The 55,742-nt window shown below is 67.3% G+C and carries 53 protein-coding genes, 1 tRNA gene, 2 pseudogenes and 1 riboswitch (1 of these 57 running past the window's edge); of the genes and pseudogenes, 26 read left to right on the forward strand and 30 right to left on the reverse strand.

Features of this window, described 5'->3' with window-relative positions; genetic code table 11:
* Positions 1–1,223 precede the first annotated feature (1,223 nt).
* The gene (locus tag ACFPJ1_RS33335) at positions 1,224–2,531 is read left to right on the forward strand and encodes an NAD(P)/FAD-dependent oxidoreductase (RefSeq protein WP_380110119.1); all 1,308 of its coding nucleotides are present in this window, start codon (positions 1,224–1,226) and stop codon (positions 2,529–2,531) included.
* Between the two features lie 12 nt (positions 2,532–2,543).
* Here ACFPJ1_RS33335 and ACFPJ1_RS33340 read toward each other — a convergent pair.
* From ACFPJ1_RS33340 to ACFPJ1_RS33350, 3 genes and pseudogenes are all read right to left on the reverse strand, one after another.
* Positions 2,544–4,897, reverse strand: a pseudogene (locus ACFPJ1_RS33340) (GH92 family glycosyl hydrolase).
* 64 nt (positions 4,898–4,961) lie between these two features.
* Positions 4,962–5,627 (reverse strand): response regulator, encoded by a 666-nt coding sequence (locus tag ACFPJ1_RS33345; protein ID WP_380110121.1) that lies wholly within the window; start codon positions 5,625–5,627, stop codon positions 4,962–4,964.
* Positions 5,624–6,763: a sensor histidine kinase gene (locus ACFPJ1_RS33350; RefSeq protein ID WP_380110123.1), complete on the reverse strand. Its 1,140-nt coding sequence runs from the start codon at positions 6,761–6,763 to the stop codon at positions 5,624–5,626. Before ACFPJ1_RS33350 ends, ACFPJ1_RS33345 begins: the two co-directional genes overlap by 4 nt.
* Positions 6,764–6,866: 103 nt before the next feature.
* Between ACFPJ1_RS33350 and ACFPJ1_RS33355 the strand changes: the two genes are divergently transcribed.
* From ACFPJ1_RS33355 to ACFPJ1_RS33365, 3 genes are all read left to right on the forward strand, one after another.
* Positions 6,867–7,373, forward strand: a complete 507-nt coding sequence (locus tag ACFPJ1_RS33355; protein WP_380110126.1) for a glycine cleavage system transcriptional repressor — start codon at positions 6,867–6,869, stop codon at positions 7,371–7,373.
* A complete protein-coding gene (locus ACFPJ1_RS33360; protein ID WP_380110128.1) occupies positions 7,370–7,936 on the forward strand; it encodes a peptide deformylase in 567 nt (188 codons plus the stop codon). The genes ACFPJ1_RS33355 and ACFPJ1_RS33360 overlap by 4 nt, the downstream gene beginning before the upstream one ends.
* 136 nt (positions 7,937–8,072) lie before the next feature.
* Positions 8,073–8,153, forward strand: a tRNA-Leu gene (locus ACFPJ1_RS33365).
* A 183-nt stretch (positions 8,154–8,336) separates the two neighbouring features.
* Here the strand turns inward: ACFPJ1_RS33365 and ACFPJ1_RS33370 are convergent.
* A pseudogene (locus tag ACFPJ1_RS33370) lies at positions 8,337–8,522 on the reverse strand (tyrosine-type recombinase/integrase); the annotation flags it as partial.
* A gap of 163 nt (positions 8,523–8,685) precedes the next feature.
* Between ACFPJ1_RS33370 and ACFPJ1_RS33375 the strand changes: the two are divergent.
* Positions 8,686–9,258, forward strand: a complete 573-nt coding sequence (locus tag ACFPJ1_RS33375; protein WP_380110130.1) for a UTRA domain-containing protein — start codon at positions 8,686–8,688, stop codon at positions 9,256–9,258.
* Positions 9,259–9,786: 528 nt separating this feature from the next.
* Here ACFPJ1_RS33375 and ACFPJ1_RS33380 read toward each other — a convergent pair.
* Together ACFPJ1_RS33380 and ACFPJ1_RS33385 are read right to left on the reverse strand one after the other, a co-directional pair.
* A complete protein-coding gene (locus ACFPJ1_RS33380; RefSeq protein ID WP_380110133.1) occupies positions 9,787–10,158 on the reverse strand; it encodes a hypothetical protein in 372 nt (123 codons plus the stop codon).
* Positions 10,159–10,253: 95 nt separating this feature from the next.
* The gene (locus tag ACFPJ1_RS33385) at positions 10,254–10,736 is read right to left on the reverse strand and encodes a hypothetical protein (protein WP_380110135.1); all 483 of its coding nucleotides are present in this window, start codon (positions 10,734–10,736) and stop codon (positions 10,254–10,256) included.
* 699 nt (positions 10,737–11,435) lie between these two features.
* Between ACFPJ1_RS33385 and ACFPJ1_RS33390 the strand changes: the two genes are divergently transcribed.
* Both ACFPJ1_RS33390 and ACFPJ1_RS33395 read left to right on the forward strand, forming a co-directional pair.
* Positions 11,436–12,569, forward strand: a complete 1,134-nt coding sequence (locus tag ACFPJ1_RS33390) for an FAD-dependent oxidoreductase (protein ID WP_380110137.1) — start codon at positions 11,436–11,438, stop codon at positions 12,567–12,569.
* Positions 12,570–12,691: 122 nt separating this feature from the next.
* Positions 12,692–13,126 carry a VOC family protein gene (locus tag ACFPJ1_RS33395; RefSeq protein WP_380110139.1) on the forward strand — a complete coding sequence of 145 codons (435 nt, stop codon included), beginning with the start codon at positions 12,692–12,694 and terminating at the stop codon, positions 13,124–13,126.
* A gap of 110 nt (positions 13,127–13,236) precedes the next feature.
* Here ACFPJ1_RS33395 and ACFPJ1_RS33400 read toward each other — a convergent pair whose 3' ends face one another.
* A complete protein-coding gene (locus tag ACFPJ1_RS33400) occupies positions 13,237–13,719 on the reverse strand; it encodes a hypothetical protein (RefSeq protein ID WP_380110141.1) in 483 nt (160 codons plus the stop codon).
* A gap of 392 nt (positions 13,720–14,111) precedes the next feature.
* Between ACFPJ1_RS33400 and ACFPJ1_RS33405 the strand changes: the two genes are divergently transcribed.
* A complete protein-coding gene (locus ACFPJ1_RS33405; RefSeq protein WP_380110143.1) occupies positions 14,112–14,303 on the forward strand; it encodes a hypothetical protein in 192 nt (63 codons plus the stop codon).
* Positions 14,304–14,538: 235 nt separating this feature from the next.
* Entirely contained in the window at positions 14,539–14,982 is a 444-nt protein-coding gene (locus tag ACFPJ1_RS33410; protein WP_380110146.1) for a HEAT repeat domain-containing protein, read from the forward strand.
* Positions 14,983–15,058: 76 nt separating this feature from the next.
* On the opposite strand, the gene ACFPJ1_RS33415 is transcribed toward ACFPJ1_RS33410, so the two are convergent.
* The 3 genes from ACFPJ1_RS33415 to ACFPJ1_RS33425 all read right to left on the reverse strand — a co-directional run bounded on the left by ACFPJ1_RS33415 (position 15,059) and on the right by ACFPJ1_RS33425 (position 18,476).
* On the reverse strand, positions 15,059–15,415 hold the full coding sequence (locus ACFPJ1_RS33415; RefSeq protein WP_380110147.1) for a VOC family protein: 357 nt from the start codon (positions 15,413–15,415) through the stop codon (positions 15,059–15,061).
* A 209-nt stretch (positions 15,416–15,624) separates the two neighbouring features.
* Positions 15,625–18,024 (reverse strand): DUF4132 domain-containing protein, encoded by a 2,400-nt coding sequence (locus tag ACFPJ1_RS33420; RefSeq protein WP_380110149.1) that lies wholly within the window; start codon positions 18,022–18,024, stop codon positions 15,625–15,627.
* A gap of 56 nt (positions 18,025–18,080) precedes the next feature.
* Positions 18,081–18,476: a hypothetical protein gene (locus tag ACFPJ1_RS33425; protein ID WP_380110151.1), complete on the reverse strand. Its 396-nt coding sequence runs from the start codon at positions 18,474–18,476 to the stop codon at positions 18,081–18,083.
* A gap of 87 nt (positions 18,477–18,563) precedes the next feature.
* On the opposite strand from ACFPJ1_RS33425, the gene ACFPJ1_RS33430 reads away from it, so the two are divergent.
* Both ACFPJ1_RS33430 and ACFPJ1_RS33435 read left to right on the forward strand, forming a co-directional pair.
* Complete coding sequence (locus ACFPJ1_RS33430; RefSeq protein WP_380110153.1) at positions 18,564–19,136, forward strand: GNAT family N-acetyltransferase; 573 nt, start codon at positions 18,564–18,566, stop codon at positions 19,134–19,136.
* A 437-nt stretch (positions 19,137–19,573) separates the two neighbouring features.
* The gene (locus ACFPJ1_RS33435; RefSeq protein ID WP_380110156.1) at positions 19,574–19,918 is read left to right on the forward strand and encodes a VOC family protein; all 345 of its coding nucleotides are present in this window, start codon (positions 19,574–19,576) and stop codon (positions 19,916–19,918) included.
* Positions 19,919–20,325: 407 nt separating this feature from the next.
* Here ACFPJ1_RS33435 and ACFPJ1_RS33440 read toward each other — a convergent pair whose 3' ends face one another.
* The 5 genes from ACFPJ1_RS33440 to ACFPJ1_RS33460 all read right to left on the reverse strand — a co-directional run bounded on the left by ACFPJ1_RS33440 (position 20,326) and on the right by ACFPJ1_RS33460 (position 23,782).
* A complete protein-coding gene (locus tag ACFPJ1_RS33440; protein ID WP_380110159.1) occupies positions 20,326–20,730 on the reverse strand; it encodes a DUF1003 domain-containing protein in 405 nt (134 codons plus the stop codon).
* Positions 20,731–20,744: 14 nt separating this feature from the next.
* Positions 20,745–21,362, reverse strand: coding sequence for an HdeD family acid-resistance protein (locus ACFPJ1_RS33445; RefSeq protein ID WP_380110161.1), 618 nt, complete (start codon positions 21,360–21,362; stop codon positions 20,745–20,747).
* A 159-nt stretch (positions 21,363–21,521) separates the two neighbouring features.
* Entirely contained in the window at positions 21,522–22,682 is a 1,161-nt protein-coding gene (locus ACFPJ1_RS33450; protein ID WP_380110163.1) for a winged helix DNA-binding domain-containing protein, read from the reverse strand.
* 61 nt (positions 22,683–22,743) lie between these two features.
* Positions 22,744–23,202: a hypothetical protein gene (locus ACFPJ1_RS33455; protein WP_380110165.1), complete on the reverse strand. Its 459-nt coding sequence runs from the start codon at positions 23,200–23,202 to the stop codon at positions 22,744–22,746.
* A gap of 64 nt (positions 23,203–23,266) precedes the next feature.
* Positions 23,267–23,782 (reverse strand): DinB family protein, encoded by a 516-nt coding sequence (locus ACFPJ1_RS33460; RefSeq protein ID WP_380110167.1) that lies wholly within the window; start codon positions 23,780–23,782, stop codon positions 23,267–23,269.
* Positions 23,783–23,889: 107 nt separating this feature from the next.
* Here ACFPJ1_RS33460 and ACFPJ1_RS33465 point away from each other — a divergent pair, with 107 nt between their 5' ends.
* The 5 genes from ACFPJ1_RS33465 (at position 23,890) to ACFPJ1_RS33485 (ending at position 27,502) form a co-directional block, all read left to right on the forward strand.
* Positions 23,890–24,375, forward strand: a complete 486-nt coding sequence (locus tag ACFPJ1_RS33465) for a hypothetical protein (RefSeq protein ID WP_465261094.1) — start codon at positions 23,890–23,892, stop codon at positions 24,373–24,375.
* A gap of 73 nt (positions 24,376–24,448) precedes the next feature.
* Positions 24,449–25,198 (forward strand): DUF4118 domain-containing protein, encoded by a 750-nt coding sequence (locus tag ACFPJ1_RS33470; protein ID WP_380110172.1) that lies wholly within the window; start codon positions 24,449–24,451, stop codon positions 25,196–25,198.
* 152 nt (positions 25,199–25,350) lie between these two features.
* The gene (locus tag ACFPJ1_RS33475; RefSeq protein WP_380110174.1) at positions 25,351–25,950 is read left to right on the forward strand and encodes a hypothetical protein; all 600 of its coding nucleotides are present in this window, start codon (positions 25,351–25,353) and stop codon (positions 25,948–25,950) included.
* Positions 25,951–26,083: 133 nt separating this feature from the next.
* Positions 26,084–26,923: a Bax inhibitor-1/YccA family protein gene (locus tag ACFPJ1_RS33480; protein WP_380110176.1), complete on the forward strand. Its 840-nt coding sequence runs from the start codon at positions 26,084–26,086 to the stop codon at positions 26,921–26,923.
* Between the two features lie 141 nt (positions 26,924–27,064).
* Entirely contained in the window at positions 27,065–27,502 is a 438-nt protein-coding gene (locus ACFPJ1_RS33485) for a VOC family protein (RefSeq protein WP_380110178.1), read from the forward strand.
* Positions 27,503–27,602: 100 nt separating this feature from the next.
* Here the strand turns inward: ACFPJ1_RS33485 and ACFPJ1_RS33490 are convergent, their stop codons facing one another.
* Complete coding sequence (locus ACFPJ1_RS33490) at positions 27,603–27,833, reverse strand: DUF4287 domain-containing protein (protein ID WP_132193009.1); 231 nt, start codon at positions 27,831–27,833, stop codon at positions 27,603–27,605.
* A 103-nt stretch (positions 27,834–27,936) separates the two neighbouring features.
* Positions 27,937–28,965: an SGNH/GDSL hydrolase family protein gene (locus tag ACFPJ1_RS33495; protein ID WP_380110181.1), complete on the reverse strand. Its 1,029-nt coding sequence runs from the start codon at positions 28,963–28,965 to the stop codon at positions 27,937–27,939.
* Positions 28,966–29,098: 133 nt separating this feature from the next.
* Between ACFPJ1_RS33495 and ACFPJ1_RS33500 the strand changes: the two genes are divergently transcribed.
* Together ACFPJ1_RS33500 and ACFPJ1_RS33505 are read left to right on the forward strand one after the other, a co-directional pair.
* Entirely contained in the window at positions 29,099–30,472 is a 1,374-nt protein-coding gene (locus ACFPJ1_RS33500) for a cystathionine beta-synthase (protein ID WP_380110182.1), read from the forward strand.
* A 96-nt stretch (positions 30,473–30,568) separates the two neighbouring features.
* Positions 30,569–31,603, forward strand: a complete 1,035-nt coding sequence (locus tag ACFPJ1_RS33505) for an XRE family transcriptional regulator (protein WP_380110184.1) — start codon at positions 30,569–30,571, stop codon at positions 31,601–31,603.
* A gap of 558 nt (positions 31,604–32,161) precedes the next feature.
* Here ACFPJ1_RS33505 and ACFPJ1_RS33510 read toward each other — a convergent pair.
* The 4 genes from ACFPJ1_RS33510 to ACFPJ1_RS33525 are packed head-to-tail and all read right to left on the reverse strand — an operon-like array spanning position 32,162 to position 36,243.
* Positions 32,162–33,619 (reverse strand): flavin-containing monooxygenase, encoded by a 1,458-nt coding sequence (locus tag ACFPJ1_RS33510; RefSeq protein ID WP_380110185.1) that lies wholly within the window; start codon positions 33,617–33,619, stop codon positions 32,162–32,164.
* Positions 33,620–33,652: 33 nt separating this feature from the next.
* On the reverse strand, positions 33,653–34,903 hold the full coding sequence (locus ACFPJ1_RS33515) for a lactate racemase domain-containing protein (RefSeq protein WP_380110186.1): 1,251 nt from the start codon (positions 34,901–34,903) through the stop codon (positions 33,653–33,655).
* A gap of 10 nt (positions 34,904–34,913) precedes the next feature.
* Positions 34,914–35,513 (reverse strand): class I SAM-dependent methyltransferase, encoded by a 600-nt coding sequence (locus ACFPJ1_RS33520; protein WP_380110187.1) that lies wholly within the window; start codon positions 35,511–35,513, stop codon positions 34,914–34,916.
* 55 nt (positions 35,514–35,568) lie between these two features.
* Complete coding sequence (locus tag ACFPJ1_RS33525) at positions 35,569–36,243, reverse strand: TetR/AcrR family transcriptional regulator (protein ID WP_380110188.1); 675 nt, start codon at positions 36,241–36,243, stop codon at positions 35,569–35,571.
* Between the two features lie 185 nt (positions 36,244–36,428).
* Here ACFPJ1_RS33525 and ACFPJ1_RS33530 point away from each other — a divergent pair, with 185 nt between their 5' ends.
* Together ACFPJ1_RS33530 and ACFPJ1_RS33535 are read left to right on the forward strand one after the other, a co-directional pair.
* Complete coding sequence (locus ACFPJ1_RS33530; RefSeq protein WP_380110189.1) at positions 36,429–37,793, forward strand: FAD-binding oxidoreductase; 1,365 nt, start codon at positions 36,429–36,431, stop codon at positions 37,791–37,793.
* Positions 37,794–37,884: 91 nt separating this feature from the next.
* Positions 37,885–39,270 (forward strand): FAD-binding oxidoreductase, encoded by a 1,386-nt coding sequence (locus ACFPJ1_RS33535; RefSeq protein ID WP_380110190.1) that lies wholly within the window; start codon positions 37,885–37,887, stop codon positions 39,268–39,270.
* Positions 39,271–40,239: 969 nt separating this feature from the next.
* Here the strand turns inward: ACFPJ1_RS33535 and ACFPJ1_RS33540 are convergent.
* Positions 40,240–41,817 (reverse strand): transposase, encoded by a 1,578-nt coding sequence (locus tag ACFPJ1_RS33540; RefSeq protein ID WP_380110191.1) that lies wholly within the window; start codon positions 41,815–41,817, stop codon positions 40,240–40,242.
* Between the two features lie 181 nt (positions 41,818–41,998).
* Here ACFPJ1_RS33540 and ACFPJ1_RS33545 point away from each other — a divergent pair, with 181 nt between their 5' ends.
* Entirely contained in the window at positions 41,999–43,027 is a 1,029-nt protein-coding gene (locus tag ACFPJ1_RS33545; protein WP_380110192.1) for a LacI family DNA-binding transcriptional regulator, read from the forward strand.
* Here the strand turns inward: ACFPJ1_RS33545 and ACFPJ1_RS33550 are convergent.
* A complete protein-coding gene (locus ACFPJ1_RS33550) occupies positions 42,950–43,720 on the reverse strand; it encodes a hypothetical protein (protein ID WP_380110194.1) in 771 nt (256 codons plus the stop codon). The two genes, ACFPJ1_RS33545 and ACFPJ1_RS33550, sit on opposite strands and share 78 nt — an antisense overlap.
* A 97-nt stretch (positions 43,721–43,817) precedes the next feature.
* Here ACFPJ1_RS33550 and ACFPJ1_RS33555 point away from each other — a divergent pair, with 97 nt between their 5' ends.
* The 3 genes from ACFPJ1_RS33555 (at position 43,818) to ACFPJ1_RS33565 (ending at position 46,949) form a co-directional block, all read left to right on the forward strand.
* A complete protein-coding gene (locus ACFPJ1_RS33555; protein WP_380110196.1) occupies positions 43,818–45,335 on the forward strand; it encodes a phospholipase D family protein in 1,518 nt (505 codons plus the stop codon).
* Positions 45,336–45,383: 48 nt separating this feature from the next.
* Positions 45,384–46,262 carry an aminoglycoside phosphotransferase family protein gene (locus ACFPJ1_RS33560; RefSeq protein WP_380110419.1) on the forward strand — a complete coding sequence of 293 codons (879 nt, stop codon included), beginning with the start codon at positions 45,384–45,386 and terminating at the stop codon, positions 46,260–46,262.
* Positions 46,263–46,328: 66 nt separating this feature from the next.
* Complete coding sequence (locus ACFPJ1_RS33565) at positions 46,329–46,949, forward strand: ATP-binding protein (protein WP_380110198.1); 621 nt, start codon at positions 46,329–46,331, stop codon at positions 46,947–46,949.
* A 10-nt stretch (positions 46,950–46,959) separates the two neighbouring features.
* Here ACFPJ1_RS33565 and ACFPJ1_RS33570 read toward each other — a convergent pair whose 3' ends face one another.
* From ACFPJ1_RS33570 to ACFPJ1_RS33585, 4 genes are all read right to left on the reverse strand, one after another.
* Entirely contained in the window at positions 46,960–47,445 is a 486-nt protein-coding gene (locus ACFPJ1_RS33570) for a hypothetical protein (protein WP_380110200.1), read from the reverse strand.
* A 234-nt stretch (positions 47,446–47,679) separates the two neighbouring features.
* Positions 47,680–47,762: riboswitch (ZMP/ZTP riboswitch) on the reverse strand.
* A gap of 6 nt (positions 47,763–47,768) precedes the next feature.
* Positions 47,769–49,373, reverse strand: coding sequence for an ABC-F family ATP-binding cassette domain-containing protein (locus ACFPJ1_RS33575; RefSeq protein WP_380110202.1), 1,605 nt, complete (start codon positions 49,371–49,373; stop codon positions 47,769–47,771).
* A gap of 22 nt (positions 49,374–49,395) precedes the next feature.
* Positions 49,396–51,033: a ribosomal protection-like ABC-F family protein gene (abc-f, locus tag ACFPJ1_RS33580; protein ID WP_380110204.1), complete on the reverse strand. Its 1,638-nt coding sequence runs from the start codon at positions 51,031–51,033 to the stop codon at positions 49,396–49,398.
* 256 nt (positions 51,034–51,289) lie between these two features.
* Positions 51,290–51,691, reverse strand: a complete 402-nt coding sequence (locus tag ACFPJ1_RS33585; RefSeq protein WP_380110206.1) for a VOC family protein — start codon at positions 51,689–51,691, stop codon at positions 51,290–51,292.
* A 164-nt stretch (positions 51,692–51,855) separates the two neighbouring features.
* Here ACFPJ1_RS33585 and ACFPJ1_RS33590 point away from each other — a divergent pair, with 164 nt between their 5' ends.
* On the forward strand, positions 51,856–52,851 hold the full coding sequence (locus ACFPJ1_RS33590; RefSeq protein ID WP_380110209.1) for an NAD(P)-dependent alcohol dehydrogenase: 996 nt from the start codon (positions 51,856–51,858) through the stop codon (positions 52,849–52,851).
* Positions 52,852–52,939: 88 nt separating this feature from the next.
* Positions 52,940–54,082: a DNA glycosylase AlkZ-like family protein gene (locus ACFPJ1_RS33595; protein ID WP_380110211.1), complete on the forward strand. Its 1,143-nt coding sequence runs from the start codon at positions 52,940–52,942 to the stop codon at positions 54,080–54,082.
* Here ACFPJ1_RS33595 and ACFPJ1_RS33600 read toward each other — a convergent pair.
* The 3 genes in view from ACFPJ1_RS33600 to ACFPJ1_RS33610 are tightly spaced (at most 45 nt apart) and all read right to left on the reverse strand, a layout consistent with a single transcriptional unit that may run on beyond the window.
* The gene (locus tag ACFPJ1_RS33600) at positions 54,072–54,695 is read right to left on the reverse strand and encodes a chloramphenicol phosphotransferase CPT family protein (RefSeq protein ID WP_380110213.1); all 624 of its coding nucleotides are present in this window, start codon (positions 54,693–54,695) and stop codon (positions 54,072–54,074) included. The genes ACFPJ1_RS33595 and ACFPJ1_RS33600 overlap by 11 nt on opposite strands.
* 45 nt (positions 54,696–54,740) lie before the next feature.
* Complete coding sequence (locus tag ACFPJ1_RS33605; RefSeq protein WP_380110215.1) at positions 54,741–55,394, reverse strand: hypothetical protein; 654 nt, start codon at positions 55,392–55,394, stop codon at positions 54,741–54,743.
* Positions 55,378–55,742, reverse strand: partial view of a bestrophin-like domain gene (locus ACFPJ1_RS33610; protein WP_380110218.1) — the final stretch only. The gene runs 472 nt beyond the window's last position; the window shows 365 of its 837 coding nt (coding positions 473–837); the start codon falls outside the window, past its right edge; it ends in the stop codon at positions 55,378–55,380. The genes ACFPJ1_RS33605 and ACFPJ1_RS33610 overlap by 17 nt, the downstream gene beginning before the upstream one ends.

Raw genomic sequence — 55,742 nt, forward strand, 5'->3', positions numbered from 1 at the left:
CCTTCAGGGATGACCCACACCACCCCGACCAGGGAAGGAACGCAGCTATCCCGGAGCCGCTGAGGGGTGTGGCGACAAGGCCCAGGGAGCTCGTCCGCCCAGATGTTCGGCAGGCTCCTCCGCCCAAACGTTCGGGGAGCTGCCTTGCCCGGGAGCTCGGAGAGTTGCCTTGCCGGGACGTTCGGGGTGTTCCACTGCCCGGGCCAGCGGGACTCCCGAAAACCGGCACTTTGTGCACCACCTGAGCAGATCCCGGCGGCCTGGGCACTCAACTGGTGCACTAGGTCGGGGATCGCGCACACCAAGTCGCGACCGCACCCCGTCGGCCCCCCAGCCCGACGACCGGCCGTCCGCTGACGGGTTGTTCGGCCGCTGGCGCCTTACTTGCCGCCAGTGGTCGAACAACCATCCAGCGGACCCCCGAAATGAGCCACACGCCGCCGACCAGGCCGCCCAACCGGCCAACAAACCCGCCAGTGGTCGAACAACCCGGCAGTGGTCGAACAACCCGCCAGGGCCACCTTCGCATCGGCACAACCACTAGCCGCCCAGGCGAAATCTGCCGCCCACCGGGGCGAAAACCCGCCCTCGAGGCGGCTGGCGTACCGGCCGACAGGAAGTAGTCGCCGCACACGCCACCGCGGCGGGCACCGCACGCCTGGAATCTCCGCGATCCGCCCGGTACTGCCTGTCACTCGGTACACGCCACCCCCGAAAACACCACCTCTACCCGGCTCAGACCTCTCCGCGGGATCCGAGTAGCTGCGTCCTTCCCTGGTCGGGATGGGGTGGGTCAAGAGTCGGAACTTGTTCCGATCCCGAAGGGACGCGAAGCGCTCTTGACGCACACCAGCACGACTAGCACCATCACGCAGCGGAGACCGCGAATCACCCCCGCCTATGCCATGGGTACAACGGCGCGCTCTACCCGGATGGGACGGCGCACTCCGTCGGGTGAACTGGCTGTCCGTTGGGCGGGATCACCTGGCCCATGTACGTGGATTCTCGTGCTGGTCTTGCGGTTGTGTATCGGGTGGCGAGACGGTGGTTCCGGCTTGTAGGTGTGGGCGGGGATAGGCCGCAGGATGGAGCGAAGAGGTCCCTTCCCGGAGGGGCTTCCCGGTGGATGAGATCACCCGGAAGAGGGATTGTGAAAGTTTTCACGAGCCCGCTATCCTAAAGTGGACATGAAGTTTAGACGGCACTCAGGGAGAGTGAAGAGCATGGCAGCCCAGGTACCGCACATCCTCGTCGTCGGGGGCGGTTACGTCGGGATGTACACCGCGTACGGCCTGCGCAAGGCCGCTCGCCGGGGCAAGATCCGGGTCACCGTGGTCGACCCGCGCTCGGTGATGACGTACCAGCCGTTCCTGCCCGAGGCGGCGGCCGGCTCGGTCGAACCGCGGCACGTGGTGGTGCCGCTGCGCAAGACGCTCAAGGGCTGCCGCGTGGTCACCGGACGGGTGACGGGGATCGACCACGCCAACAAGGTCGCCAAGGTGATGCCCGAGGAGGGACCGGACTACGAGCTCGCCTACGACCAGGTAGTCGTGGCGCTCGGCTCGATCGCCCGGACCCTGCCGATCCCGGGATTGGCCGAGGAGGCAACCGGGTTCAAGAACGTCGAGGAAGCCATTGCCCTGCGCAACAAGGTGCTCGACCGGCTGGACGTCGCGTCGTCCCAGCCGGACCCGGCGCTGCGCAAGTCGGCGCTGACCTTCGTCTTCGTCGGCGGTGGGTACGCCGGTGTCGAGGCGTTCGCGGAGCTCGAGGACATGGCCCGCTACGCCACCCGGTACTACGACAACATCCAGCCCGACGACATGCGCTGGGTGCTCGTCGAGGCGACCAACCGGATTCTGCCCGAGGTCGGCCCGGAGCTCGGTCAGTACACGGTCGAGCAGCTCCGCAAGCGCAACATGGACATCAAGCTGGAGACCCGGCTGGAGTCCTGCGAGAAGGGTCGCGTGATCCTCAGCGACGGCGACGAGTTCGACTCCGACACGATCGTCTGGACCGCCGGCGTGAAGGCGAACCCGGCGCTGGCCAGCACCGGCTTCCCGCTGGACGAGAAGGGCCGGGTCAAGTGCCTGCCGAACCTGCGGATCGAGGGTGTCGAGGACGCCTGGTCCGCCGGTGACAACGCGGCCGTGCCCGACCTCACCTCCGAGACCGGCGCGTACTGCGCCCCGAACGCCCAGCACGCGGTCCGCCAGGCGCGCCGCCTCGCGGCGAACATCCTGCGGGTGGTCGACGGGGAGCAGCCGCAGGATTACAAGCACAAGTACGTCGGCTCGGTGGCGAGCCTCGGCCTGCACAAGGGCGTCGCCCAGCTGTACGGCGTGAAGGTGAAGGGCTGGCCGGCCTGGTTCCTGCACCGGACGTACCACGTCTCCCGAGTCCCCACCTTCAACCGCAAGGCCCGGGTCATCCTGGACTGGACGCTGGCGCTGTTCTTCCGCCGCGAGGTCATCAGCCTCGGCAGTCTCCAGACCCCGAACGAGGAGTTCCGCCGAGCCACCGGCTCCTAGGGGCCTGGGCGACTAGTGGTCTAGTGGAGCGGTTCCCCAGCTAGAGGGTGCCGCTCCCATCCGCGCGCTGATCCGGCCGCCGTGAGTGATGAACGACTCCGGCAGCCAGGACTCGGTGCGCGGTTTGCCGTTCAGCGTCAACGACTGCACGTACTGGTTGGCGTCCGACGTCTCCGGAGCCTCGACAGTCAGCCGTACTCCGTTGCTCCGGTTCAGCTCGACCTTCGGGAACAGGGGACTCCCGACCAGCAGTTCCGCCCGGCCCGGCGTCTGCGGGAACAGCCCGATCGCGGCGAACACATACCAGGCCGACAACGTCCCCAGATCGTCGTTCCCAGGCAGCCCTGACGGTCCGGTGCCGTAGACGGTGTCGACGATCTCCCGAGTGGTCGCCTGCGTCTTCGACGCCACACCCAGTCCGTTGTAGAGCCACGGAGTGTGCAGTCCGGGCTCGTTGGTCGGGTCATACCTGAGCGCGCTCCCGCCCTTGACCGCCCAGTTCCCGGCGTCGTCGTGGAAGAACCCGTCCAGCCGCTTTACTGCGCTGCCGTTCATCGCCGCCGCCAGACCAGAGACGTCCTGCGGGACCATCCACGTATAGGTCGCGCTCGATCCCTGCGCGAAGCCGACATCGCTCGACGGGGTGAACCCGGGCTGCCAGGTCCCGTCCGCCTTCCGGGCCCGCTGGTATCCCACGGCCGGGTCGAACGTGTTCTTCCACCAAGTCCCACGCTCTGCCAGCTCGCCAGAAGGCTGGCCGAGCCGCATGCCCCATTGCGCCAGAGAGAAGTCGGCGAGAGAGTTCTCCAGCGTCTCGGCGGCACCACCCCAGCAGTGGCAGGCATCTTGCGGCGCGTACTGCTTCGCCAGGTATGTGTCGAGCGCAGGTCGTTGCCCGGTGCATTGTCCGGGGCAACCGCCGGCGTTCTCCGCCTCGGCATTCTGGACCGTTGCCTGGTGCACCAAAGAGGCATAGGCGCCCCGGGCATCGAAGTTCCGCACGCCCATCGCCGCAAACGTCGCGAGAGTCGGCGCCGCCGGATCGCCCGTCATCACATGGGTGGCGCCGTTGTTGTGCAGCCAGCGGTCCCAGACCCCCTTGTTCTGCTGGGCGAACTGGTACATCGACTGCGCGAAGTCACCCGAGATCTCCGGCTTCAGCAATGCCAGCAACTGGATGTGCGCCCGATACTGATCCCACCCCGAGAACGTCCCGTACTGCGCTCGCTGCCCCTTGGCCAGGCGGTGAATCTGCTGGTCGCTGCCTAGGTAGCGCCCATCGACGTCGTTGAGGATGTTCGGCTGCAGCATCGAGTGGTGAAGCGCGGTGTAGAAGGTGGTTCGCTGTGCGTCCGTTCCACCGGAGATCCGGATGCTCTGCAGTTCCTTCTTCCACCCCTGGTAACCGTCGGAGGCGATTCGGTCGACGGTCGCGCGACGTTTGACCTCGGCCGCGAGGTTCTGCTCGGCGCCGGCCAGGCTCACGTAGGAGATGCCGATCCGCATCCGGACCTTGGCGCCGGGCGTGAAGCTCACGTAGCCGCCGGATCCGCGACCCAGCCGATCCGCGCCGGTCGCATACCCTTCACCGCCGGTTGTCGTCGTGCTGCCCGGGCTGACGGTACTGTCCTTCCAGGTGCCGGTGGCAACCACCGGCTGATCGAACGACGCGGTGAAGTAGAGCCGGTAGTAGGACTTCCGGTTGTTCGTTCCACCGTTCGCCCGGCGGCCGCAGAACGCGCCGGTCAGCACGGACCCGGTCACCTTCCGCGTCGCCGGGTCGATCGAGATCTCCGCGTCCTCGCTTCCGTTCAACGAGTTCGACGTGCGGAAGAGAGATTGGCCGGGCCGGTGGTGGGGAACCCGAACTCACCGACACCCGCGCGGGTGGTGACCGCGAAGTCAGACTTCACCCCGTTCACCAGCGTGACCGTGTACCGGCCAGGCTTCGCGACTTCCTGCGCGTGGCTGAAGTTGCTCGCGTACTTCGCGTCGGTGGTGTCCGCCGTCGGCGACGAGTCCACCTCCCCGACGTACGGCATGATCGGGACGTCGCCGGCCGCGCCCGGGTTGCACCCCGCGCCGTTCACGTGGGTGAGGCTGAACCCCCGCACCCGCGTGGTGTCGTACTGGTAGCCGTTCGCCGCGCCGGTGCTCGTCTGGTCGCCGCGGGTGCTCGTCGAGCTCCACGAGATCATCCCGAACGGGCGGACTGCTCCCGGCCAGGTGTTCCCGTCCCGGGCGGACCCGATCAGCGGATCGACGTACGCCGCGGGGTCCTTGACCTGCTGTGGAGTCTGTACGGCGTACGCCGGGGCGGCGGGGACGAGCAGGGCTAGAGCGAGACCTGTGGCGAGCAAGCGCATAGTGGAGCCTTCCGGGGGCGGACGGACTCACTCCGGCTAGTCGGGCGGGGTGACGTCCGAGTGATCAGCGGCTGTCGTCCAGGAGACCGGCATCATGCACCAGCAGCGCGATCTGCACCCTGTTGTTCAGATCGAGCTTGGTCAGGATCCGCGACACGTGCGTCTTCACCGTCGGCACGCTCAGGTAGAGCGTCGCGCTGATCTCCGCGTTCGACTTGCCCTCGCCGACCGCGACGGCGATCTCGCGCTCCCGGTCGTTCAGCCCGTCCAGCCGACTGGTCGCCTTCGTCTTGCGCTGGTCGTGCCCGGACGCCGCGACCCGCGTGATCAGCCGCTTCGTCACCGTCGGCGACAACACCGGCTGCCCGCCGGCGACCCGGCGTACCGACTCGACGATCTCGGCCGGCGGGGTGTCCTTGAGGACGAACCCGGCCGCGCCCGCGCGGAGCGCGCGCAGTACATGCTCGTCGGCGTCGAACGTGGTCAGGATGACCACCTCCGGCGCGCCTGGACGGGACCGGATGGTCTCGGTCGCGGTCAGGCCGTCGGTGCCGGGCATCCGGATGTCCATCAGCACGACGTCGGGGGAGAGCCGGTCGATCAACCCCTGGACGCCGCCGCCGTCTCCCGCCTCGCCGACCACCCGGATGTCCGCGGCGCCGCCGAGCATCATTTTCAGCCCGGCGCGCAGCAGCGGATCGTCGTCCACGATCAACACCCGAATGGTCATGCGGGCCACGGTAGCCAGGCGGCGAGCCGGAACTCGCCCTCGGGGGTCCTGCCGTGCTCGAGGCGCCCGTCGACCAACTGGGCCCGCTCCTGCAGACCGATCAGACCCTGCCCTTCCCCGGGTCGCCAGCCGCCCGCCGGGTTCTTGACCTCCACGTTCAACCCGTTGCCAGGAGCACCAACCACCCGGATCCGGACCGGCTCGCCCGGCGCGTGCTTGAGTGCGTTGGTCAACCCTTCCTGCACGATCCGGTACGCCGTACGCCCGACGTGGTCCGGCGGACTGCTGGGGGCGTCGAAGTGCAGGTCGACGGGCAACCCGGCGCGGCGGGAGTCCTCGACCAGCGCCGGGAGGTCCGCGAAGGTCGGCTGCGGCAGCTCGCCGACGGGCGCGCGCAGTACTCCGATCACCTCGCGGAGGTCCTGCAACGCCTGGTGCGCGCTGGCCCGGATGATCTCTGCAGCTCCGGCGACCTCCGTGGTGGTCGCGTCGGGGCGATAGGCCAGGGCACCTGCGTGCACGCTGAGCAGCGACAACCGATGGCCGAGCACGTCATGCATCTCCCGAGCGATCTCCTCCCGAGCCCGCATCTGCGCCTGCTGCGCCTGCAACCGCGCCACTGTCTCCGCCCGATCCGCACGATCCCTGAGCGTCTGGACCAGTTGGCGACGGGACCGGATGTAGAAGCCCCAGCCGGCTGTGGCCAGGTAGAACGCGACCGCGAAGCCGATGGTGAGCCCCAGTGGGTCGTCCTTCTGGCGGACCTGGACATAGATGAGCAGGCAGAGCGCGTTCACGCCGAAGACCATCCAGGTCGTCCGCCAGGGCCGGTGGATGGCGACCGTCAGCATCAACAGCAGCGTGGCCACGCCCGCGGTGTCGGAGAAGGTCGAGATGACCGCCGCGACCAGCGCCAGCTGGACCGGCCAGCGCCGGCGGAACCAGAGCGTGAGGCACAGTGCCATCCCGGCGTAGAAGTCGAGCGCGAGCAGGTCCGGCGAGATCGGGTCTTGCTTGCCGTCGTCGTACAGGAGGAGGCCGCAGAACACCGCGAAGACGAAGGCCAGGGTGTCCACGACCCAGTCGCGCGCGCTGCGCCTCGGACGGCGTGCGCTGCGGGTGTCGGTACCGGCCATAAGTCGAATCTAGCCAGCTCAGGGCGCCTCCGGGGCTCGCACGGCCCGTCCGGATACCGAAGTCGTGCGGAGTCGAGACTTTGGTCCGGGTAGGTTTCCGCCCATGAGTCAGCTCGCCGTCACCGTCATCGGCCCGGACCGCCCGGGCATCATCGCCGACGTCACCGAGGCCCTCGCACAGGCCGGGGTCAACCTCGAGGACTCGACCATGACGCTCCTGCGCGGCCACTTCGCGATGATGATCGTCTGCTCGGGGTCCCTGCCCGAGGTGAAGGAGGCGGTCGAGCCGCTCCGCGGGGAACTCGTCATCACGGTGCGCCAGATCGGTCCGGAACACGCCCACGCACCGATCGGACCGCCGTACATCCTCAGCGTCCACGGCGCCGACCGCCCGGGCATCGTCTCCGCGGTCACCCGAATGATCGCGTCCGTCGGCGGCACCATCACCGACCTGACCACCCGGCTCAGCGGTCCCCTGTACGTCCTCACGGCCGAGGTCGAGCTCCCGCCCAGCGCCGCGCTCGGCATGCTGCAGCGGGCTCTCGAGATCACGGCCGAGGAACTCGGCGTGGGCGTCACCCTGCGCCCGGCCGAGAGCGACGACCTGTGACTCTCGGCCACCTCAACCAAACTCTGGCCAGCTGGAGCCCCGCCCAGCTAGGCATCACCGGCGACGTCCTGGAGGTGATCCACGCCCCGCACCCAGTACTCGCCACCGACGGCGCCGAGGTCGACCCCCTCGACCCGATGATGGTCACCCTCGCCGCCGACCTGGTCGCCACTATGCGCGTCTCACCCGGCTGCGTCGGTCTGGCTGCACCTCAGGTGGGTATGGCTGCGCGGATGTTCGCCCTGGACGTGACGGGCCACCCCAAGACCCGTACCTGCCACGGCGTTTTCGTCCTCTGCAACGCCGTCGTAGTCGAGGCCACCCGCCGGGAAAAGGCCCGCGAAGGCTGCATGTCCGTCCCCGACCTCACCGGCGACGTCAAACGAGCCACCCGCCTGACCGTCACCGGAGTACTCCCAGGAACCGAGGACGAGGTAACCCTCACCACCGACGCCTTCGAAGCCCGAGCCGTACAACATGAAATAGACCACTGCACGGGGTTGCTCTTCCTGGACCGCGTGGCAGGCGCCCACGCGATCTACCCGCGCAAGGTCTACCTGTAGGTGGGCCGCCGGGGCGCGAGCGGCGTACGGGCGCCTTCCAAGTGTGGACCAGCGAGGCGACCCCCTAGCCGACCCAACTCATCCTTACCCTGTGTCTGTAGGGAGCATCTGCTTGTAGGGTGCTCCTCTGGTTCCTGCCCGGGTGGCGGAACGGCAGACGCAGCGAGCTTAAACCTCGCAGCCGAAAGGCATACGGGTTCGAATCCCGTCCCGGGCACAACGCTCTGACCTGCACAAACGCGGGCCGGAGCCTGGATGCGGACCGCAGATAGCTGAATCCAGTTGCAGACCTAGTTGCAGTCACCACCAATGGCGTCATGTCCACAGCGCCCTTCCGATGCGGTCCGCAGCGTCCCGCGCGAGCTTGTTGGTCACGTGGGTGTACCGCTTGGTGACTGTTAGCGTGCCCGAGCAGCTCCTGGACGTCGCGGATGTCAACGCCCTGCTCGAGCAGCAGAGTCGCCGCAGTGTGCCGGACGTCATGCGGGCGAGCGTCGCGGAGGCCGGCCGCCTTGAGCAGGTTCTTCCATTCCTGCCAGTCCTTCCGCGGGTTGATCGGTCGGCCATCGGGCGCTGCAAACACGAGATCCCGGTCCTCCCACTGGTCTCCCGGCCGCTAGACGCTCGATCGCCTGGCTAGCCTTCTGGAGCTTGAGCAACGGGATCAATGGTGGCGGGATAGGGATGAAGCGGGTCTTTCCGCCCTTCGGTTCCCGAAACTGCCATTCTCCGCCGATACGCTCAGGACAATGACGACCGTGGCGCGTGCAGGCAGTAATGCATTCGGCTCTGTGATATATGGACGAGCCCGCGCCGACAAGAAGCTCCTGTCATCCGACTTCGAACACCGGATCGTCTTCGCCGGTCGGCAAACAGTTCCGCAGCACATCGCCGAGGCGATGAACATTGCCCCGGGTACGGAGGTCGTAGTACGGCGCCGAAACCTCTACGACAAAGCTGACGGTCGTCCGGAAGAGGTCGGTGCCAGCTACATCCCGGTCGAGATCGCCGGAGGCACCTACCTCGAGGAGCCGACTGTCGTTCCGAAGGCACTGTTTCTCTGCGTCGAAGACCTCAGCGGCAAGCTCTACGCCCAGGCCCGCGACGCATGGGTGTCTCGACTGCCGACGGCTGAGGAGAGTGACATCCTCAACCTGGCACCCGGCATACCGGTCCTCCATGTCGTCCACACCGCGCGCAGTGCAGACGGTGATGTCCTCGAAGTCTCCGAGTCGGTTTGGCCGGCCGATCGCGTGATGCTCATCGACGAGTACGAGATCACCGCCGAAGCCGAGCAGCCAAACGCACAGTCCGAGATCTAGGAGGACCGATGACGGAGAAGCCTGAGTGGATGTGGCGCCATGCAACCGACCTTCGGAATCACTGGTGGTGGCGCCCAGGTTGGCGGTCGGGACGCGCTTCTACGCCTTCCACCTCACGGTTGGCGATTCTGAAAGTCTCGCCGATCTTGCTGTGCAGTATCAGAAGGCGATTCGGCCTATCCGAGGGTTCGACCTGATCCCGCGCGAATGGCTTCACGTAACCATGCAAGGTCTCGCGTTCGTAGACGATATCTCCCCCTAAGACCTCTCGTCGGTGGCGAAGGCAAGCCGCGCCGCACTTGACACGTAACCGTCAATTGTTGCTCGCCAGTTGAGGACCTGGAGTGGCCTCAGTAAGCGGCTCTACGAACGACGGCTCCGGGATGCCGAGGATGGCCTTGAAGCTTCGGCATCCCGGAGCACTTTCCATGGCGTCGAGGGTCGGACTCGATACTTCGCGGGCCACCAATGCGCCCCAAGCTTTTTCAGAAGCCCGCCAATCCTGACCGTTCCGCGCGACCTCTAAGCTCAGCCGACCGGAACTGCCGTGACCTCGAAGTGTGCTTCGAAGGTCCCAGTCTCGTCGGTTTCGGAGACGTCTGAGGTGCAAGTGATGAGGTCTGGGCTGTTGGCGTCCTTGCCCCCGGCCCAGGTCTTGGACTCGCTGAACGGTTCGGGTGTTCCACCAGTCGGCGTGAAGGTGCCCTCAATGGAGAACGTCACGGCGTGGTATTTGGTGTCATCGATCCAGCCGTTGCGGCCCGCGGTGACGATCAGCGTGTTCTCGCCATCACAGACCCACTCCTCGGGGGACCTTTGCTGCGGTTGCGCAGCCGCCGGCACTGCTGTCCCAATAAGGGCGATCGTCGACACGACGCCCGCGATCAGCATCTTGCGCATGACACTGCCTCCTTCCCAGAACTGTCGTACTTTTTCGTCGTGCCCACTGCCAGCGCCCGGCGCGGGAGCTGGCGGGGTGAGTTCCCCCGGAAGGCCTAGTGACAGTGGAAGAACTCGTTGACCGTGCCGTCGGGCCGGACGTTGAAGTGATTCACTTGGTTGGTGCGGATCGTTGACCCGTCCGAGCCGGTGGCGTGGAGGTTGAACGTGAACGTGCCGTTCACGGTCGCCCCGTTGGCGTTGAAGCCTCCCCAGATCGTGACCTTGCCGGTGTAGGTCGGCAGAGTCGGGTCGTCGAGCGGCACCGCGACGAAGGTGCCGGTCTGGGTGAAGGTGTCGTGCTCGCGGCCGTCAGCGAAGATGGTCGAGTGCATGACGAGGTTGGTGGTGGTGGTGATGGTGTAGAGCGGTCCTTCGTCCGAGCAGATGGGATCGGGAATCACATCGACGAAGGTCTCGACGAGGTTCTTCTGGGTGGTGGTCTCGGTGACCGGTGGCGCGCCGCCGAACGCGGGCGCTCCAGTGAACAACAGGCCCGCGATCAGCAGGCCGACCATCAGTAGCAGGCGACGAAGCATTCCATGCCCCCTCTTGCGATATGGAGCTCTGTGCGCCGGGCGGTTGTGACGTTACTCGCGCCAGGCCGAGGGAACCAGGGCTGATCCGGGGCGACGCCAGCGACTCCTGACGAGCTGACCGACGCCCATGGGGTTGAAGTAGTCAGCCCGTGGTCGTAGTTGCACCGGTAGTTGCAGTTCACCCCGATCCGCGCACGTTCCCAGGGATACAACAACCAGGTGACTAGCGCAGTGCGGACCGTGACGAACCGCGCCGGACAGAGGCTGGTCGAACTTAAACCTCGCAGCCGAAAGGCATACGGGTTCGAATCCCGTCCCGGGCACACTCCGCTCCGACCTGCGGTCAGACAACAGATCTACGACACGACAGGTGCCCGGCGGTCCGGGCGGCCGGGCAGCCCGGGCAGCCCGGGCACGAACCTCCCACATGCCGATGTGCGGATGGTGGCGGGAAACTGTGCTGACGCGGTGGCCGTCGGTGGCACGTTAACGGCGACGCGGCCAACCTCTCGAGCAGGGTGGGTGGCATGAGAGCACCCCCTGGCGCGAGCGCATCATGGAGAGGATTCTTGGACTCATCGCCCGCTCGTTTCGTCACCACCCGGCGAAGGATCCGAGGCCAGGCCCACAGATGGCCCGCCGTGCGCTGTCGAGGGGCCGTGGATAACTCGCGTTCTGGCCGCACCTTCAGGAGACACGATGCCGGACCGGACGGATCTGCTGATCGTCGGCGCGGGGCCTTATGCCTACTCTGCGGCCGCCTTTGCCCGTGACAACGGCATCGAGACCAGGATCGTCGGCCACCCGATGGATTTCTGGCGGAGACAGATGCCGGGTGACATGTTCCTGCGTTCAGGCTCCGACTGGCATCTCGACGGAAGCGGCGAGCACACGTTCGAGGCATTCTTCGAGGATCGGGGAATGCGACCCGAAGACTTCGACCCGATCCCGATCTCGGTCTTCCTCGACTACACGGAGTGGTTCCGCGAGTGCAAGTGGCTCGACGTCGACGAGCGCCTCGTGACCGGCCTGACCACGTCGACCGCAGGCTTCGTGGCAACGATGGACGACGGTGCGAAGATCACCGCGGACAAGGTACTCGCTGCACCCGGCGTCGGCTATTTCCTCAACCTGCCGGAGTGGTACGCCGATGTCCCCCCGGCTCGTCGCTCGCACACGTGTGAACTGGTCTCGTTCGATTCGTTCGCAGGTGCCCGGGTTGTGATCATCGGCGGCCGGCAAAGCGCCTACGAATGGGCGGCGTTGCTGTGTGACCACGACGTCGAGCATGTGGACGTGGTGCATCGCCACAGCACGCCGAGGTTCGCCAAGGTGAGCTGGGGCTTCGTCGACCAGTACGTGGACCAGACGCTGACACACCGGGGATGGTGGCGAGGACTCTCGGTCGAGCGGCAGCGAGCAATCGCTGCCGAGTTCTGGCAGGTCGGGCGTCTCACCTTGGAGCCCTGGCTTGTGCCGCGGATCCCTGACGCCGTCGTGACCAGTCATCCTGGGTGTGCGGTGGTCGACACGGCAGTCGGCGAACACGACGTGACGCTGACTCTCTCCGATGGCGCGGCGCTGACAGCCGATCATGTGGTTTTCGCTTCCGGCTACCGGGCTGACCTTGCTCGCGTGCCTTACTTGGGCGGTGTTGTGGATCGGGTCTCGATAACTGAGGGGTTCCCCGACCTGACCGAGGGCCTCGAGACGTCCCTGGCCGGGCTCTACCTGACAGGGTTCGCGTCGACCCGCGATTTCGGCCCCTTTTACGGGTTCACCAAGGGGTGCCCGTCGGCCGCACGCATCGCCATCGCCGACATGATGCGATGACTGAACCCGGATTGTCGATGGCCTCTCGGCACCTCCTCGTGGAACGCATTCATCTGGCGCGATCCGCGCGGTCTGCCGATGACAGCGCGTTCGGGTCCTCCGCTACGTCTAGGCTGCTGGTTGTGTTGACCAATCGCTCGGCGCCTCCGGCCACCGTGACACCAGTGCTTGTCTACCCCGATGTCCGCGCTGCGGTTGCCTGGCTGGCAACGGCGTTCGGCTTCGAGGAGCGAGTCCGCATCGGCGAGGCGCACCGGGCTCAACTGCGGGTTGGCGAGGACGGTGCCCTCGTCATCGCGGACGTCCACGGCCAGCAGGTCCCACCCAGCGCGGGAAGTGTCACACATGTGATCAAGATCCGCGTGCCCGACGTGGACGCCGCCTTCGTTCGAGCCCGCGAGGCTGGGGCGCGAGTGATTGAGGAACCGACGAGCCATGAGTACGGCGAGCGCTCCTGCATGCTGGAGGACCTTGCCGGTCACCGCTGGGAGCTGACCCAGACCGTGCGCGATGTCGCGCCGGAGGCTTGGGGTGGCATCACCGTCGCTCCCTGGTGACACCCGCAAGAACACCTCACCCGCGCTGCGTACCTGGCCGGCCTCGCGAATTCGCATGTTCGGATGTCCGCACATGCCGCGATGCGCTCGCGCCTAGATGAGTGCGTTGATCACACCGCCGGAACGTGAGCCCTCACGGCGGCACGCATCTCGTCCTCGACTGAAAGTCGACCATCCGGGCTGGTCTCGTGGTCTCGACGGTCGAGCAAGGTCACGAGCGTGCGGTCCAACGGCCCCTGGTCTTCCCACGCCGGGATGCGGACGTAGAAAGGCCCCTCGAAGAAGTGGAGGGCGAGGTTCCAGTACCCGAACGCGGTCAGCAGCAGTCGGTACTCGTCATCCTCATCCGTGGGCACAGGCACGCGGATCCCGTACTCCGCCAGCAGTTCGCGTATCTGGGGCTCAGCGTCACTTCGGATCACTCCCCGCTCAAGCGAAGCCACTTCGACCGTCGCTGAGCCGGTGAAGCCGGCCGCGACCAGATCCTCGGCGAGAACGACGGCATCTTCGACGCGAAGCCCTTCGGATAGGACGAACTCGACGGCCACGCGGTGGAGACGGGCAACGAGCTCCCGGCCCACGGTCTCAGTCATGGACGGGATCATCTCATCGGACCAGACGCACGCACATGCCGCGATCCGCGCGGTAGCCGATGACTGTGCACCCGTCCTGGATACTGACCCGGTGATCGCCTTGCCGCACGATCCCTCAGGACTGTCCAAAGCCACATGGACGGAAGCCGACTTCCCCGACATGGGATGGCACGACTGCCGAGTTCATGCCGTCAGCATCGGGGAGTACGAAGACGACACGCTTCCGCCCGCCAGGCTGCTGCTGGACCTCGACTACATCGTGCGGTGGGTGGAGCCTCAACGAAGCAACCGGCATTTCACCTTCTGGATCGCACCCGCAACGCTCGTGTTCGAACGGGCCTGGAACATTACTGGCCAACTCGGGCCACTCCACGAGGTCATGGAGATCTCCGATGTCCACCGGCTCGATCCGCCACAGCAACGCAGAGCCGCTGTGGCACATCGAGGGCCAGAACTTCGAGCTCCGCCTCCGAGCCCCTGGCTACACCCAATATCTTCGAATGCCGCCGCAACACGTTTCCCGGCAGATCCTCACTTCGGCCGAACGCGGCGGGATCAGCTTCGCGCAGCAGTCTTTCGCGTGACAGCGATGCACGGATCTGCCGCTGTTCGCGCTCACGCCGGATCCGTTATCTGGGAGTGGGTCCGGAGATCCACTTCACCGCGCCACATGCGCCGTCGATGAGGACCATCACGTTCCCGCCCCGGCTATTAACGGTGGAGCGAACCGACCAGTCGCCGTAGTGGCGATACGCACCGAAGGGCCCGTCCCAGGGGAGTCCCCGTTCCTGAGCGGCTCCGCTCGCGACTTCCAGCGCCGTGTCTCGGCTGATCCAACTGTGCGAGAACGGCAACAGCCATCGGATCAACTTGTCCACCAGTCGAACGTACCCGCACGGCTGGCAGCGCTGGCACACCAAACGTCCGGATCTGCCGCCGTTCGCGCGTGGCATGAGTCTCATGCGCAAGCACGACCCTCAGTTGCAAGAGGACGGCTTCGGACTTGTGCAAGAGGTTGCAGCCGAACGCCTCGACGACCTCATCGCCGCATACGGCGTGGAGCAGGACCATGGGATGAAGTGCTGGCTGCTCGAACTCATAGGCGAAGTTCGGTCTCCTGCGGCACTACCGGTGCTGTCCAATGCCCTGACCGGCCAGGATCAACTACTTCGCGACTGGGCTCGACGTGGGCTGGAGCTGCTGAACACCAAGGAGGCGCGGACGCTCTTGTGGCAAGAGCAGCAAGACCAGCCACCTCGATGACGGACTCTCATGCCGCAGGTAGGAAGGCGCGGGCAGCCGATGAGTGCGAACGCTACGCCGAGGGCTCCCTTCTGGATCATTCCAGACAAAGGCAGAAGGGGTGACCTGCAGGGTCCAGGAAGACCCTGTAGGACGTACCGGGCTGGTCCGGATGTTTGGTTGCGCCGAGATCGATCACTGCCGCCTCGGCTGCGTCGAGGTCGTCAACGAGCATGTCGAGGTGCATCTGCTTGGGCCGCTTCTGGGTCGGCCACGTCGGCGGCGTGTAATCAGCCACCCGGTGGAAGGCGATGCACTGGCCGTCCTCAGGGCAAACCGAAGCCCGGTCGGTGGAGACGTCGATCTTCCAATCCAGCATCGCGCCGTAGAACCTGGCGAGCGCACCAGGATCGGGACAGTCGATAGCGATGAGGGGCAAGCGAGCGATGGCCATGCCGGCCAGGATATCGACGATTGCGGTTGGAGCACGTCCCGATTCCGCAGTGACGTGCCGGCGCTGTTGACCGTCGTACGTCCGCTCAGTAGCCGCAGTGGGCGCCGCCGATTGTCGTTATCGTGGCGCCCACCGCGGCGGTTGCGTGCACTGTTGAACCATCGTGTCGCTCGATGGTCAGAGGTTGTGAGTCGTTCTGCCGCCGGGAGTCAGTGGTGGTTGATCTGAGCGGTGATCGTGGTGTCTTTGATCGCGGTGTCGTTCGCGAGCAGGAACGCCTTGCTGAGGACCAGGCTGAGAACGGGGTCGTCGTCGAAGGGGAGGAACAGCTTGTTGGCCTGGCTGTCGCGGGCGGCAACAATGCAGAGGTACTGGTCGTTCGGTGACATGAGGATGTTGCCGCTTCCTAAATGGATGCGGTACGTGCGGAGGTTGCCGCGCACTCTGAGGTATCGGTCCTCGAGTTCACACCGGTCGGCGATGGCCAGACGCGGTACGAGTTGTTCGAGGACCTCGCGGCGGATCTCGCCTGCAGCGGACAGTTCGCCGAAGCTGTAGGTATGCCAGTACGTCTCGAAGCGGCGCTCTGCACCGCGGTCGAGCCACTCCGGATCGGCACCGATTGATGTCACCCCGACGAACAAGTCGACGTCACGTATCGCTTCGGTGAGGACGAGTGGTGGCACATTGGCGAGTTCGATCGTGTCATCGCCTTGGATGTCGACGAACCGCACCTGATCGCTCGTGCAGTACGGGTAGAGATCGCTGGTGGTCGGTTGGTGATCGAGGATCGGATCGAAGAAGAACTCGGCACGGATCCCGACCGTGTCGTAGGTTCGCCGTGCGACGCCGTGGTCGATGCCGTCGTCCCACCACGCGACTGCAACCGGCGTCCACCCACGCCCTTTCATCAGGGCGCGAGCCTGGACCTGCCCGAAGATGTGGCCGGCGAAGCGGTTCGAGTACACGCGGGTCCGCTCTTCGGCAGGCGTCAGCACGTAAAGCTCGCGGAATGCTTGCTTGAGCGGCTGAACGACCTGCTGCTCGAGCAGATAGCGTCGCCAGGCGCGAACCTCGTCAGCGGTCGCGTGGATCGGGTGCCAAAGCCGCACCTCCGCATCAGGCGGAATCGCGACCTGCCGACCCGAACTCGTGACCGCGGTCGCGGTATCGCGCGGGATTCCGACGACGCTCTGTCCTTGCTGTGTGCTGAAGGCCCATACCAGCGTGCGTGTCAGTCGGCCGGTGATCGGATGGTCCAGGTACCAAGTGCGCCACTCGTCGAGCGGCCAGCGGCGGTCGAGGGCCATCAGGCCGTCCAGCCGCAGGCGCTCGCCTGCGATCGTCTTGCGGATCGCCTTGAGGTCACCGCGGATCGCAGCAAGCGTTTCGGCATCAGCCTGCTTCACGTCCGCCGGAACCGACTTCCGTGGCGTCTGGTTCTCATCGATGTAGACAAGTGATGCCGTTCGTCCGTCCACGACGATCACGGCGGATCCCCGCGACAGCGATACGCAGCGTTCGCCATCCTTGTCGAGGTCATGTGTTTCGACGGCGCGTTCCAGAAGTTGCTCGCGTGTCATCCCTTGCGCGGAAGCCAGTGCGTCGATGGCCTTACGGACTTGCTTCAGCAGCGTCCCGTGCCGAACGGAACGCTCGAGCGCGAGCAACTCGGTGATCGACGACGGGGCGCCGATATCGGCCATCGCCTGCGCTGATGCGTTGGCGAGTCGAAGGCTTCGTGGACTGCCGAACTGACCTCCGATCACGGTCACACTCTTGACGGCAAGTCGCCGTAGCTGCGGCAAGAGCGCCGGGTCACCCAGAAGCCCTGCGATCGTGACAACTCCACACAGGAAGGACTCGTTGCCTGCGGAAGCGTATCGCGTCACGGTGTAGAGCCGATCGTTGTAGGTGTGCTCCGTGTTGGTCTCGGCCGCGTCGAGGGCTGCATCGAGGAGCGCACTGACCAGAGCCACGGGCCAGGACAACTTGCCGCGTACGCGCGCAACCTCGGCGAGCCACTTCTTCGAAGGCCGGCCGCTGGTGGGAAACGCCGCAAGGAGATCAAGCGCCGTCGCACGCGCCCCGATCGATTCGTCAGCCGTCTCGAACGCGGCTCGCAGCCCAGGGCCGATGTCATCACCCTCGTCGATCAAGTCGACGCGGATCCCATCGCTAGGGCCTACGAGCTTCCGCAGCCTGGTCGCCGTGGCTGTGTCTTCAACCTCCTCGGCCGCACGCCCAAGCAGTGGTTTCAGCCGTTCCTTCTCCGCGCCGGGCAGCGCAGCGTATGCGTGTTCGATTTGGCGGCTCATCAAGCGGAGGCACTCGCTACTCCACCCCGACTCGGGCAGCTCGAGCTGCACAAGCCGCGGGGTCAGCAGCCGCTCGATGTGCTCCGCCGACAGCTCCACGCGCTTCCGCGCGATCACCGACAGCAGCTGGACGCTGCTATAACTATCTACTCGGTCAGAGACGCTCAGAATGCACTCCCGCCTAAGCGCTTCCGAGCCTTGCAGGATCGCTTGAACCTGCGGCAGCGCCCGAGCGTCCGGCTTGGTCGTCCAAGACCGACCGTGAAGGGCGTGCAGCGCAGCCGCGACCATCGTGGCGGCCCCACCATCGCTCCGGTCAGGCACACCATCGCTTGCCCGCGCCACGCTCAGCCACCGACCAGCTGAACAAGGCGGACGAAACGGATGTCAGAGTCCGCAGTCAACTCAAGTTCCTCTTCAGGTTCGGTCACCTGCCGGTCGTCGACAAGCACGAAGAACCCGTTGCGCTCGAATGCCTCGATCGCCCGATCAGCCTGCCGCTCCCAATCGAGCCGCCGCTGCTTCGGCAACCGGAACCCCTCACCAGTCGCCAATCCTCCCTCGGGCATCACCAAACCCGTGAACACGGGCTGCGGAGCAGCGTTGAAGCGCGCCACTTCCTCCCGAACACGTGTCCGCACAAGATCGCGAAGCGTGATCCTGCTCGAAACACCCTCAAGCAGCGTTGTCGCACCGACCCGGCCATTGCCCGACACATCGATGATCTTCACTGTGATCGACACCGACGCAGCATAAACAGTCAACCGCTCATTCAGACGCCGCCGAGGCCGTTGCCCGGCCGCCTCTCATGACAAGGCAAAATGGCCCGCATGTCGTTGCCCACCCCCACGCTGTACACCGCCCGCCTGCGATTGCGCCCCGTGACCAGCGCGGACGCGGATGCCCTCTTCGCGCTGCACAGCAGCGCCTACGTGCTGCGCTACTGGGACTCGCCACCCTGGAGCGAACGTGCGCGCGCCGAGCGCTTCATCGCGGCGTGCGAGCAGATGGCTGAGGAAGGGAGCGGGGCACGGCTGGCCATGGATCGTGTTTCCGATGAGACGTTCATCGGCTGGTGCAGTCTGACCCGATGGAACCCCGACTATCGCAGCGCGTCGATGGGCTACTGCCTCGACGATGCGGCATGGGGCCACGGATACGCGACGGAGGGCGCGCGCGCCTTGCTGCAGTGGGCATTCGACACGCTGGACCTGAATCGAGTCCAGGCCGAGGCTGATACGCGCAACGCGGCATCTGCCCGCGTTCTGGAAAAGCTCGGATTCGTGCGTGAGGGGACGTTGCGGGAAGACTGCGTCGTGAACGGCGAGGTGTCGGATTCGTGGGTGTACGGGCTGATCCGGCGGCAGTGGCGGCCGTCGTCCGGACCGGATTTCGGCCGCTGAATGCTCTTCGCCTGCGAGTGGGCGCCCGGCCTCTTGACAAGCGGACGTCGGCCGCAGGTCCTCACGGGTTGACGGCCTGTGGAGCGTGGCAGGCGGCAGACTCTCGGCACAAGGTGGCGCCGGGCACACCTCGCGTGATCGACCTCCGCGCCCTTCGGGTGAACGCGGACTCGCGTCGCCGGCGCCGCTGACGCCGCACGGACCAAACGCACTCAACTGCCGCGATGCGTGCGGTCATGCCGACGACAGCGCGGCGCGCCCGGTACCGTCGATCCGTGAGCCAGGACGGGCGACGACCGAGGCGTTTGGGATGAGCTCTGGGACCGACTGTGTCACCAAGGCACCGTCTACGGCGCTAGTTATGCAGCTCCCCCCGCCCTCGCGAGGATGGCCGCGCGGCATTCACCAGCGGGCTACGTTGAACCACACTGATCATCATGAGTCTTTCCCTGATGAACGTCACGGTCGATTGTGACGTGCCACCCGGCCCGGTCGCCCGCTGGTGGGCCACCGCGTTCGCTGCGAAACTCGACGGCGACTGGGGCACTGCGGCGCGGGTGAACCTGCCCGCCGACGGAGCACCACGTCTGCTGTTCATCCAAGTCCCGGAACCGAAGCACGGAAAGAACCGTGTCCATCTCGATCTGCTTGCCGACGACCGCGACAAGGAGGTGAAGCGCCTCACGGGTCTGGGTGCGACCGTCGTCGCTCGCCACGACGAGTCAGGCGAGTCCTGGACGGTCATGCGAGACCCGTACGGTAACGAATTCTGCGTGAACTGAACGCTTGCGCGAAACGTACGCATCTGCCGGCAGATGGTGCGCCCGACTGCCGAGTGCGTCAGCGAATTCTCCAACTAGGCTCGGGCACATGCCTGCGTTCGCCCGTTGCTCCTCACCGGCGGCCCTGCTGTCGGCAAGACCGTGACCGCACGAGCCCTGGCGGAGTCAACAGTGCGATGCGCATACATCGACGTCGACGACGTACGCCAGCCCGTGAAGACCGGCGGCGCCGCACCCTGGGACGGAGAGGAAGGGCGCGCACAACACAAACTCGGTGTCCGCAACGCGGCGGCGTTGGCAGCGAACTTCAGAGCCGACGGATTCAAAGTCACGATGAGTGGCTTGGCCGCGCATCTGGGTCGGTCATCGATCCAGACCGCGCTGCCAAGAAACGCCCGCTGGTGGGGCTAGGAGTGGGGCTGGTCGACGAGGCGTTGGTGTAGTTCTTTGGTGAGGGAGTGGATCTGGCGGGTGATGTCGGTGTTGGTCTTCAGCTCGAGTTCTTGCGCGTTGAAATCGTGATCGGCCTTGGCCTGCTGGAACGTGGCCTGGCGGTTCTGTCCGATCATGACGAAGGTCGACAGGAAGATAGCCTCGAGGGACACGACGAGGGTGAGCATCGGCCAGGGCTTGGACTCGAGGAAGATCATCCAGACCGCGAAGACGACGATGTGGACGTACACGAACGGCATGGAGCCGGCGTACGACGTGATCGCGTCGGCGATGCGTACCTGGATATCGGCGGCCCTCTGAGCCTCTTGTGCGAGGACTGCAGGGTGGTGCGGTTTGGTCTTCTTCGGTGTGGTGTCCATCTGACCTCCTAGCGTCAGTGCGAGGGTTGCGGTTTCGGGTTGCGCTCGACCGCGCCCTTCAGACCGCCGTCGAGCAGGCGCTTGCCGCCGATCGCGACGGCCAACTGGGTCACGCCGGCGACGAGCGCGAATGCGGCGATCAGCGCAAGCGTCACCAGCGCACCCGTGCCGGGCCTGGTGAAGATCACGATGCCGAACAGAGTCGAGACCACGCCGCTGAGACTCATCAGGGCGGTGTCGCTGCCGTCGATCGGAAGCCAGAACGCGCCGCCGATGGCGATGATGCCGAGCGCGATCGCATACGCGCCGATCACGTAGAGGAGTGCGAGCGTGGAGATGCCGGTCCAGATCAGCACGGCAGCGCCGACGGCTATGCCGAGCAGACTCGAGACGATGAGCCACCCGCGCTCGCGGTTCGCGCCGGCTGAGAACGAGTAGGCCAGCCCGACAACCCCGCTTGCCAACGTGTACGCGCCGAAGAGAATGGTGAGGGCATAGAGGCTGATACCGGGCCAGGCCAGGATCACAACGCCGAACGCGATCGACAGCAGGCCGTTGAGGCCGACCACCCATCGCATCGACTTCAGTTGCGTACCTGTCAGCTGTTCAGCTTGGTCCGCAAGGGAGTCCATCTCACTACCTCCGAATCGGTGACTGATCCTTCGAGTGTTCTGGCTGTGGCGTTCCGAGACATCGGCGATGCCACGGATCAGCTGCGGAAACTCCGCAGGCGGCGCTGCAGCTCGCGGACCGTGCTGCCAGGATTGATCGGAGCGGCGTGATCAGGGTGGTCAGTTGGACTTCATGGCTTTCGATGGGTAGGCGGTGCTGATGCGCGTGCCGTTGAGCCAGGTGGTTAACCGGGAGGCTTCGGCGTCGAGGGCGCGACGGGCGGGGGAGGAGACTTGCTCCAGCAGCCGCACTTGTACTGCGCCGGCGGCGTCCTGGGTCCAGCAGCCGACTATCCTGCCGTCGACCCAGGCTGTTGTGCCGGCGTTGCCGCGGCCGTCGAAGAGTTGGTCGGAGTACGCGCCTAGGTAGAAGTCGCGTCTTTGCCAGCCCATCACGGTCGGGTCGAGCACCGGCAGCAGCGCTACCCACGGGCCAGGGTCGGGTACCTCGTCGAGATCGTCGGGTAACAGCCAGCCAGTGCCGCAGTGGTCGAGGGAGACCGCGACGGCATCGAGTTCGATCAAAGCCGCCCGTACTACGGTCTTGGTGGCGCCCAGCCACCAGACGAGGTCGGCTTCCGTGCCAGGGCCAAAGGTGTGGAGCCAGCGACGCACGATTTCGCGGTAGCCGTCGGCGGCCTTCCAAGATGCGGGGACGTTGCCGAGCCAGTGCCGCATCAGGGTCAGACGCGGCCGCGCAGTACGCCAGTGAGCAGTGTTGGTGCCGCGCACGATGTCGGCGGTGGCGCCGAGATGGGTGAGAACTCCGGACGCCGACCAGGTCGCGCCTGCTGCCAGCGGCACCTTCACGTCGATCATCGGCACTGCTTGCCGTATGTCGAGGGAAGAGCGGCCGTCTGGTGCGTCAGCGAGTACTGCGAGAACCTCGGCGCGAGCGCGGTCGAGCCAGTCGCCGCCGTCCTCGGCAAGTCCGGCCTTGACGGCGTCCTTGGTCATCCGGGCCCGCTCGATGCCCGCGACTCTGGCGGACGCGCTGGGCCAGACCGCCGGCAGCAGGTCGCGTGGGAACGCGAAGAGGGTGCGGCGCATGGCGAGTTGCTTCACGATGCTGCGGTCGTCGTAGAGCGCCCGGTCGACGTCCTCGACCTCGAGTGACCCGACACGCGCCCAGCAGGACAGGTAGATCGTCGCCGGCTCGGTGGCGTGCAACACGGTCATCGCCCGGGTCGCCGCCTCCGGCGAGTCGACCCGAGCGCCAGGCGCCAGCGCGTGCCGAACGGCCAGCCGAGCACGGCGCTCGTCGTCGGATACGTGCTGCATCGGCCCTCCCCTTCAGACCCACCCCAAGGAGCGCCTACGGTACGCAGCCGGACCGACAGAATCAGGGGTGTGGCTGGTCGGGGAGGTGGTTCCATTCGCGTTCGTCGACTGGGACGTGTTCGGCGGTGGCCAGGTACCGGTGGGCTAGGTCCACCAGTTGGGTTGGGGAGATGTCGGTGAGCGCGGCGAAGTCTCGCTGCCGCATGTCGAGCGAGTAGAAGCCCGTCGGGCGGTCTCGGAGCTCGGTGATGACCACGCAGCGGCAGAGGTTGTGGTCCTGCCGGGTCATCAGGACGACATAGTGGTTGCCTAGTTCGTTGCGGTGATAATCGAGCCACTCGGGACGGCCCCGCGCGCTGGCGTACGGCGTTTGGGTCGCCTTGGCGATGAGGGCTTCGAGGGCGTCGGTCGAGATGCCCTTGATAACGCCTGGTCCACCGTTGAACAGGAAAGGCAGCTGGTCCGGGCCGAACTTCGGCCACAGCCGAACCCGGCCGCGCCATCCGAACAGCAGCTTCATGACTTGAGCCTAGGTGCAGGCCAGGCGGGAGAAGAAGGCCGACTTCTCGGTCCGGGGGTCTCGGTCATTCGCCGACTGTGCCGTCGGTGGCTTCTCGGAGGAGGTCCAGATGGCCTAGGTGGCGGGCGGTTTCCTCGATCAGGTGGGTGACGGCGTAGCGGAGGTTGAACGCCATATCTTCCCCGCGAGCCAGGTCGTCGAAGGAGGCGGCGGCGGCGATGGCGCGGGAGCGGGCGCACTCGGCCTGGTAGTCGGCGACCAGGGCGGCGAGGGTGTCACCGGGGGCGATCGGGAAGTTGCCGTGCGGGTTCTCCTCGGACCAGGGCCACTCGACGTCGGTGGCGGCGAAGTCGATGGCGAACCAGAAGCGCTCGACGCCCGTGAGGTGTTTGACGAGCCCCGCGGGAGTCAGGGCGGACGCAGCGACCGGACGCCCGAACGCCTGCTCATCGCTGAGACCGGCGACCTTGTTCACCACGGTGTCCCGCAGAAAATCGAGGATTCCGCTCAAAGTGGCCCGCTCATCCGCGGCCTCGGGCGGGCGGACGCGCTCCACGGCCTGTACCTGCTCGGAAGACATGGGGAAAAGCTAGCTGCGATTTTGTGCAGTTGCTATCGCAATCGGGCGGAGGCTGGCTGAATGGGTGCATGAGAGAACCCGGTCCTTTGTTTTTCGGCCTTGTTGCGGTGGCCGGGATCGTTTTCGCCGGGTTGTCCATCGACGAGGTCGTAGCGGAGGACCGGTTGCGGGGCGTGCTGGACACGCGCGGGCAGGTGACGACCGGCGTGGTGGTGGAGGTCCAGGAGCGGGACCGGGCTGGGCTGCCGTTAACTGTCGAGGTCGTTCTGCCTGACCGGCGACGGGCCACGGTCGGGTTGGTCAGCAGCGACGAGGATCTCGACATTGCCCGAGCCGAGGTCGGGGAGAAGGTCGAACTGGTCGTCGATCCGCTGGATCCGAACCAGAACCTCGTGGTTGCCGACTACGGCCGGTGGTGGTCGGGGACCGTGGTCGAGTCGCTCGACTTCAGGACTCTGGTGCCCGCTGGGGCGTCGGTGGCCGCGTGCGTGCTGGCGTTTCGGGCCCGCCGACGGCGGCGGCCGGCTCCATCGGTCGCGCGCGGCCTGAAGAGTCGGCTCAGAAGCTCCCGGGAGAGTGCCGAAGAGCTGTGAGACAAGAGGTGAACTCTGTCAGAGTCCAGTGAGAAGCGTTGATTGTTCGGGCGGGGTGAGCGTCAATGGAGGAGTGGAGAGTTACCGCAATCAGGTACTGACCGCGGCGGTTCTGGTGCCGTTGGCGGTGTGTGCGGGGCTGGTGCCGTTGCGGCACAGCTTTGACAACGCGAATGCTGCCTTGGTGCTGGTCCTCGTGATCGTTGCCGTGGCCTCCTTCGGGATCCGGCCGGCGGGCGTGGTCGCGGCCGTGTCGAGCGCGGTCTGGTTCGACTTCTTCCTGACGGTGCCGTACAACCGGCTCACCATCGCGAACCGCGGAGACATCGAGACCACCATCCTGCTGGTGGTGATCGGCGCCGCGGTCACGGAGATCGCACTCTGGGGCCGACGGCAACAAGCCCGCGCCAGCCGGCAGACCGGCTACCTGGCCGGCGTGATGACCACCTCGCACGCGGTCGCGCGTGGCGGTTCCACAGATGACGTGATCGATCAGGTGCGCGCGGAACTGACCGCAGTACTGGGGATCGACGGGTGCCGGTTCGTTGTCAACGGCAAGCGGCCCGACGAGCCCGAGCTGAACCCGGACGGGTCCGTGACCCGCGGCGAGCATGAGTACAAGGTCGAGCGGGACGGGTTGCCGACGGACTCGGAGATCGAACTGGTCGTGCAGCACGCCGGGATCGTCCGCGGCCGGTTCCTGCTGACCGCGGCGACCCGGATCGCTCGGCCCGATCTGGAGCAGCGCCTCGTCGCGGTCGCCCTGGCCGACCAGGTCGGCGCCGCGCTCGCGTCGCAGGAGACTCCCCAGAACCACCCCTGAAGCACCCCTGAACTGGCCTGCGGGAAGAACCACATCCTGGGTGGCCACCGGTCCCGGCGTCGTACTTGCCCATACAGGTACGACGCCGTGCCGCGTCTGCAGCAAGCTGCAGCACTCTGGCGCCAGAGCCCCGTAGACGGGATCATGCGCGGGTGAATGACGCAGAACTGTTTCTCCGGGTCGGTGAACTGGCAGGCCGAGTCGGCTATCCGATGCCATCGATCAGCCCGGGCGAGGGTACGACCAGCGAGGCATGTATCTGCCTCCGAACAGACGGCGCCGGGCCGGGCACGCTGGTGCTGCACGACCATGTGGACGAGATGTTCCCGGACGCCGTGCGGGACTTCTTGATCACCCAGGAATTCGTTCAGGCTCGCGCAGGGTTGCTACGGCATCGCCGCTGGATCAAGAGGTCCGAGACCGTCATCGGTGGTGTGGCTTCTCTCTCGGCGGTGCTCATCGCCGGCCAATATGTCGCCTCTGCGTTGCTGGCAGGAGTGCTCGGCTTCGCTGTCGCCTACCCGGGGATGGCGGTTCTCCACATCCTGCTGGTCGGGACCTGGTCGCGGTGGTTCACTCGGCGCTCGGACCAGGCTTTGGTCGAGGTCCTTGGCCGGCAGCAGGTCGTCGAGGCATTGCAGTGGTATGCCGCCCGCAAGCCTCCTTTTCACCCCCGCTGGCTGTGGAACGGGGCGCCGCCGCACGCCCCGGAGCGGCTGCGCTGGCTGGCCAATGAGGGCCCAAATGCTTGAGCTGGTTGGGTTTTGCAACCTGTGTGACACGGTTGGGGAACACGTAGGTGTTCCTCAGGCGTTGTTAAGGGTGGCCCCGTAGTATCGCGACACGACCCACAGCGGGTCGACAGTGGGTCATCAGGAGGATGACATGCAGAGCAGTAACCCGGTCCTGAACCGGTCGAGTGCATTTGCGCCTGGCCAAGGCCAGGCCTATCCCGGGGCCGCTCCGTACGGTCAGCCGGGTCCTTACGGTCAGCCCGGTCAGTACGGCGGGCCCGGTATGCCGCCCCAGCAGTACCAGGGAGCACCCGCAGCCAGCCGTCCCATGACGTTGGACGACGTCATCGTCAAGACCTCGATCACGCTGGGTGTTGTCGTCGCGGCGGCCTTCGTCGCATGGTTCACGACGCCCGACAACCTGGTGACGCCGGTGTTCCTGGCCGGCGCGCTGCTGGCGTTCGCGATCGCGATGGTGCTGTCGTTCTCGCGCAAGATCAACCCCGCGCTGCTGATGGTGTACGCCGTAGCCGAGGGCGTGTTCCTCGGGATCGGCAGCAAGTTCATCGCCAACTGGGTCGGCGACCCGGGCATCATCGTCCAGGCGATCCTGGCCACGATGGTGACCGCCGGCCTGACGCTCGCGACGTACAAGTACTTCGCGATCAAGGTGACACCGCGGTTCACCAAGATGGTGATCATCGGCACGATGGGCTTCGTAGGCGTGCTGCTGATCAACTTCGTCGCCAGCCTGTTCGGCGTCAACACCGGCATCGGCGGGTTCGGCGCGATGGGCCTGCTGTTCGCCGCGCTCGGCGCCGGCCTGGCCGTGTTCAACCTGATCCTCGACTTCGACATGGTCGAGCAGGGTGTCCGCGCCGGAGCCCCGCAGAGCGAGGCCTGGCGGGCCGCGTTCGGTCTGACCGTCACGCTGGTCTGGCTGTACTGGAACCTGCTGCGGATCCTGGCGATCCTGCGCGGTGGGGACTGACCGGCCGACTAGCATCGGCTAGCTGACTCGAGAGGCCCGGTTCCTTCAGGTGGAGGAACCGGGCCTTTCGCATGCCCGGGAACCGCAGACCGCAGGAACCGCTGGTTGGGAACTGTCGGTGAGCCTTGCCAGAGTTGGCGCATGACGACCAGGTGGACGATGACGATCGACTGTACGGATCCGGCGCTGGTGGCGCGGTTCTGGTGTACTGCGCTGGGCTACGTGGAGGCTGATCCGCCGGAGGGCTGGGACACCTGGGAGTCGTGGCTGGTGGAGCAGGGGGTGCCCGAGGAGGAGTGGAACGACGGGGCCAACGTGTCCGATCCCGAAGGCCGGCTGCCGTCGATCTCGTTCCTGAAGGTGCCCGAGCCGCGGACGACGAAGAACCGGCTGCACCTGGATCTCCAGGTGAGCGGTGGCCGTGCTCAGCCTCAGGAGTTGAGGGACAGCCGGATCAGGCAGGAGGTCGAGCGGCTGGTCGCGGCGGGGGCGACGGTGAACGGCGAGGTCGAGCAGAACGGCTCACTCGACCATTTCTGGATGGCCGACCCGGAAGGGAACGACTTCTGCGTGGTCTGACGCCGGCAGCTCACGGTGAGAGGGTGCTGACAGCAACGAAGACCTGCCCCTCCACCTGAAAGGGCAGGCCTTCGGCTAAATTCAGACTCCGTTCGGCTCGTCAGCCCATTCGCCTGTGCGCTCTGACCAGGTCGTATTCATGGACGATGGCTGTGGCGTGCCCGTGAGCGAGGGCGTACTCGGTCAATAGCCATCTCACCCGCTCATCGAAGCGCAGGAACGACGGTCCGTCGTTCATCAACCTGAACCACTCTGTCATCTCGCGTCCGGTGCACTCGGGCACCTTCTGCACCAGACGTTGGTGCGTCTCCTCGGAGTGGTTCAAGCCCATCTTCGCCTCCCGTCATCGGGGTACTGCGTAGTTATCGACTGTGCACCAGGACAACGAGGCAAATCAAGACCTCCAGTATGAAAGTCCTCGCTCAGCGGACGCGCTATTTCCCAACAGGTACTGCGTGCGCCGGGCTGGCGAGGTCTTCCTCGACCCGGTCGACATCGGCCTTCGGATGACGGCGCCGGTGCCGCAGTTGGGCCCAACGTCCACGCGGGCCACGGTCATTACCAGCGACCTTGGCGGCGGCCACCTCGGTACCGGCCGTGCGGGCGGCCTGGACGGCGGCCTCGGCGATCGGCAGAACGGCCTCGCCCCGGAACGACTCGGGGTGCACGAAGGACTCCGGGCCGACCCCGACGGCGGCGGCGACCGAGGGCAGCAGGGCGGCCGCGGCAGCGGCGTACCCGGTCACTGACGGGTGGAAGTTGTCCGGGCCCCACATCGACGGGTTGGTCCGGAACGCCTCGCTCAGCAGCGAGCCCATCGACACCGTGCGGCCCCCGGCCTCGACCACGCTGATCGTCTGGGCGGCCGCGAGCCGCTGGCTCCACGACCTGGCCACCTGGCGCAGCGGCGGCATGATCGGCCGGACCACGCCGAGGTCCGGGCAGGTGCCGACCACGACCTCGCAGTTCGCGGCCCGCAACCGGCGGACCGCGCCGTCGAGCAGCCGGACGGAGGTCGACGGCGGCATCTGCGACTTGACGTCGTTGACGCCGATCAGGATCGCGGCCACGTGCGGGCCGGCGAGCAGCGCCGTGTCGACCTGGCCGGCCAGATCGTTGGATTTCGCCCCCGTCCGGGACACGTCGACCAGCCGGACCGGGCGCTTCGCCAGCTCGGCGAGACCGCAGGCCAGCAACACGCCGGGGGTTTCGTCGGGTGAGGAGGTGCCGTATCCGGCTGCGCTGGAGTCCCCGATCATCGCGAGCGTGATCGGGTGACCTGGGTACCGGCCGTACAGGCCGTCGCCCTTGGCCGGGTGAGCCTTCATCGGACCGATGACGTGTTTGGCGTACCGCGCTTCCGCGGTCAGTACGCCGTACAGCGTCGCTCCGATCAGTCCGAGTCCCCCGCCACCGAAGGCTGCGGCCTGGGCCAGTTTCTTGGCGGCCCGGGCTTTTGTCATAGGACCAGGATTACACGCTGTGACGCCGACGCAAGCGAAATTTGGGAAGCGACGCGCTGCGTGACCCGTCACCGCCGCCGCCGAAGCGATGGCGATGGCGCTGTGGCGGCACATGTCCCATACAGTGAGATGCGTGCGCTACGTGAACTCACTCCTGGACCTGGTCGGCAACACCCCGCTGGTGCGGCTCTCGAAGACCACCGACGGCGCGAAACCGCTGGTGCTCGCCAAGGTCGAGTACCTGAACCCCGGCGGCTCCGTGAAGGACCGGATCGCCGTCCGGATGGTCGAGGCTGCCGAGGCCTCCGGCGAGCTCAAGCCCGGCGGCACGATCGTGGAGCCGACCTCCGGCAACACCGGCGTCGGGCTGGCGATGGTCGCCCAGGCGAAGGGCTACAAGTGCGTCTTCGTCTGCCCGGACAAGGTGAGCGAGGACAAGCGCAACGTGCTCAAGGCGTACGGCGCCGAGGTGGTCGTCTGCCCGACCGCGGTCGCACCGGAGCACCCGGACTCGTACTACAACGTCTCCGACCGGCTGGTCCGCGACATCGAGGGCGCCTGGAAGCCGAACCAGTACGCGAACCAGAACAACCCGCTGTCGCACTACGAGACCACCGGCCCGGAGCTCTGGGAGCAGACCGAGGGCAAGATCACCCACTTCGTCGCAGGGGTCGGCACCGGCGGCACGATCAGCGGCACCGGCAAGTACCTCAAGGAGGTCTCCGGCGGCCGCGTGCAGATCATCGGCGCGGACCCCGAGGGTTCCGTGTACTCCGGGGGCAGCGGCCGGCCCTACCTGGTCGAGGGTGTCGGTGAGGACTTCTGGCCCGAGACCTACGACAAGACCATCTGCGACCGGATCATCGAGATCTCCGACGCAGACTCGTTCGCGGTCACCCGGCGACTGGCGCGCGAGGAGGCGATGCTCGTCGGTGGTTCCGCGGGGATGGCCGCGGCCGCCGCGATCAAGCTCGCGCACGAGCTCGACGACCCGGACGCCGTGATCGTGGTACTGCTGCCGGACGGTGGCCGCGGCTACCTGACGAAGGTGTTCAACGACGACTGGCTCGCGCAGTACGGGTTCCTCGCGCACGCCCGGCAGGGGACGACGCTGGGTGAGGTGCTGGCCGGCAAGGACGGCAGCATGCCGCCGCTGGTGCACACCCACCCGCACGAGACGATCGCCGAGGCGATCGAGATCCTGCGCGAGTACGGCGTCTCCCAGATGCCGGTGGTCCGGGCCGAGCCCCCGGTGATGGCGGCCGAGGTAGCCGGCGCGGTGTCCGAGCGGACCCTGATGGACGCCCTGTACTCCGGCAAGGCCCGGCTGGCCGACATGGTCGAGGTGCACATGGACCCGGCCCTGCCGTCCCTCGGCGCGGGCGAGCCCGTAGCGAGAGCGGTCGAACTGCTGGAGGGCAAGGACGCCCTCATGGTCCTCGACGACGGCAAGCCAGTCGGCGTCCTAACCCGCCAGGACCTGCTCGGCCACCTGTCGATCGGCTGAGGGTTCGCGGCCGGGTCACCCGACCAGCCATTCGGCGCCATCCTCGACTCACCTGTAGCCGCGCGCAGACACATCCCGTGGGGAACACTGGGTCGTGTGAGCTTTGGGAGTCGGTTGTGCGACGAGGCGTTGCGGGCCAAGGGTGAGCTGATCGCGGCAGCGCGCGGCGACACGGTCTCGAAGCTGGACCGGACTCCTTGGCAGACGGCTGAGTTGGTCCAGCGGATGCAGGCCAGCGACACGACCAGGGGAACGCTGGAGAGCCTTCACTCGACGATCGAGGAGCTCTGCTGCCAGTACAGCCACCGTGACGCAATGGAGCTTCGCCAGGAGGCACAGGGCTGGCTTCAACACGTCGCCGGATTGCTCCGTCGGCCGGTCGGCCTGCGGGCACACTCGGAACTGCTTGTTGCTGGTGGCTGGCTTGCCCTGCTGGCCGGTTGTGTGGAGTACGACCTGGGCATGCGTACGGCGGCCGAGTCCACCCGGACGGCGGCGATGCAGCTCGGGCTCGAGGCCGGTCACCCCGAGATCGCCGGCTGGGGGCACGAGATGACGGCGTGGTTCGCCCTCACGCAGGGCCGCTTCCGCCACGCCGTCGAGGCTGCTCAGAAGGGTCAGGCTGTCGCGCAGACCAGCAGCGTGCACGTCCAGCTGATCGCGCAGGAGGCGAAGGCAAAGGCGCGACTCGGTGAGTCCGGTCTCCACTCGCTGCTCGAGAGCGGCAAAGAGATGCTCGAACGACTGCCGTACCCCGGCCGTCCCGACAACCACTTCAAGGTCGACCCGGCAAAGTGGGACTACTACGCGATGGATGTTCACCGGATCGCCGGAGACGACGAGCAGGCGACTCAGTACGCGCGCACCGTGATCCGGGACAACATCACGCCGGATGGGGTGGAGCTGAGTCCGATGAGGGTGTCTGAGTGCCGGATCACCCTGGGCATCGTCGCGGGCCGACGGGGTGATCTGGAGCAGGCCGTCGAGCTGGGCAGGAGCGGGCTCGAGGGCGATCGGCAGAGCAAGCTGCATCTGCAGATGGTCGGCGGGGAACTGGACCAGGAGCTGCGTCGACGTTACCCCGGCGAGGGCCTGGTGGCCGAGTTCGAGGAGACGCTGCGCGGCCTATGAGGCTTCGGCACCACCAGGGACTCAGCGGTCGACGACGGTGGGGACGATGGCTATCAGGATCGTGACGAGGATGCCGAGGACGATCGCTGCTGTTCCGAGGATCTGAAGGATTTCCATACTTCAAGAGTCCTTCGGGAAAGGCTGCCGGCCATCGGTCTCCGGGCCGGTCTTGCGCTCCTCCCGCGGTAGCACCGGCGCGCTCGCAGCTCATACTTCCGTTGCCTGAGGCAACACCGTGTGAAGACCACGGAACGCAGCAACGCCCGACGGACCCACCAAGAGTGGGTCCGTCGGGCGTCGGCATCATCCGGCCGCGTCGGTCGGTGGGGTCAGCGGTCGACGACGGTGGGGATGATGGCGATCAGGGCGGTGATCAGGACACCGCCGACGATGACGACTGTGCTCAGGATCTGGAGGAGGCTCATGTTTCAAGGATCCGTCGCGGACGGCCGGAAATCGTCGGCCTTTGGACCTGTCTTCGTCTCCACCCATAGTCGTACGGCGACCCGGCCGCCTCCTCCCGTAGTACTCCGGGAGAACCCCGGCCGGGGCCAGGGGTCAGCTGACGACGACGTAGTCCGACGGGTCCAGGCGTCGGGTGCGGCGCCAGTAGGAGACGGTGAAGTCGGGCCAGATGGTGGAGTTGCGGCCTTGCGCGTCGAGGTACCAGCTGTTGCAGCCGGACTGCCAGACGGTGTCGTCGAGGTCGGCCTGGACGGTCTGCACGAACCGTTCCTGGGCCTCTTCGCGTACCTCGACCGATGCCGCGTTGCGTCGCCTGAGCAGGTCCAGGGCCTGCATCACGTACCGGACCTGGGCCTCGATCATGAACACCATCGAGGAATGGCCGAGTGCGGTGTTCGGCCCGACCAGCAGGAACAGGTTGGGGAACCCGGCGACGGCGATCCCGAGGTGGGCGCCGATGCCGTTGCGCTTCCAGGCGTCGCCGAGATCGATGCCGTCGCGGCCGAGGATGCCCATCCGGGTCAGGTTGCCGGAGATCTCGAAGCCGGTGCCGAGCACGATCGTGTCGCACGGCCGTTCCACGCCGTCGGTGGTGACTACGCCCGTCGGCGTCACCCGGGAGATGGCCGTGGTGATCAGGTCGACGTTGTCCCGCGCGAGCGCCGGGTAGTAGTCATTCGAAAGGAGGATCCGCTTGCAGCCGATCTGGTAGTCCGGCGTGAGACGAGCCCGGAGCTCCGGATCGGGCACCTGCTTGCGGAGGTGACGCCTGGCCTGGAGCTCGAGGCCCTTCATCAGCTTGGGGGAGCCGGCGAAACCCAGACCGCGAGCCTCCAGACCCCAGAAGATGACGTCCCGGATCGCCCGTTGTCCCGCCGGGAAGCGCGCGTGCAGGGCGCGCTCGCGCGGGCCGATCGCCCGGTCGGGCTTCGGCGTGATCCAGGGAGCCGTTCGCTGGTAGACGTCGAGCTGCGCGGCCTGCTCGGCGACCTGCGGTACGAACTGGATCGCCGAAGCGCCCGTGCCGATCACGGCGACGCGCTTCCCGGTGAGGTCGTTGTCGTGGTCCCACTGTGACGAGTGGAAGGCGTTGCCGGCGAACGAGTCGAGCCCCGCGAGGTCCGGGAACTTGGGCTGGTGCAGATTGCCAACGCCGGCCACGAGCGCCTGCGCGTCGAGGGTCTCGGTGCCGTTGATCGTGACGGTCCACCGGCCGGTCGCCTCGTCGTACGCGGCCTCGGTGACGTCGGCGCCGTACCGGATCTTGTCGGCGATCCCGTACTTCGTCGCGCAGTGCTTCAGGTAGGCGAGGATCTCGTCCCAGGGCGCGAACATCCGGGTCCAGCGCGGGTTCTGCTCGAACGAGAACGAGTACAGGTACGACGGGATGTCGCACGCGCAGCCGGGATAGGTGTTGTCCCGCCAGGTGCCACCGAGCTCGTCGGCCTTCTCCAGGATGACGAAGTCCTCGCACCCGGCCTGCCGCAGCTTGATCCCCATGCAGAGTCCGGCGAACCCGGACCCGACGATCGCGACCTCGGTCTGTCCCATGCGGGGAAGGTTACCGGCGAGTCACGTCAAATGTCAGCGGAGCCGGTGCAGGATCTCGCCGGCGTTCGGCAGCACCAGGGTCTCGGGGTCGTTCTCGTACTGCGTGAGGTCGAGGCCCGCGGGATCCAGATAGCCGAGGTTCGCCCGGCGGACCACGTCCTCAGGGATGCCGGTGGCCAGGGTGACGTCGACGCGGCAGCGCTCGCCGTTCACCGGGTCCCAGGTGCCTGCCCCGCGGAGGTGAGTGGAGTGCGCGAGGACTCCCCAGTGGGCGTCGCGGAACTGGTCCCACTGGCCGAGGAAGTAGTCGCGGCAGTGGTACCCGATCTGCTCGATCTCCGGGTGCATCGCCGCCAACTGGGTCACGAGCGGCGCGTAGAGGATGACCTCGCCCCCGTCGGCCACGATCGGCTCGACCTTGTAGAAGCCTTTCGCCGCGGTCCAGATGTCCTGGTAACGGGACGGCATCAGCGAGACGACCCGGCGTACTGGTTTGTCGAGGTAGCGGATGTGGGTCTCGGCGGAGACCGCGGACGCCGCCTGCCAGGAGGAGATCGTGTCGCCGAAGGCCATGGCGTGCAGGGAGTTCGTGCCGCTCTGGGCGACGACGCTCAGCGCGAGTTTCTCCGCCGGGATCAGCGACGCGGCCTCGTCGATCAACGTGCGCACCGGGGTGTTGCCCGGCGTGCCGATGATGCCCGCGCTGGTGATCAGGGCGCCGAGCCAATGGGACAGGTCGATGACCTCCTGGCCGGCGACCCCGGGGAAGAAGTACTTGTTGCCGCCTGAGAAGCCCACCACCTCGTGCGGGAACACCGGCCCGACGACCAGGGCGACATCGTGTTCGACCACGGCGCGGTTGAGCCTCACGGCGGCTGCGTCGTGCAGCAGGCCGCCGGAGATCTCGCCGACCCGGTCCGCGCTGATCGTGCCGAGGTCGACGAAGGTGTCTTCCTTCCACCATTCGTGGTTGAGCACCGTGACCCCGTCGTACGAGCCGCCGAGGTGGGCCTCCAATTGGGCCGGCGTCATCTCCGCATGGGTGCCCAGGGCAACGAGTACGGTCAGCCGGCTGACGCGTCCGGTCAGGGCTCCGTGCACCGCCGTCAGCAGCAGCGGCAACGGGCAGCTCCGGGTCGCGTCCGGCACGATCACGCAGACGCTCTTGCCGTCGAGCCCAGCCTCCGCCAGCGACTCGTGGATGAACCTGGTGACCTCGTCCTCGCCGAGCACCTGCCCGGCCCCACCGAGCACCGCGACCGGTCGCACCTCTACGCCACTCATACCGTGAAGCCTAGCTAGCAAGCGGCTGCCGCTGGAATCGCATCCACCGGGCGGAGAGCTTGGACAGCCGGTCCGGGAGTACGGCGGGTTCGGTGTCGGTGAGCTTCCAGTCCGCGAAGAGCCGTTCCACCTCGTCCGGATCGACACCGTCGGGCATGCCGCGCCCGGTCGTACCGGTGAAGGCGAAAATCAGCAGCGCAGCATCGGGCTCCGCGACCACAGCGGACTGTCGCGCATAGGCGGCTTGCTGGGCCGGGGTGAGGCTGTGGAAGCAGCCGAGATCCATCAGGAAGCCGTAACCGGTCCCCGCCACGGCGGACATCTCGGTCGCGTCGCCGACCTCGAACCGGATGCTGACTCCGGCGGCCTGGGCCCGCTTGCGTGCCTGCTTGATCGCCCGCGGCACGAAGTCGATCCCCGTCACCTGCCAGCCGCGCCGGGCCAGTTCGATCGAGTGGCCACCCCGGCCGCAGCCGATGTCGAGCGCCCTCTTCGGGCCGCCGCTGTCGTCCTCGCGGGCCAGCAGTCGTTCGATCTGCGCCGCGCCGAGTTCCCCGGTCTGCTCCCACGGAGTGAATCCGACCAGGTAGAGCACCTTCCAGATGTTCATGAGCGAGTCCCCCTACATTCGATAGAGTGAGACTCCTCCTAAATTGCGAGGCTCGTCAAGACCTCAGCAGGTCACGGCTGAGGAGGTCGGCGAACCAGGCTTCCCAGGCCGCCGGCGACCAGCCGTGGTCGCGGACCAGCATCCGGTAGAGCTCGTGGTCCATCAGCGTCGAGATGATGTCCGCCACTGCCGGCACGTCGAGGTCGGTGCGAAGGCGGCCCGTCTCGAAGAGGTGCTGCGCGAACTGGCCCTGGCCGGAGCGGCGCTGCTCGAGCATGGTCCGCCAGAGGTCGGCGATATCTGGGTCGGAGCCCGCCGCGGCGCGAAGGGCCGAGAGTACGTCGACCGTGCGTTCGTGGACCTCGCGCAGGTGCTCGGCAAAGATCCTGAATTTCTCCACTACGTCGGGCGTGGCCTGGATCCGTTGCACGAAAGGCTGCTCGATCACCGGGACCGGCTCATCGTTGCCGGCGATCCTGGTGTCGACCAGTTCCTTGAGGATCGCCCGTTTGGTACCGAACGCGGAGTACACGGTCTGGGGTGCGACGGCGGCGGCCGCGGCGATCTCGGTGATGGTGGTGGCGGCGTAGCCGGAGGTGGTGAAGAGGTCCTCGGCCGCGCTGAGAATCCGCAGCCGGGTCTGCCGGGCCCCCTCCTGCCGACGGGTGCCGTCGTACCGGCGGCGGTCCGTCGAGGGTGTCAGCGGGCGTTCCGGGGCCGGCCCTGTCATGACGGGCAGTCTAGAGGGCGGTCACGAGAAGTCAGGGCGGACGAGCCGTGATCGGGTGAAAACCCTTGGTAGGCAGGGGATTCGCGTGATGGTGCGGTAAGCGGAAAGGCGTTGACCGGTCCGCCGGATGACGGGCAGCATCGGGCTTGTCCACTGGGGAACGGCTATTCAAGGGGGAGTTCCCGATGTCTGACACGATGCAACGGCCTGTCGGGTTCCAAGGGGGAGTACTGCGCCCGGGCGATCCGTCGTACGACGAGGCCAGGACCGTGTTCAACTCGATGATCGACAAACGGCCCGGGATGATCGCGCAGTGCGAGTCCGCGGCGGACGTCGCAGCGGCGGTGCGCTACGGGGTCACGGAGGGGTTGGAGATCGCCGTCCGCGGCGGCGGCCACAGCGTCGCCGGCGCCGCGGTGACGGACGGCGGCATCGTCGTCGACCTGCGCAAGCTGACAAAGGTCCAGGTCGATCCGGACGCCAGGATCGCCAGGGTCGAGGGCGGGGCCACCTGGGGGGATCTCGACGGCGCCTGTCAGCCGTACAACCTGGCCACCACGGGCGGTCGCGTGTCGACCACGGGTGTCGCCGGCCTCACGCTCGGTGGCGGTTCGGGCTGGCTGGAACGGAAGTTCGGCCTGGCCTGCGACAGCCTGGTGTCAGTCGAACTGGTCACCGCCGAGGGTGAGACGGTGATCGCCGACGAGAACCAGAACACCGAGTTGTTCTGGGCGCTGCACGGTGGCGGCGGCAACTTCGGGGTGGCGACCGCACTCACGTTCAGGCTCCGGCCGTTGCCGGCTGTGACGCTCGCGATCCTGTTGTGGCCGGCCGAGTCCGGACCTGAGGTCATCCGTGCGTACCGCGACCTGATGGACGCCGGTGCGCCGGAGGAGTTGGGCGGCGGCGTGATCTACCTGACCGGGCCGCCCGAGGAGTTCGTGCCGCAACACCTGCAGGGCGAGCGACTGGTAGGGGCGGCGGCCTTCAACGCCGGGACGGAGGCGGAGACGCGCGAGGCATTCGCGCCGATGTTCGCCCTTGCGCCGGAAGGGCAGATGGTCGCCGAGATGCCGTACGCCGCCGCGCAGTCGGCCCTCGACGATCCGCCAGGATTCCGCAACTACTGGTCCGCTGAGCACCTGAGCGAGTTCCCAGACGAAGCGGTGAAGGCCTTCTGCGACCGCGCGGCGGACATGCCGCACCCGTCCCCGTCCCAGCAACTGGTGGCGCCCTGGGGCGGAGCGGTGGCGCGCGATGCCGACAAGTGGCCGCTGCCGCACCGCCAGGCCGACTGGGTGATCCACCCGTTCGGGTTGTGGAGCGACGCGGCAGACGATGCCGCCGGCATCCGTTGGGCTCGCGACCTGTGCAAGGACATGAAGCCGTGGGCAACGGGTGCCGTCTACCTGAACTTCATCGGCGACGAGGGGCACGATCGGGTGGTAGCCGGGTTCGGCAAGGAGAACTACGACCGGATGGCTCAGGTCAAGCGCGAATTCGACCCGGGCAACGTGTTCCACCTGAACCAGAACATCCGCCCGGCATGAGCGGGACTCCCCTGAAGCGTTGACCGGGCAGGAGTGGCAGGGCAGCATGCGCCCTGTCACTTGGGGGAGCGGCGGCACGAGGGGGAGTTCCATGTCCGACACGGTTTGGCGACCCTTGCGGGCGCACGGGGCGCGACCGGAGGGCTTCGGAGGAGTGATGCTGCGGCCGGGCGATCCGGCGTACGAGGGGGCGCGGGTCGTCTTCAACGCCATGATCGACAGGCGGCCGGCGGTGATCGCGCAGTGCGAGTCCGCGGCGGATGTTGCTGCCGCGGTCCAGTTCGGGGTGGCCGAGGGGCTCGAGATCGCGGTCCGCGGGGCCGGCCACAGTGTCGCCGGGACCGGGGTGAGCGACGGCGGGCTGGTCATCGACCTGCGCAAGATGCGGAGCGTGCAGCTCGATCCGGACGCCCGGATCGTCCGGGTCGGTGGTGGTGCGACCTGGGGCGATCTCGACGTCGCCTGCTGGCCGTACGCGCTGGCGACCACCGGCGGCCGGGTCTCGACCACCGGGGTTGCCGGGCTGACGCTGGGCGGTGGCTCCGGATGGCTGGAGCGGAAGTTCGGCCTGGCCTGCGACAGCCTGGTGTCGGTGGAGCTCGTGACTGCCACCGGTGAGTTGGTGATCGCCGACGACACCAGGAACCGGGAGTTGTTCTGGGCGCTGCACGGAGGTGGCGGCAACTTCGGCGTCGCGACCGCGCTGACGCTGAGGGTGCGGCCGTTGCCCGGTACTGCGCTCGGGAGGTTGTTCTGGCCGGCCGACGCCGGGCCGGCCGTGATGCGGGCTTACCGGGATCTCTTCGAGGGCGGAGCGCCCGAGGAACTCGGCGGGAGCGTCTTCTACTCGGCCGCACCGATCCGGGACTACGTTCCACCTGGGCTGCAGGGACAACCTGCGGTCGGGGTGACAGCGACGTACACCGGATCGGAGGCCCAGCTCCGGTCGGCCCTGGCGCCGGTGATCGACCTCGCGCCGGAGGGAATGATGTTGGCCGAGCTGTCGTATGCCGAGATCCAGTCAGCGCTCGACGACCCGCCGGGACTGCGCAATTACTGGTCGGCTGAGCACCTCGACTTCTGGCCGGACGAGGCGGTGGACGTCTTCAGTGCTCGGGCGACCGAGATGCCGTCACCAGCGACGTCCCAGCAGTTGGTGTGTCCGTGGGGTGGGGCAGTCGCCCGGTACGCCGATCGGTGGCCGCTGCCGCACCGCCGGGCGCCGTGGGTGGTTCAGTCGTACGGCGTATGGGCCGATCCGGCCGAGGACGCGAGGGGGATCGCCTGGGCGCGGAACGTCTGCGCCGACCTCAAGCCGTACTCGAGCGGATCCGTGTATCTCAACTTCATCGGTGACGAAGGGCCGGACCGGGTCAAGGCGGCGTTCGGCGATCACTACGACCGGCTGGCCCGGGTCAAAGCCGAGTTCGACCCGGACAACCTCTTCCACCTGAACCAGAACATCAAGCCCGCTTAGGGAATCGGGGAGCTTCAGTCGGGCAAGGCGGGTCGCGAGGGTGGTGTGATGGATGGCGTACGTCGATCCGTTGCGTGTGGCAAATCGTCGGCGCATGCGGCGGGTGGTTGCGCCCGGCTTGGGTTGCGGTGGTCTCGGCGGCATTGGCGGAGGTGGTTCCACCTGGGGCGGAGGTGTTGCCGACGGCATCAGCGCGGGTGGTTGCGTCACCGGGCTGCGTGATGGTGCTAGTCGGGCCGGTGTGCGTCAAGAGCGCCTTCGGGATCGGAACAAGTTCCGACACTTGACCCACACCGGCCCGACCAGGGAAGGGACGCAGCTATCCCGGAGCCGCTGGGGGGTGTGGCGACAAGGGCCGGGGAGCTCCTCTGCACAGACGTTCGGAGAGTTGCCTTGCCCGGAGGTTCGTGGAGTTGCCTTGCCCGGAAGGTCGGGGAGCCGCCTTGTCCGGAGGTTCGGGGAGTTGCCTTGCCCGGGAGCTCGGGGAGTTGCCTTGCCCGGAAGGTCGGGGTGTTCGTGTGCCCGGGCCCGCGGGACTCGCCGAAACGCGCACTTTGTGCACCACCTGAGCAGATCCGCGCGATCCGGACGCTCAACTGGTGCACAAGGTTGGGCCTCGGACACCAAGTCAGAACAGCGGACAGGAAATGGCGTGTCCCAGGTCCCCACGAGGTGTCCGAGGTCCCCGCAACCGCACCGGCGCTGGCTGTCACGGCCATCACGGCCATCACGAGGTGTCCCAAGTCCCCACAACTGCACCGTCATCGGCTGCCAGGCCTCAGCAAGGTCCGCCGTCCTCTTGGATGGCATCGGCTTGGCTCGGCTGCGGGTAGCGGGGTGTCCGGTGGTGGGTTGTTCGGCCGCTGGCGCCTAACAGAGCCTGTTGGGAAATGGTTTGGGTGGCCGGGGGGGCTGGGTGGTGCGGGTGTCGGCGCTGCCGGGGCGGAGCCCGGGGGGGCCTGTAGGGGGTTAGGTGGTGCGGAGGCGGTGGAGTTTGAGGAGGTTGGTGGTGGCGGCGGCGAGGTGGAGTTCGCTGGTGACGGCGGTGAGGCCGCGGCGGCTGAAGGTGCGGAGTCCGATGAGGTCTTTGAGGTGGCCGATGACGGTTTCGACGGTGGCGCCTCGGCGTTTGTAGGCGCGGTGTCCTTGGGGGGTGTGGAGCCGGTGTCTCATCTGGTCGATCGCGGTGGCGTTGCCGGGTGGTGGTGGTCGGTCAGCGGCGGTGGGGGCGGTGGTGTCGCGGTTGAGGTCGCGTGTTTTGCCGAGTGCGATGAGCCGGTCGGGGCCGGTGGCGGTGAGGTTGTCGTTGCTCAGGTAGCCGGCGTCGAACAGGATCAGGTCGATGCCGTGGTGGGGGTGGGGATCGCCGCCGCCTGCGGGTGCGGGTCGGTGTGTTTCGACCAGGGCGGCGGCGTTGAGCGCGGCGGTGATCATCGGCACGCATTGGTCGGTGTCGGTGGTGTCTTGGGTGAGGGCGGTGGCGAGGATGAGGTGGTCGTCGGTGACGGCGAGTTGGGCGTTGTAGCCCTGGATCCAGCCTTTCCTGGTGGGCATGATCCGCGAGTCGGGATCGGTGACGTTGCGCCGCGGCCGGCCCTTGGACGGTTTCTTCGCGGCGGCCTGTTCGATCGCGCGCAGCCTGGCCTCGCGCTCGGCGTGGCGTTGTTCGGCCTTGACCAATCGGGCGCGGGCAACCTGAACTGCCTTGCTGTCGTCCACGGCGACCGGGGGCCGGCCGCCGGGGTGTCGCCCGGTCGCGGCGCAGCGGGCCTGGTAGTCGCGCACTGCGGCGCGGGCCTGAGCCTCGGCGCGTTCCACCCGGTCACGCGCGGCCTGCAGCGTGGCCAGTGCCTTGGCGTCCTCGGCGGACCGTTCAGCGGCCCGTTCGGCGGTCTCGGTCTCGATCTGGGCCAGACAGTCACCGATCCGGCCCCGCCGCCCACCACCACGACCCGACATCGACGGCGGCAACTCATCACCACGCTGGTCACCGAACACCGCGTCCTCTTCGGCATCAGCCGCGGACGCCGCCGCGACGATCCGCTCCACCTCTGCCCGCAACCGGTCCTCGGTGCGGTTGGCGTCGATCGAGGCGTTCGCGGCGATCTTCGTGCCGTCCACCGCGATCGACCCGACCCGGCCCAGACCCGCCCTCGCACACACCATCAGCACCTGCCCGAACAACGCCTTGAACGCTGCCTCGTGCTCGGCGCGGAACCGCGCGATCGTCGAATGATCCGGCACGTCCTGGGCGCAGATCACCCGGAACGCCACATCCACCGTGCACAACCGCTCGATCTGCCGCGACGAATGCACCCGGTTCGCATACCCATACAACAACAACGTCACCAACATGTCCGGATCGAACCCGGCCCGGCCCTGACCGGCCCGGGCCCTGGCCCGCCGCGAGTGGAACGCCGAGGTGTCCATCTCGGCCACCACATCGATCAGGAACCACGCCAGATGATCCTGCGGCAACCAGTCCGCCATATTCGGCGGCAACAGAAACGCCTGATCACGATCAACCGGCCGATACGAATTCGCCACCACCCAATCCTTCAACACCCCACCCCGCCCCAACCGCCAACGCCACGCCCCATTTCGCAACAGGCTCAACAAGTTGGCAGCGCTCGAACAATTCGCCAGCCGGCGGGGCGGCTCGCTTGCGAGTCTGGGGGCGGGGGATCGGGGAGCCGAGGAGGTGATTCGTATTAGCTAGGGTGATGACATGGCTAGGGCGCCGCGACAGGCGGATATTGCTGCGGCTGCGGGGGTTTCGCAGACTACGGTCTCGTTGATCCTGTCCGGGAACACCGACGGGGTGCGGTTGTCCGAGGGGACCAGGCGGCGGGTGCTCGACGCGGCTGAGGAGCTCGGTTACGTGCCGGACCCGGTTGCCACTCGGCTGGCCTCTGCGCGCAACCACATGCTCGGGGTCTACACCTTCGCCTCGGCGTTTCCGACGGACGTGGACGGGTTCTACTACCCAATCCTGGTGGGGATCGAGGAGGAAGCGGCCGCGCTCGGTCAGGACCTGGTGCTCTTCACGGGGACGGGCGGCGGCCAGGGGCGTGCGCACGACAAGACCGCGATTCGGCGGACCCGGGTGGCAGACGGCTGCCTGTTCTTCGGGCGGCACGTGCCGGAGGAGCCGATCGACTGGTTGCTCGGCGGCGGTTTCCCGCTGGTGTACATCGGCCGCCGGGACGAGCTGGCCGGGCGGATTCCCTTTGTGGGCGTGGATTACGTCGCCGCCTCGGCCGCCGTGGTGGAACGGCTCGTCGCTCTCGGGCATCGCGAGCTCCGCTACCTGCGCGAGGACGACGACGCCCCATCGTCCTCGGACCGTGAGAAAGGTGTGCTCGCCGCCGCGCGGAAGGCCCGTCTCGCCGTACGGCGCATCGTCGTACGGGCGGCACCAGCCGAAGTCGGCGCCGGGATGATCGAGCGGTGGCGGGCGGAGGGAGTCACGGCCGTCGTCGTGGAGGAGACCGACACGGGCGAGTTGTCCGCGGCTTTGCTGGCAGCGGTCGAGGCCGCTGGCCTGCGTACTCCGGGGGACCTGTCGGTGGCGGTGCTCGGGCAGCCGAAGGATCGGCCCGAGGTGAGCGGGTTCGAGGTGCCTCGGCGGGAGCTGGGGCGCCGGGCGGTTCGCCTGCTGGTCGACCAGATCACCGCGTCAGGACCGCGGACCGCCCAGCAGATCCTCCTCGACTGTGTCCCCGTCAACGGCTCCACCCTGGGCCCGCCGGGCTAGTCGAGTCCACTGCATCCGGACGAGTACGACGGTGGCGATGGCGCCGACGGGGGCGGCCCAGAAGCGGAAGAACGGTAGATCTCCGGTCAGCGCTGTCGCAGCGAAGATGGCGGCGAACGTGCCCAGGCCGACCGCGACACCTCGGCGGCGGGAGTCCAGCGCAGTACTGGGGAGTGGGCCGATCTGCCGGTCGAGCGAGGCCGCCACGGCCGCCAGTAACAGGGCGAACGCGAGCGCGCCAACCAAGCCGCCGAGCGGCCCGCCGAGAACTAGGGCGAAGACATTGGCGAAGGTGAAGGCGGCGACCAAGACGAAGCTGACCACCCCGCCGGTGATCAGGTGCCGGATCTGCCGGGCGCGCAGGTCGACCGCCTCGGCCGAGCGGACCACCCCGGCAGGTTCGAAGAGCCGGCGGGCGACGAGGTACAGGCTGCCGAGGACCACCACGGTGATCAGGATCAGGGCGACCGTCAGGACGGCCGACTTGGTGGGCGAGATGAACTGGACGACGTCGCCGCCGCCGAAGTCGCACGCCGCTCGCGGCGGGAACCACCGGGTACTGACGGTGATGTCGTAGCTGTCCGAGCGGTGCAGGGTCAGCGCGCAGTCCTCGCGGGAGTCGAACCAGCTCGGTATAGAGGTGGCCACCACGAAGCTCCAGGCCAGCAGCGCGGAGAGTGACACTGCGAGCACGGATCCGGCCCTACGTCTGATCCAGTCCACCCGTCCAGCCTCTCATCCGTTCGGGATCGCCCCGTTCGGGATCGCACCAAGCGGGTACTCGGTCAGGATGAGCGACTGGTTCCTGACACCGGAGGAGCGGGGCAACACGGCCACCGAGATCGACCGGGACGGTTCCTGGACCGACGGGAACCTGGTCCGGCCGCTGGTCCACGGCGCCGTCTACTTCCAGCGCCTGTACGACGAACTGTGCGTGCTGAAGGCCGGCGACCGGGTGTACTTCACCGACTGGCGCGGCGACGCGGACGAGGCGATGTACCCCGACGGGCCGACGGTCGGCAAGGTGCTCTGCGACCTCGCCACGTCAGGGGTCGAGGTGCGCGGCCTGCTCTGGCGATCGCATTCGGACCACATGCAGTTCAACGCGCAGGAGAACCAGCGGCTCGGGCGCGAGCTCAACGAGGCCGGCGGCGAGGTCCTACTCGACCAGCGGATCCGGCGGCTGGCCTCGCACCACCAGAAACTCTTCGTGATCCGGCACCGCGGCGCACCCGAACAGGACCTGGCGTTCGTCGGCGGGATCGACCTGAGCCACCAGCGCCGGGACGACGCCCGCCATCGCGGTGATCCGCAGCAGGCGCCGATGGACGAGCGCTACGGATCCCGTCCGCCCTGGCACGACGTTGCGCTGGAACTGCGGGGCCCGATCGTGGGGGATCTCCTGCGCACCTTTGTGGAACGGTGGGACGACTCGCACCCGCTGGACCGTCGTACGCCGTACCGGGTGCTGGTGCAACGGAAGGCCCGGATGCCGCGTCATCCGTCGAAGCTGCCCGAGGCGTTCCCGGATCCGCCGGTGGTGGGGGAGCACGCAGTACAGGTGTTGCGGACCTATGGGCACAAGCACCCGCCGTTCCCGTTCGCCGCGAAGGGGGAGTACAGCGTGGCGCGGGGGTATCGGAAGGCGTTCGGGCGGGCGCGGCGGCTGATCTATCTCGAGGACCAGTATCTGTGGTCCGAGGTGGTTGCCGAGGGCATCTGTCGGGCGTTGGAGCGGGAGCCGGGGCTGCTGGTGGTCGCCGTGGTGCCGCGGTATCCGGACCAGGACGAGCGGTTCAGCGGTCCGCCGGCTCGCTACGGGCAGCTGCAGGCGCTGCGGATGCTGCGGGCGACGGCGCCGAACCGGGTCGGGATCTACGACCTGGAGAACGACAAGGGAGTGCCGATCTACGTGCATGCGAAGGTGTGCGTCGTCGATGACGAGTGGCTCGCGTGCGGGTCGGCCAACCTCAACCGCCGTTCCTGGACCAACGACAGCGAACTCGCCTGCTCAGTGGTGAGCTCCGAACTCGCCGCCTCGCTCCGCACCGAGCTCTGGACAGAGCACCTCGGCACCGAGCCCGCCCTCGATCCGCTCCGAGGCTTCGACCAGCTGAAAGATGCCGCCACCGCACTGGACTCCTGGCACGCCTCAGGCGAGCACGGACCCCGCCCACCCGGCCAACTCCGCCACCACAACCCCGAACCCGTCACCCGCCTCCAGTCCCTCTGGGCGCGGCGCCTCTACGACAACGTCTACGACCCCGACGGCCGCCCCCGCCACCTACGCCGCCGCCACGAGTTCTGAATACGGTTCGACAGCGGGGGCGCCTGAGGGTGGGATGGGGGCGTGAAGATGCATGCCGGTGAGGCTGAGATCGATGAAGCGCTCGTACTTCGGCTGGTGGCCGCGCAGTTTCCGCAGTGGGCCGGGTTGGGGGTCGAGGAGATCCCGTCTAGCGGGACGGTGAACGCGATGTTCCGGCTCGGGGACTCGTTGACCGTGCGGCTGCCGCGGATCGAGGGCGGCGTGGAAGACATCGAGAAGGAGTTCGAGTGGTTGCCGCGGTTCGCGCCGCTGCTGGCGGTTGCCATTCCGTCACCGGTGGGGATGGGGAAACCAGGCGATGGGTATCCCTGGCCGTGGTCGGTGCAGCGCTGGATAGACGGGTCGATCGCCGTCGCCGGGGCGGTAGAGGATCCCGTCGGGCTCGCGGAGGACCTCGCGTCGTTCGTCCGGGCGTTCCGGGCGATCGACTTGCCGGGCGGACCTCCGGCGTACCGGGGTGGTCCGCTCGAGCTGGAGGACAAGGGGACTCGCGCGGCGCTCGTCCAGCTCGAGGGCTGGATCGACACCGGGACCGCCTTGGCTGCTTGGGAATCCGCGCTGGCGGCAGCACCCGCCGCTGCGCCTGTCTGGGTGCATGGCGACCTGATGCCGTCGAATCTGCTGACGACGGGCGGCCGCCTGACCGCAGTACTCGACTTTGCCACCGCGGGTCTCGGTGATCCTGCCTGCGACCTGATCCCGGCCTGGAACCTGTTGCCCGCGTCCGCCCGCCCGGCCTTCCGCGAGGCGCTGGCAGTGGATGATGCCACCTGGCTCCGGAGCCGCGGCCGTGCGCTGTCGATGGCGCTCATCCAACTGCCCTACTACCGCGAAACCAACGAGGGCATCGCCGCCAATGCCCAGCACGTGATCGACGAGGTTCTCGCGGATTTCAGCGCGGGATAGCCGAGCTGTTTCGCTTCAGCCGCCTAGGCGGAACCCTCGGACTTGCCGGGTCTATACGGTGGGGTAGTGGACTTGATCACGACGCACAACTGGGCCTCCGCCGTCGATCCCGCGCACATCGCGGAGATCAGGAGTTCGGCCGACCGGTATGCCGGGGGTGGGCTCCTGCACCTGGCGCTCGAAGTACTGGCTTATCCGCTGGACGAGGCGGCTCCCGAGGGGACGACGACCTGGGCGCGGGTGGTTCTGCACGGGGACGGGTCAATCTCGGTGGAGGACAACGGGCGTGGCACGGACACCCGGTACGACGAGGCCGGGGTGCCGATGGTGAAGCCGATCATGGCGACGCGGGATCTGCGCTTCTTCGGGGTTCCTGACGCCGAGGTACTGCCGGATGGGCGGCCGCGGTCGGGGATATCGGTGGTCGCCGCACTGAGCTCGTGGCTGACCCATACGAACCGTCGCGTCGACGGCCGCGGCTGGGTGCAGCGGTACGAACGCGGCCTTCCGCGGGGTCCCGCGACGGAGATCGAGGCCGGCGACAGCACGGGCACACTGGTGCGCTTCCTGCCCGATCCCGCGGTCTTCGGCCCCGAGACGCTGTCGGCCGAGGCGCTCCTCGCCGCCTGCGCGGACCTCGACACCAAGGTCAGGATCGAGGTCCTCGGGGAGAGCCCATCGCCTTGAGCCAGGCTGGTTAGTGGCGGAAGAGGCGGATGCCGGTCTGGGTGAGGGTGATGCCGTTGTCCTTGCAGGCTTGGGTGATCTCTGTACTGCGGAGTGAGCCGCCGGGCTCGGCGATCGAGCGGACTCCGTAGCCGTGGGCAACGTCGATGTTGTCGCGGAAGGGGATCGCGCCGTCGGACACCATGCTCACGTCGGTGAGGCGTGACAACCAGGCGTTCCGATCGGTGGGCCGCAGGCCCTCCATCAAGGCGAGCTGCCGAGCGATGCGGTCCGAGAGCTTGGTGCCGGGCGCGTACGACGACTTCGGGTCGGCATCGCGTGCTCGTACGTAAGCGCTCGTCACAGCGCCGACGTCTCCGAGGTCGTAGGTCGATCTCATCCCGGCGTCGACCTCGCCCGCCAACGCGGCACCCGCTGGCGACACGTGCTTGAACGAGGTCGCCGCCGGCCTGTCGAAGCACGCGCTCGCCTCCCGGGCTCCCAGCGCGTCGAGCACGTTGATGCCAAATCCAGCACGAACCCCCGAACAGGCGGCTTACCTCCTCGGGGAGGGGTTCGCCCACTGGCAGAGCAAGGGGCTAACCCCCGCAAGAGGAGCTAACCCCTGTAGGAGCGCTCCCCGTGCACCACGCGGAACGGCGTACGGTCCGGTTGAAGTGGTGCGATCGTCGCGGGCTGATGCGGATTCATGCCGTACCGCAGTTCCATCTGCTGCCTCCGGTGCCTCGACCGAAGGCGCCCAGGCGGACGACGCCACTCCCTAGAACCCCGCTCCCCGGTGGTACCCCACCCTCGCCAGTCGCGGTGCCCCCAATCTACTCAGGCTGGGGTGAGGGTTAGCTGTTGGTGCGGCCAGTGGGTGCGGAGGTGGCGGTCATGGGTGGCTAGGACTATGGCGCCGGGGGTGGTGGTGAGGGCTTCTTCCAGTTCGTCGCAGAGTTGGGGGGAGAGGTGGTTGGTGGGCTCGTCGAGGAGGAGTAGTTCGGGTGGGTTCGCGATCAGGAGAGCGAGGTCCAGGCGGCGGCGTTGGCCCACCGAGAGGTCCCGCACGGACTTGTCCAGCTCCCGGGAGGCCAGCAGGCCAAGGGATTCCAGAGGTACGGAGTCGGTGCCTGGGGCGAGGTTGTAGGTCTCTCGGGCAGTGCGGTCCGGGCGGGCGAAGGTGGTGTCCTGGGACAGGAGGCCGATCCTGAGGTCCGGGCGCCGTCGGACGCCTGGCACGTGGAACTGCCCGGCCAGGACGGCAAGGAGGGTGGATTTGCCAGTGCCGTTCGGGCCGGTGATGAGCAGGTGGTCCGTAGCCTTCACATCCAGGTTGTCCAGCGTGAGGCGACCTGACACCTGGATGTTCCGCAGCGACACCAGCAGACCCTCGTCGGCAGCAGTGGACAACGCGGGAACTGTCAGCCGAAGTGGTTCCGGAGGAGGCGCGACCTGGGTGCGTTCCAGTACTTCGAGGCGGCGGGCGGCGTTGCGGATGCGCCGGGAGATCTGGTTCTGCACTCGGCCGGTGGTGTGGCCGAAGCCCATTTTCTCGTTGTCCCGTTTGAGCCGGCCGGGCGCGACCTCGCGGGCAGTCTCGCCGACGGAGCGGCGCAGTACGGCGAGCTCTTCTTGTTCCTCCGCGAAGCGCCTCCGCCAACGCTCCCGGCGCGCACGCTGGGCTGACAGATAGGCGGAATAGTTGCCGCCGTACCGCTCCGGCCCGTCCACCGCCGGGTCGAGGTCGATCACATCAGTGCAGACGGCGTCGAGGAACGCCCGATCGTGGCTCGCCACCACGACGACACCAGGCATCCCCCGCAGTCGCTCCTCCAGGAACACCGCGGCGTCGTCATCGAGGTGGTTGGTCGGCTCGTCGAGCAACAGCGCCGCGGGTTGCCGGATCAGCAGCGCAGCCAGCCCGAGTCGGCCGCGCTGACCACCAGACAGGGAACCGAGTATCCGTTCCTGCGGAATCGCCCCGAGACCGAGCCCGGCCAGGACGATCCCCGCCCGTCGATCGGCGTCCCAGGCCGCGTGGTCCTGCGCACGATCCAGCCACTCCCCGTACTCCGCGAGCAACTCGGCAGAGCCGGGGGAGTCCTCCTGTTGCTCGCCGAGGAGCTTCGTCAGCCGATCGAGCTCGGCCAACTCCTCGCTCACGCCCTGCAGCGCGTGATCGAGCACGTCCGCGATCGACGACCCAGCGTCGTACTGCGTCTCCTGCTGCAGGAATCCGAGGTCAGGAGGCCGTACTACGGTGCCGGCGTCCGGCTGGTCCGTCCCAGCGAGGAGCCGGAGCAGGGCGGACTTGCCGGCGCCGTTCTCGCCGATCAGGCCGATCCGGTGTCCGGGGGACGCGATCAGCGAGACCCCGTCCAGCACCCGGCGGGTGCCGAAGGTGCGGACGAGGTCGTTCGCGATCAGAGCTGGTGCGGACACGTGACGAGAGGTCGCCCGTGCCTCACTCACCGTCGGGCGCCCCGGTCTCCAGCAGGCGTCCGTCGGTTAGTCGGAGCCAGCGGTCTACCTTGATCTCCGCTAGGAATCGTTCGTCGTGGCTGACTACCACGAACGCGCCCTGGTAGGCGTTGAGCGCGTTCTCGAGTTGGCTGACGCTGATGAGGTCGAGGTTGTTGGTCGGCTCGTCCAGCAGGAGGAGTTGCGGCGCTGGTTCGGAGTACAGGACACAGGCGAGGGTGGCGCGCAGCCGCTCGCCACCGGACAGTACTGCGACAGGCAGGTGGATCCGCGAGCCGCGGAACAGGAACCGGGCCAGGAGGTTCATCCGCTGCGCCTCGGGCATCCCGGGGGCGAAGGCGGCGAGGTTCTCCGCGACGGTGCGATCGAGATCGAGCAGGTCCAGCCGCTGCGACAGGTACGCGACCCGGCCGTCGGCTTGTCGCGCCACGCCGTCCACGGGTTCCAGGTCGCCGTTGATCAGGCGAAGCAGGGTGGACTTGCCGGCTCCGTTCGGGCCGGTGAGCGCGATGCGCTCGGGTCCCCGGATCGTCAGGTCGAAGCCGTCTTCGGCGAATATCGACTTGTCGCCGAGGCGGACCTGCAGCTTCTCTCCGAGGAATACCGTGCGCCCGGCGGGCACGCTGGTGTTAGGCAGCTCCAGCGCGATCTTCTGGTCGTCCCGCACCGCACGGCCGGCCTCGTCCAGCCGGGCCTTGGCGTCGTTGACCCGGGCGGCGTGTGTCTCGTTCGCCTTGCCCGCGGACTCCTGGGCGTTGCGCTTCATCGTGCCGGCGAAGATCTTCGGCAGGCCGGCGTTGCCGAGGTTCCGGCTGGCGTTGCTGGCTCGCCTCGCGGCGCGTTCGCGGGCCAGCTGCAGTTCGCGCTTCTCCCGCTTGACCTCCTGTTCGGCGTTGCGGACGTTCTTCTCGGCGACCTCCCGCGCGGCCAGGACGGCCTCCTCGTACGCGGTGAGGTTGCCGCCGTACGAGCGGAGCTCACCCCGGTCGAGCTCGGCGATCCGGTCCATCCGGTCGAGCAGTGCCCGGTCGTGGCTGACCAGTAGCAGGCAGCCGCTCCAGTCCTCGAGTACGCCGTACAGCTTGCGGCGGGCGTCGAGGTCGAGGTTGTTGGTGGGCTCGTCGAGCAGCAGGACGTCGGGTCGTTTGAGGAGCTGCGCAGCAAGGCCCAGGGAGACGACCTGGCCACCGCTGAGGGTGTCCAGGCGGCGCGCGAGGTCGACCTCGCCTAGGCCGAGGCGGTCCAGCTGGGCGCGGGTGCGCTCCTCGATGTCCCAGTCGTCGCCGATCGTGGTGAAGTGCTCCTCCGCCACGTCGCCGGCCTCGATCGCGTTCATCGCTGCGATCACCGGGGCGATCCCGATGACCTCCGCGACGGTCAGATCACCAGCCAGTGGGAGGCTCTGCGGCAGGTAGCCGATCGTGCCGTCGACGGTCACGCTGCCGCGACTCGGCCGGTACTCGCCGGCGATCAGCTTGAGCAGTGTGCTCTTGCCGGCGCCGTTGGGTGCGACGAGGCCGGTGCGGCCGGCGCCCACGGTGAAGGTGAGGTCCTGGAAGACCGGGGTGTCGTCCGGCCAGGAGAAGGACAGGTTGGAGCAGATGATGAAAGCGTCGGACATGGAGAAGAAGCCTTTGGTGTGATCCCGGGGCGCGACGAAACGGCCCGCGGAGGGAGACAGGTCAGTGGAACGACGAAAAGGCCACGGCGGCCGCGCTACCGCGCGCCGACCTGCGGCCTGTCACCCCGGGACTCACCCGGAGATGTCGTCGTCCACCATCACGTCAGATCTCCTCAACACTCACCACAAACCGTAGCAGCCGATCTCCAACCGCAAACCGCAGTCAGAACCCGCTGCTCTCCAACCGCAAGCTGTGTCAGGAATCGCGGGAGCTGAGGACGCAGAACTCGTTGCCTTCGGGGTCCGCGAGCACCGTCCACGACGCGTCGTCGACCTGTCCGACGTCGACCCGGTGGGCGCCGAGCCCTTCGAGCCGGGTGATCTCGGCGTCCCGGTCCTGGCTGGTGTGCGGAGCCAGGTCGATGTGCAGCCGGTTCTTGATCGTCTTGCCCTCGGGAACGGTGACGAAGACCAGCCCCGGCCCGATCCGCTCCCACGGCGTCTCCTGCATCACCTTCTGATCCACCCAGCCCGGAATGATCACGCACTCGTCGTCGGACTCATGGATGAGTTGCCACTCGAGCGCCTCCGCCCACCACGCGGCCTGCTTGCGCACGTTCAGGCAGTCAACCACCGTCGTGTACCACCGAAGCGCCATCTCAGTCCTCTTTCTCGTCAGGTAGGTGCTGACGCACAGGCTAGGAGATCCGTGGGGCGTGAGGGTTGTCCCTGATGGCTGCGGTGCCGGCGGACGCCTACCGTCACGAGTAGGCCGGGGCATCCGGGCAACGCACGCAGCGAACCAGCCTCACGGAGTACGCAATGAAGGCAATCGTTCAGGATCGGTACGGCTCACCTGACGCGCTGGAGTTCAGCGAGGTCGAGAAGCCAGTGGCTGTTGGCAACACGGTGCTGGTCCGGGTGCGCGCGAGCTCGGTCAACGCGTACGACTGGCACGTGATGCGAGGAGATCCGTACCTGGCGCGCCTGATGCTCCCGGCGGCCTTCGGGCGCAAGGGTCCCAAGGCCAGGATCCGTGGGCGGGACTTCGCCGGGCGGGTGGAGGCGGTCGGGCCCGACGTGACGCGGTTCGGCCCGGGAGACGAGGTGTACGGCGATCTCGGCGACGCCAACGGGGCCTTCGCGGAGTACGTGTGTGCACCGGAGGACCTGGTGGAGTTGAAGCCGATCAACCTCACCTTCGAGCAGGCGGCGGCGATTCCGTTGGCAGGGAGTACCGCGCTGTTCGGCCTGCGCGATGCGGCGAAGGTCGAGGCGGGTCAACGCGTACTGGTCAATGGGGCATCAGGTGGCGTGGGGCCGTTCGCAGTACAGCTCGCCAAGACGTTCGGCGCGGAGGTGACCGGCGTCTGCAGCACGAGGAACGTGGACCTGATCCGCTCGCTCGGCGCCGACCACGTCATCGACTACAGCAAGGAGGACTTCACCCGCAACGGCGTCCCGTACGACGTCGTGCTGGACCTCGTCGCGAACCGCTCCCTTGCCGACTTCCGCCGCGCCCTGACCCCGACCGGAACCCTCGTACTCTCCGGCGGTGGCACCTTCACCGGCGGCTCCGTGGTCGGCCCGATGCGCATCCTCCTCCAGGCCAAACTGCAGTCCCGCTTCGTCCGCCACCGCCTGATCGACTTCTCCACCCCTCTGACCCTGGAACATCTGACAACGCTCAAGACGCTGGCCGAGTCCTCCCGTTTGACCTCCGCCATCGACCGCAGCTATGCCCTCGCGGATGTCCCCGCCGCCATCACCTACCTCGAATCCCACCACGCCCAGGCCAAGGTCACCATCACCATCTGACGCCGCACCAGCCGGCTTCCGTACTGCGACGTACTAGCGCGGCTTATCTTCCTTGCCCGGTGGCAGCGGACAGGCGACGATGCTGGGTGTGGACCGACACCAGATCCTTGCGTTCCGGATGTCACGTCACCATCTGGCCGAGCGGCTCCCGGCCGGTTCGATGATTCAGGCGGTTGCCGTCGCCGGGGTCCAGGAGACGCCGCGGCAAACCGCTGCCCTGGCACTGCATGCCCGGGTCGCGGACGTGAGCCTCGCCAGGATCGACCAGGCGCTCAAGCAGGACAAGACCTTGCTGGCGATCTGGTCGCTGCGCGGCGCGCCGTACCTGGTGCCTACTCAGGATGCGGCGGTCTTCACCACGGGTGCCATGCCCACGGGGGAGGAGTCGTGGCGGACCTTCTTCGGCGGTTGGGCCACGTCCTTGGATGTGCCTCTCGCAAGTCTGGTGGAGCATGCCGCGAAGGTTGCACGCGAAGTACTGAACGATCAGCAACTGGAGGTGGAGGCGTTCCGCCGGCAGGTCGCCAGGCGGATGGAGGAGATCCGTGATCTCGACCGCCCGTCCGGGGCGCACGCCGATCTGCCCGAACCTCTCTTCCGCGCGATGGGTCAGCTTGGGATCGCGTGTCTCGCGGACCCCCGCCGGATGACCGACGCTCTCCTTGCCCGTAAGGACCAATGGCTCGGCGAACCAGCGGGGATCGTCGACCAGGACATCGCCCAGGCGGAGCTCCTGCGACGCTACCTTCGCTGCTACGGGCCGGCCTCCCACCAGAGCTTCGCCGAGTGGACCCTGCGCAGCCTGGCCGACGTGCGCGCGATCTTCGAGCTGATCGAGCCGGAACTCGTTCAGGTGAACGCGAAACGGCGCCCCATCGAGTGGTTGCTCGCGGCAGACGTGGAAGCGCTGGCCTCACCACCCGAACCGACCGGCGTCCGCCTGATCCCCGCCCAGGATCCCTTCCTGCAACAGCGTGACCGAGATCGACTGCTCCCGGATCGCGACCTGCGCAGGCGGCTCTGGCGTCCGGTCGGTGCCCCGGGCCTCGTCCTCGTCGACGGCGAAGCCAAAGGGGTATGGACCTCGCAACGCCGCGGCAGGAGCATCCAGTTCACCGTGCAGCCCTTCGACCGAATCACCGCCTCGGAACGCGACACGATCGCCGCCGAGGCCGACACCCTCGCCCTACTCCGCGAAGCAGACCGAACCACCCTCGTCCTCAAGACCTGAGTCGGTCGAAGGCTGTGGGCGGGCCTTCGTCGAGGCGCTCGCGGATCTGTGCCGCGCACTCGGCCGGTGTTTGGAGCTCCGAGTCGACCTCGACGTCGTACACCGCGTGGTCGTGGACGAGGGGGAACTGGACAGCGGCCCGGCCGATCGTCCGGTTGCCGCGTTCGCGTTCACGGCGCTCGAGTTCGGGCAGCGAACACCGCACCCCGACGAACAACACCGGGAAGCCCTCGAACGTCGCCAGGCAATCCGCGAGACGCCAACGCTCACCCAGTATGTGATCCACAACCACGTCATTGCCGGCCGAGGCCATCCCGGCAACGGCCCGGTGGAACCCCAGAACCGTTCGCTGGAAGACAGGCAAGAACGTCTCGTCGGTCCAGTCCCGCCGATTCCGCGCGCGGTGAAACCCGTCGACGCCCAGGTGATACCAGGCGCCGTCCAACGTAGCCAGCAACTCCTCCGCAATGCTGGTCTTCCCCGAACTCGATGTCCCATTGAGCAAAATCACCCGCCCCGCACGCCGCTCCCGCGCCCCCACCACCAACTCATGACTTGCACTGATCGACACACCCCCATCCTCCCAGCCCCGCAGTACGGCATCCGGGCACACGAAGACCCCGTCAACCTCCGGCTCGCGGGGTACAGGTCGAGGGGGTCAGACACTAAGGCTGACGGGGAACGTGAAGAGCCAGCCGATGGCCGTGAGGAGCACGATGCAGGCGGTCACGAGCATGAACGTACGGACGCGGCGACTGGCGATCTTGGTGCTCATGCCGGCGAAGAACAGGACCACGCTGTACAGCACAACCGTCAGGACATAGTTGCTGGCTCGCTGGATATTGCGGCTCACTTCGGTCGCCGATGCCTCGGCCGCCAGGTCCAGCCGATCGGCATCAGCCTGAGCGGCCAACTTGTAGTCGGGCATCGCGAAGGGCGTCTTCGGCGCGCTCGCGTTCGTGAGGGGTTTGGTCGCGAGCCACGCGTCGAATGCCTTCGCGAACTCTGGGCGGAAGCGGCTCACATAGAAGCGGGCGAGCTCGCTCTCGCCGCGGCGGTCCGCATCGGCCCACGCGATGAAGGTGGCTACGTCGACCTGGGTCTGTGCCTCGGCCAGACTGGACGATCGGGCGGCGTCGATCCGGATGGCTCCGGTGCGGCCCGCCGCCTTGGCCTGTTCGCCGTTCCATCGCGTCGCCTGGTAGCTGCTCCACGAAGTGGCGACGGCGGCTATCACCAGGAGCACGGCGACGAGCAACTCGTGCCAGCGATCGAAGCCGGAGGCCGGCCGGTCGTCAGTTTGCTGTGCCATGTTCATTACAAGGAGGCTTCAGGTCCGGTGCGATGATCGCGAGCTCGGAGTCGATCTGGCGGAGGGAGCGTTCCATCGCCGTCGGCTGCAGCCTGCCGAAGCCTTCGCCGTGCGGGTGGTTGAAGAACACGAGCAGGAGCAGCAGCAAGGTGATGACAACGGTCACGCTGCCCATCAGCACACCTTGTGTCACGGCCCGTTCGCCTCGATCGGCGAAGAACAACATGTACCCGAAGATCACCCCGGAGATCACCGCCAGGACGATCCACAAGGGCGTCGGAATGATTCCCTCCGCCCCATGGACCCGCGCGATCCGCGCCTGCTGACGAGCCGCCGTTTGGTCCATCC

Origin of the sequence: Kribbella qitaiheensis (genome assembly GCF_042657745.1) — a bacterium.
Classification (GTDB): domain Bacteria; phylum Actinomycetota; class Actinomycetes; order Propionibacteriales; family Kribbellaceae; genus Kribbella; species Kribbella qitaiheensis.

Coding starts and splice junctions, on each gene's coding strand:
- ACFPJ1_RS33335 (WP_380110119.1), top strand. CDS start 1,224: ATGGCAGCCCAGGTACCGCACATCCTCGTCGTCGGGGGCGGTTACGTC.
- ACFPJ1_RS33345 (WP_380110121.1), bottom strand. CDS start 5,627: ATGACCATTCGGGTGTTGATCGTGGACGACGATCCGCTGCTGCGCGCC.
- ACFPJ1_RS33350 (WP_380110123.1), bottom strand. CDS start 6,763: ATGGCCGGTACCGACACCCGCAGCGCACGCCGTCCGAGGCGCAGCGCG.
- ACFPJ1_RS33355 (WP_380110126.1), top strand. CDS start 6,867: ATGAGTCAGCTCGCCGTCACCGTCATCGGCCCGGACCGCCCGGGCATC.
- ACFPJ1_RS33375 (WP_380110130.1), top strand. CDS start 8,686: ATGACGACCGTGGCGCGTGCAGGCAGTAATGCATTCGGCTCTGTGATA.
- ACFPJ1_RS33380 (WP_380110133.1), bottom strand. CDS start 10,158: ATGCGCAAGATGCTGATCGCGGGCGTCGTGTCGACGATCGCCCTTATT.
- ACFPJ1_RS33385 (WP_380110135.1), bottom strand. CDS start 10,736: ATGCTTCGTCGCCTGCTACTGATGGTCGGCCTGCTGATCGCGGGCCTG.
- ACFPJ1_RS33390 (WP_380110137.1), top strand. CDS start 11,436: ATGCCGGACCGGACGGATCTGCTGATCGTCGGCGCGGGGCCTTATGCC.
- ACFPJ1_RS33400 (WP_380110141.1), bottom strand. CDS start 13,719: ATGACTGAGACCGTGGGCCGGGAGCTCGTTGCCCGTCTCCACCGCGTG.
- ACFPJ1_RS33405 (WP_380110143.1), top strand. CDS start 14,112: ATGTCCACCGGCTCGATCCGCCACAGCAACGCAGAGCCGCTGTGGCAC.
- ACFPJ1_RS33415 (WP_380110147.1), bottom strand. CDS start 15,415: ATGGCCATCGCTCGCTTGCCCCTCATCGCTATCGACTGTCCCGATCCT.
- ACFPJ1_RS33420 (WP_380110149.1), bottom strand. CDS start 18,024: ATGGTCGCGGCTGCGCTGCACGCCCTTCACGGTCGGTCTTGGACGACC.
- ACFPJ1_RS33430 (WP_380110153.1), top strand. CDS start 18,564: ATGTCGTTGCCCACCCCCACGCTGTACACCGCCCGCCTGCGATTGCGC.
- ACFPJ1_RS33435 (WP_380110156.1), top strand. CDS start 19,574: ATGAGTCTTTCCCTGATGAACGTCACGGTCGATTGTGACGTGCCACCC.
- ACFPJ1_RS33440 (WP_380110159.1), bottom strand. CDS start 20,730: ATGGACACCACACCGAAGAAGACCAAACCGCACCACCCTGCAGTCCTC.
- ACFPJ1_RS33445 (WP_380110161.1), bottom strand. CDS start 21,362: ATGGACTCCCTTGCGGACCAAGCTGAACAGCTGACAGGTACGCAACTG.
- ACFPJ1_RS33450 (WP_380110163.1), bottom strand. CDS start 22,682: ATGCAGCACGTATCCGACGACGAGCGCCGTGCTCGGCTGGCCGTTCGG.
- ACFPJ1_RS33455 (WP_380110165.1), bottom strand. CDS start 23,202: ATGAAGCTGCTGTTCGGATGGCGCGGCCGGGTTCGGCTGTGGCCGAAG.
- ACFPJ1_RS33460 (WP_380110167.1), bottom strand. CDS start 23,782: ATGTCTTCCGAGCAGGTACAGGCCGTGGAGCGCGTCCGCCCGCCCGAG.
- ACFPJ1_RS33480 (WP_380110176.1), top strand. CDS start 26,084: ATGCAGAGCAGTAACCCGGTCCTGAACCGGTCGAGTGCATTTGCGCCT.
- ACFPJ1_RS33485 (WP_380110178.1), top strand. CDS start 27,065: ATGACGACCAGGTGGACGATGACGATCGACTGTACGGATCCGGCGCTG.
- ACFPJ1_RS33490 (WP_132193009.1), bottom strand. CDS start 27,833: ATGGGCTTGAACCACTCCGAGGAGACGCACCAACGTCTGGTGCAGAAG.
- ACFPJ1_RS33495 (WP_380110181.1), bottom strand. CDS start 28,965: ATGACAAAAGCCCGGGCCGCCAAGAAACTGGCCCAGGCCGCAGCCTTC.
- ACFPJ1_RS33510 (WP_380110185.1), bottom strand. CDS start 33,619: ATGGGACAGACCGAGGTCGCGATCGTCGGGTCCGGGTTCGCCGGACTC.
- ACFPJ1_RS33515 (WP_380110186.1), bottom strand. CDS start 34,903: ATGAGTGGCGTAGAGGTGCGACCGGTCGCGGTGCTCGGTGGGGCCGGG.
- ACFPJ1_RS33520 (WP_380110187.1), bottom strand. CDS start 35,513: ATGAACATCTGGAAGGTGCTCTACCTGGTCGGATTCACTCCGTGGGAG.
- ACFPJ1_RS33525 (WP_380110188.1), bottom strand. CDS start 36,243: ATGACAGGGCCGGCCCCGGAACGCCCGCTGACACCCTCGACGGACCGC.
- ACFPJ1_RS33530 (WP_380110189.1), top strand. CDS start 36,429: ATGTCTGACACGATGCAACGGCCTGTCGGGTTCCAAGGGGGAGTACTG.
- ACFPJ1_RS33535 (WP_380110190.1), top strand. CDS start 37,885: ATGTCCGACACGGTTTGGCGACCCTTGCGGGCGCACGGGGCGCGACCG.
- ACFPJ1_RS33545 (WP_380110192.1), top strand. CDS start 41,999: ATGGCTAGGGCGCCGCGACAGGCGGATATTGCTGCGGCTGCGGGGGTT.
- ACFPJ1_RS33555 (WP_380110196.1), top strand. CDS start 43,818: ATGAGCGACTGGTTCCTGACACCGGAGGAGCGGGGCAACACGGCCACC.
- ACFPJ1_RS33560 (WP_380110419.1), top strand. CDS start 45,384: ATGCATGCCGGTGAGGCTGAGATCGATGAAGCGCTCGTACTTCGGCTG.
- abc-f (WP_380110204.1), bottom strand. CDS start 51,033: ATGTCCGACGCTTTCATCATCTGCTCCAACCTGTCCTTCTCCTGGCCG.
- ACFPJ1_RS33585 (WP_380110206.1), bottom strand. CDS start 51,691: ATGGCGCTTCGGTGGTACACGACGGTGGTTGACTGCCTGAACGTGCGC.
- ACFPJ1_RS33590 (WP_380110209.1), top strand. CDS start 51,856: ATGAAGGCAATCGTTCAGGATCGGTACGGCTCACCTGACGCGCTGGAG.
- ACFPJ1_RS33605 (WP_380110215.1), bottom strand. CDS start 55,394: ATGGCACAGCAAACTGACGACCGGCCGGCCTCCGGCTTCGATCGCTGG.